At 61.8% G+C, this 57671-nt stretch carries 49 protein-coding genes and 2 riboswitches (1 of these 51 running past the window's edge); of the genes, 20 read left to right on the forward strand and 29 right to left on the reverse strand.

The window, feature by feature from the left end; all coding sequences use genetic code 11:
- Window positions 1-281, forward strand: a 281-nt coding sequence (locus tag HGO38_RS27060) for a hypothetical protein (RefSeq protein ID WP_250958923.1), incomplete at its 5' end; no start/stop codon positions are given.
- Between the two features lie 303 nt (window positions 282-584).
- Here HGO38_RS27060 and HGO38_RS27065 read toward each other — a convergent pair.
- The 5 genes from HGO38_RS27065 to HGO38_RS27085 form a co-directional block, all read right to left on the reverse strand.
- Window positions 585-1595: an aldose epimerase family protein gene (locus HGO38_RS27065; RefSeq protein ID WP_250958924.1), complete on the reverse strand. Its 1011-nt coding sequence runs from the start codon at window positions 1593-1595 to the stop codon at window positions 585-587.
- Between the two features lie 80 nt (window positions 1596-1675).
- Window positions 1676-2866 (reverse strand): vWA domain-containing protein, encoded by a 1191-nt coding sequence (locus HGO38_RS27070; RefSeq protein ID WP_250958925.1) that lies wholly within the window; start codon window positions 2864-2866, stop codon window positions 1676-1678.
- 13 nt (window positions 2867-2879) lie between these two features.
- The gene (gene metA, locus HGO38_RS27075; RefSeq protein WP_250958926.1) at window positions 2880-3818 is read right to left on the reverse strand and encodes a homoserine O-acetyltransferase MetA; all 939 of its coding nucleotides are present in this window, start codon (window positions 3816-3818) and stop codon (window positions 2880-2882) included.
- 77 nt (window positions 3819-3895) lie between these two features.
- A riboswitch (SAM riboswitch) is annotated at window positions 3896-3973 on the reverse strand.
- Window positions 3974-4044: 71 nt separating this feature from the next.
- Window positions 4045-4899: an AAA family ATPase gene (locus HGO38_RS27080; RefSeq protein WP_250958927.1), complete on the reverse strand. Its 855-nt coding sequence runs from the start codon at window positions 4897-4899 to the stop codon at window positions 4045-4047.
- A 99-nt stretch (window positions 4900-4998) separates the two neighbouring features.
- Entirely contained in the window at window positions 4999-5244 is a 246-nt protein-coding gene (locus tag HGO38_RS27085) for a hypothetical protein (RefSeq protein ID WP_250958928.1), read from the reverse strand.
- A gap of 274 nt (window positions 5245-5518) precedes the next feature.
- Between HGO38_RS27085 and HGO38_RS27090 the strand changes: the two genes are divergently transcribed.
- From HGO38_RS27090 to HGO38_RS27105, 4 genes are all read left to right on the forward strand, one after another.
- A complete protein-coding gene (locus HGO38_RS27090) occupies window positions 5519-5659 on the forward strand; it encodes a hypothetical protein (protein ID WP_250958929.1) in 141 nt (46 codons plus the stop codon).
- Between the two features lie 91 nt (window positions 5660-5750).
- Entirely contained in the window at window positions 5751-5999 is a 249-nt protein-coding gene (rpsU, locus tag HGO38_RS27095) for a 30S ribosomal protein S21 (protein WP_168473290.1), read from the forward strand.
- 84 nt (window positions 6000-6083) lie between these two features.
- A complete protein-coding gene (locus HGO38_RS27100) occupies window positions 6084-6734 on the forward strand; it encodes a thiamine diphosphokinase (RefSeq protein WP_250958930.1) in 651 nt (216 codons plus the stop codon).
- Between the two features lie 4 nt (window positions 6735-6738).
- Window positions 6739-8568, forward strand: coding sequence for an ABC-F family ATP-binding cassette domain-containing protein (locus HGO38_RS27105; RefSeq protein WP_250958931.1), 1830 nt, complete (start codon window positions 6739-6741; stop codon window positions 8566-8568).
- 6 nt (window positions 8569-8574) lie between these two features.
- On the opposite strand, the gene HGO38_RS27110 is transcribed toward HGO38_RS27105, so the two are convergent.
- Window positions 8575-10350, reverse strand: coding sequence for an ABC transporter ATP-binding protein/permease (locus tag HGO38_RS27110; protein WP_250958932.1), 1776 nt, complete (start codon window positions 10348-10350; stop codon window positions 8575-8577).
- A 102-nt stretch (window positions 10351-10452) separates the two neighbouring features.
- Window positions 10453-10568, forward strand: a riboswitch (TPP riboswitch).
- A 46-nt stretch (window positions 10569-10614) separates the two neighbouring features.
- Here HGO38_RS27110 and thiB point away from each other — a divergent pair.
- From thiB to HGO38_RS27130, 4 genes are all read left to right on the forward strand, one after another.
- Window positions 10615-11631, forward strand: coding sequence for a thiamine ABC transporter substrate binding subunit (thiB, locus tag HGO38_RS27115; RefSeq protein WP_250958933.1), 1017 nt, complete (start codon window positions 10615-10617; stop codon window positions 11629-11631).
- A 4-nt stretch (window positions 11632-11635) separates the two neighbouring features.
- Complete coding sequence (thiP, locus tag HGO38_RS27120; protein ID WP_250958934.1) at window positions 11636-13264, forward strand: thiamine/thiamine pyrophosphate ABC transporter permease ThiP; 1629 nt, start codon at window positions 11636-11638, stop codon at window positions 13262-13264.
- 1 nt (window position 13265) lies between these two features.
- Window positions 13266-13988, forward strand: a complete 723-nt coding sequence (locus tag HGO38_RS27125; protein ID WP_250958935.1) for a thiamine ABC transporter ATP-binding protein — start codon at window positions 13266-13268, stop codon at window positions 13986-13988.
- A gap of 358 nt (window positions 13989-14346) precedes the next feature.
- Complete coding sequence (locus HGO38_RS27130; RefSeq protein WP_250958936.1) at window positions 14347-15867, forward strand: M48 family metalloprotease; 1521 nt, start codon at window positions 14347-14349, stop codon at window positions 15865-15867.
- Between the two features lie 21 nt (window positions 15868-15888).
- Here the strand turns inward: HGO38_RS27130 and HGO38_RS27135 are convergent, their stop codons facing one another.
- The 5 genes from HGO38_RS27135 to HGO38_RS27155 form a co-directional block, all read right to left on the reverse strand.
- Window positions 15889-16746 carry an RNA polymerase factor sigma-32 gene (locus HGO38_RS27135; RefSeq protein WP_250958937.1) on the reverse strand — a complete coding sequence of 286 codons (858 nt, stop codon included), beginning with the start codon at window positions 16744-16746 and terminating at the stop codon, window positions 15889-15891.
- A 293-nt stretch (window positions 16747-17039) separates the two neighbouring features.
- Window positions 17040-17609, reverse strand: coding sequence for a CarD family transcriptional regulator (locus HGO38_RS27140; RefSeq protein WP_168473282.1), 570 nt, complete (start codon window positions 17607-17609; stop codon window positions 17040-17042).
- 386 nt (window positions 17610-17995) lie between these two features.
- The gene (fdxA, locus tag HGO38_RS27145) at window positions 17996-18334 is read right to left on the reverse strand and encodes a ferredoxin FdxA (RefSeq protein WP_250958938.1); all 339 of its coding nucleotides are present in this window, start codon (window positions 18332-18334) and stop codon (window positions 17996-17998) included.
- Between the two features lie 200 nt (window positions 18335-18534).
- Window positions 18535-18948: an RNA-binding S4 domain-containing protein gene (locus HGO38_RS27150; RefSeq protein WP_250958939.1), complete on the reverse strand. Its 414-nt coding sequence runs from the start codon at window positions 18946-18948 to the stop codon at window positions 18535-18537.
- A 3-nt stretch (window positions 18949-18951) separates the two neighbouring features.
- Entirely contained in the window at window positions 18952-22068 is a 3117-nt protein-coding gene (locus tag HGO38_RS27155) for a helicase-related protein (RefSeq protein WP_250958996.1), read from the reverse strand.
- Between the two features lie 80 nt (window positions 22069-22148).
- Here HGO38_RS27155 and HGO38_RS27160 point away from each other — a divergent pair, with 80 nt between their 5' ends.
- The 3 genes from HGO38_RS27160 (at window position 22149) to HGO38_RS27170 (ending at window position 23306) form a co-directional block, all read left to right on the forward strand.
- A complete protein-coding gene (locus HGO38_RS27160; protein ID WP_250958940.1) occupies window positions 22149-22301 on the forward strand; it encodes a hypothetical protein in 153 nt (50 codons plus the stop codon).
- 554 nt (window positions 22302-22855) lie between these two features.
- Window positions 22856-23011: a DUF3309 family protein gene (locus HGO38_RS27165; RefSeq protein WP_250958941.1), complete on the forward strand. Its 156-nt coding sequence runs from the start codon at window positions 22856-22858 to the stop codon at window positions 23009-23011.
- Between the two features lie 37 nt (window positions 23012-23048).
- Entirely contained in the window at window positions 23049-23306 is a 258-nt protein-coding gene (locus HGO38_RS27170) for a YMGG-like glycine zipper-containing protein (protein ID WP_250958942.1), read from the forward strand.
- Window positions 23307-23531: 225 nt separating this feature from the next.
- Here HGO38_RS27170 and HGO38_RS27175 read toward each other — a convergent pair whose 3' ends face one another.
- From HGO38_RS27175 to HGO38_RS27185, 3 genes are all read right to left on the reverse strand, one after another.
- Window positions 23532-23879 (reverse strand): YunG family protein, encoded by a 348-nt coding sequence (locus HGO38_RS27175; RefSeq protein WP_250958943.1) that lies wholly within the window; start codon window positions 23877-23879, stop codon window positions 23532-23534.
- Window positions 23880-23947: 68 nt separating this feature from the next.
- Window positions 23948-24673 (reverse strand): beta-ketoacyl-ACP reductase, encoded by a 726-nt coding sequence (locus tag HGO38_RS27180; RefSeq protein WP_250958944.1) that lies wholly within the window; start codon window positions 24671-24673, stop codon window positions 23948-23950.
- A 143-nt stretch (window positions 24674-24816) separates the two neighbouring features.
- A complete protein-coding gene (locus tag HGO38_RS27185; protein WP_250958945.1) occupies window positions 24817-25998 on the reverse strand; it encodes an acetyl-CoA C-acetyltransferase in 1182 nt (393 codons plus the stop codon).
- 237 nt (window positions 25999-26235) lie between these two features.
- Between HGO38_RS27185 and phaR the strand changes: the two genes are divergently transcribed.
- Window positions 26236-26808, forward strand: coding sequence for a polyhydroxyalkanoate synthesis repressor PhaR (phaR, locus tag HGO38_RS27190; protein WP_250958946.1), 573 nt, complete (start codon window positions 26236-26238; stop codon window positions 26806-26808).
- A 77-nt stretch (window positions 26809-26885) separates the two neighbouring features.
- On the opposite strand, the gene HGO38_RS27195 is transcribed toward phaR, so the two are convergent.
- The 4 genes from HGO38_RS27195 to mtgA all read right to left on the reverse strand — a co-directional run bounded on the left by HGO38_RS27195 (window position 26886) and on the right by mtgA (window position 29179).
- Window positions 26886-27293 carry a hypothetical protein gene (locus tag HGO38_RS27195; protein ID WP_250958947.1) on the reverse strand — a complete coding sequence of 136 codons (408 nt, stop codon included), beginning with the start codon at window positions 27291-27293 and terminating at the stop codon, window positions 26886-26888.
- A gap of 139 nt (window positions 27294-27432) precedes the next feature.
- The gene (gene rpmF, locus HGO38_RS27200) at window positions 27433-27618 is read right to left on the reverse strand and encodes a 50S ribosomal protein L32 (RefSeq protein ID WP_007604390.1); all 186 of its coding nucleotides are present in this window, start codon (window positions 27616-27618) and stop codon (window positions 27433-27435) included.
- A gap of 160 nt (window positions 27619-27778) precedes the next feature.
- On the reverse strand, window positions 27779-28426 hold the full coding sequence (locus HGO38_RS27205; RefSeq protein WP_250958948.1) for a glutathione S-transferase family protein: 648 nt from the start codon (window positions 28424-28426) through the stop codon (window positions 27779-27781).
- 78 nt (window positions 28427-28504) lie between these two features.
- Entirely contained in the window at window positions 28505-29179 is a 675-nt protein-coding gene (gene mtgA / locus HGO38_RS27210) for a monofunctional biosynthetic peptidoglycan transglycosylase (RefSeq protein ID WP_502941645.1), read from the reverse strand.
- A gap of 204 nt (window positions 29180-29383) precedes the next feature.
- On the opposite strand from mtgA, the gene HGO38_RS27215 reads away from it, so the two are divergent.
- Together HGO38_RS27215 and HGO38_RS27220 are read left to right on the forward strand one after the other, a co-directional pair.
- Window positions 29384-30298 (forward strand): polyprenyl synthetase family protein, encoded by a 915-nt coding sequence (locus HGO38_RS27215; protein ID WP_250958949.1) that lies wholly within the window; start codon window positions 29384-29386, stop codon window positions 30296-30298.
- Window positions 30299-30424: 126 nt separating this feature from the next.
- Window positions 30425-31066, forward strand: a complete 642-nt coding sequence (locus tag HGO38_RS27220) for a LysE family translocator (RefSeq protein ID WP_250958950.1) — start codon at window positions 30425-30427, stop codon at window positions 31064-31066.
- 63 nt (window positions 31067-31129) lie between these two features.
- On the opposite strand, the gene HGO38_RS27225 is transcribed toward HGO38_RS27220, so the two are convergent.
- The 7 genes from HGO38_RS27225 to HGO38_RS27255 form a co-directional block, all read right to left on the reverse strand.
- A complete protein-coding gene (locus HGO38_RS27225) occupies window positions 31130-31792 on the reverse strand; it encodes a YiaD family glycine zipper/OmpA-like lipoprotein (RefSeq protein WP_250958951.1) in 663 nt (220 codons plus the stop codon).
- A gap of 74 nt (window positions 31793-31866) precedes the next feature.
- A complete protein-coding gene (gene ispG, locus HGO38_RS27230) occupies window positions 31867-33117 on the reverse strand; it encodes a flavodoxin-dependent (E)-4-hydroxy-3-methylbut-2-enyl-diphosphate synthase (protein ID WP_250958952.1) in 1251 nt (416 codons plus the stop codon).
- 142 nt (window positions 33118-33259) lie between these two features.
- Window positions 33260-34417, reverse strand: coding sequence for an MFS transporter (locus tag HGO38_RS27235; protein ID WP_250958953.1), 1158 nt, complete (start codon window positions 34415-34417; stop codon window positions 33260-33262).
- Between the two features lie 144 nt (window positions 34418-34561).
- On the reverse strand, window positions 34562-36064 hold the full coding sequence (locus HGO38_RS27240; RefSeq protein ID WP_250958954.1) for a capsular polysaccharide export protein, LipB/KpsS family: 1503 nt from the start codon (window positions 36062-36064) through the stop codon (window positions 34562-34564).
- 169 nt (window positions 36065-36233) lie between these two features.
- Complete coding sequence (locus HGO38_RS27245) at window positions 36234-37562, reverse strand: KpsE/RkpR family capsule polysaccharide export protein (protein WP_250958955.1); 1329 nt, start codon at window positions 37560-37562, stop codon at window positions 36234-36236.
- Complete coding sequence (locus tag HGO38_RS27250; protein WP_250958956.1) at window positions 37562-38221, reverse strand: ABC transporter ATP-binding protein; 660 nt, start codon at window positions 38219-38221, stop codon at window positions 37562-37564. The genes HGO38_RS27245 and HGO38_RS27250 overlap by 1 nt, the downstream gene beginning before the upstream one ends.
- Window positions 38218-38985, reverse strand: coding sequence for an ABC transporter permease (locus HGO38_RS27255; protein ID WP_250958957.1), 768 nt, complete (start codon window positions 38983-38985; stop codon window positions 38218-38220). The genes HGO38_RS27250 and HGO38_RS27255 overlap by 4 nt, the downstream gene beginning before the upstream one ends.
- Before the next feature lie 325 nt (window positions 38986-39310).
- Here HGO38_RS27255 and HGO38_RS27260 point away from each other — a divergent pair, with 325 nt between their 5' ends.
- The 3 genes from HGO38_RS27260 to HGO38_RS27270 are packed head-to-tail and all read left to right on the forward strand — an operon-like array spanning window position 39311 to window position 49142.
- Window positions 39311-46861, forward strand: coding sequence for a type I polyketide synthase (locus tag HGO38_RS27260; protein ID WP_250958958.1), 7551 nt, complete (start codon window positions 39311-39313; stop codon window positions 46859-46861).
- Window positions 46862-46904: 43 nt separating this feature from the next.
- Window positions 46905-48284 carry an aminotransferase class I/II-fold pyridoxal phosphate-dependent enzyme gene (locus tag HGO38_RS27265; protein ID WP_250958959.1) on the forward strand — a complete coding sequence of 460 codons (1380 nt, stop codon included), beginning with the start codon at window positions 46905-46907 and terminating at the stop codon, window positions 48282-48284.
- Between the two features lie 60 nt (window positions 48285-48344).
- Complete coding sequence (locus tag HGO38_RS27270; protein ID WP_250958960.1) at window positions 48345-49142, forward strand: SDR family NAD(P)-dependent oxidoreductase; 798 nt, start codon at window positions 48345-48347, stop codon at window positions 49140-49142.
- Here the strand turns inward: HGO38_RS27270 and HGO38_RS27275 are convergent.
- Complete coding sequence (locus HGO38_RS27275; RefSeq protein ID WP_250958961.1) at window positions 49096-50409, reverse strand: capsule polysaccharide biogenesis protein; 1314 nt, start codon at window positions 50407-50409, stop codon at window positions 49096-49098. The two genes, HGO38_RS27270 and HGO38_RS27275, sit on opposite strands and share 47 nt — an antisense overlap.
- Before the next feature lie 301 nt (window positions 50410-50710).
- On the opposite strand from HGO38_RS27275, the gene HGO38_RS27280 reads away from it, so the two are divergent.
- Both HGO38_RS27280 and HGO38_RS27285 read left to right on the forward strand, forming a co-directional pair.
- The gene (locus HGO38_RS27280; protein ID WP_250958962.1) at window positions 50711-51898 is read left to right on the forward strand and encodes a capsule polysaccharide biogenesis protein; all 1188 of its coding nucleotides are present in this window, start codon (window positions 50711-50713) and stop codon (window positions 51896-51898) included.
- A 136-nt stretch (window positions 51899-52034) separates the two neighbouring features.
- Entirely contained in the window at window positions 52035-53201 is a 1167-nt protein-coding gene (locus HGO38_RS27285) for a polysaccharide biosynthesis/export family protein (RefSeq protein ID WP_250958963.1), read from the forward strand.
- Between the two features lie 79 nt (window positions 53202-53280).
- Here HGO38_RS27285 and purH read toward each other — a convergent pair whose 3' ends face one another.
- The 3 genes from purH to HGO38_RS27300 form a co-directional block, all read right to left on the reverse strand.
- The gene (gene purH, locus HGO38_RS27290; protein WP_250958964.1) at window positions 53281-54897 is read right to left on the reverse strand and encodes a bifunctional phosphoribosylaminoimidazolecarboxamide formyltransferase/IMP cyclohydrolase; all 1617 of its coding nucleotides are present in this window, start codon (window positions 54895-54897) and stop codon (window positions 53281-53283) included.
- A gap of 183 nt (window positions 54898-55080) precedes the next feature.
- Window positions 55081-56757 carry a heparinase II/III family protein gene (locus HGO38_RS27295; protein WP_250958965.1) on the reverse strand — a complete coding sequence of 559 codons (1677 nt, stop codon included), beginning with the start codon at window positions 56755-56757 and terminating at the stop codon, window positions 55081-55083.
- A 215-nt stretch (window positions 56758-56972) separates the two neighbouring features.
- Window positions 56973-57671, reverse strand: partial view of an RsmB/NOP family class I SAM-dependent RNA methyltransferase gene (locus tag HGO38_RS27300; protein WP_502941646.1) — the final stretch only. Its footprint extends 708 nt past the window's final position; the window shows 699 of its 1407 coding nt (coding positions 709-1407); its start codon lies off the right edge, out of view; it ends in the stop codon at window positions 56973-56975.

Raw genomic sequence — 57671 nt, forward strand, 5'->3', positions numbered from 1 at the left:
GCCCGGCCCTGAATAGCCTGCCGCCGGAGCTTGATGCGCTGGTCGAGACGGTCGCCGACTGGACCAAGGCGGCCGACCTTTCGGCCGTGCTTTTCGACGGGACGACAGCGGCGCTCATTGAAACCGCGACGGCCGCAGCTGAGCGCGACGGCGCCATCGTTCCGGTCTATCCCCGGGGCCAGGACGGCGACTATCCGCTGCTGCGCCTGATCGAGGAACGCTCGGTCAGCATCAACACCACAGCGGCCGGCGGCAATGCCAACCTGATGACGATCGGCTAGTCATTCTACCGAAAGCTGGCCAGCCACGGCGCGTCTGCGCCGTGCGAAACGGCGGCAGCAAGATGATGCACGGGACTTGCCTCGGCGAGTAACGTTCACCCCCCTCTGTCCTGCCGGACATCTCCCCCTCAAGGGGGGAGATCGGATTGGCGACGCCGCCCATTCTTGAAACTGTCGTTATCGCGGTCGGTTGAGATCGAGCGCGCAACCACTCTGCCGATCTCCCCCCTTGAGGGGGAGATGCCTGGCAAGGCAGAGGGGGGTGATCGCCAATGATGGCTCATCGAGCGAACGTGAGCCGGCTCAGCTCTTCGAAAACACGTAATCCGTTTCCTGCACCAGCACCTCGCCGGGCCGCAGCACGGCATTCGGAAAACCCGGCTGATTGATCGCATCCGGCCAGACCTGGGTTTCCAGGCAGAAGCCGGCGAATTTGCCGTAAGTGCGGCCTTCGTGGCCGGGGACGGCGACGTTCAGCTTGGTGCCGGCATAGAACTGCACGCCGGGTTCGGTGGTGCGCACTTCCAGCGTCACGCCGGAATTGATGCTGCGGGCCAGCGCCACGCTGCGCTTGGGCACGCGCTCGCTCGACAGGCAGAAATTGTGATCAAACAGCACCTGCGCGCCATCGACGAAGCGGGCCATCGGCGACATCTGGCGGAAATCGAACGGCGTGCCGGCAACCGGCCGCTGCTCGCCGGTCGGAATGAGCTTGTCGTCGACGGGGAGATAATGATCGGCGGCGATCATCAGGTCGTGCTCCAGCGCATCCGGCCGGCCGTCGAGATTGAAATAGGTGTGCTGGCAGATATTGGCGAGCGTCGCACGATCGGTGGTCGAGCGATAGACGACCGATAGCACGCCCTCCTCCTTCAGCTGGTAGGTCGCCGTCACGGTGCAGGTGCCGGGATAACCGGCGCGGCCATCCGGGTCGACGATCTCCAGCACCACCCGGTCCTCGGCCAGATCGACGATCTGCCAGTTGCGCTTGGCAATGCCGTCCTTGCCGCCATGCAGATGATTGTAGCCACCCTCATTGCATTCGAGCTGGTAGTCCTGACCGTCCAGCGTGAACTTGCCGCCGGCAATCCGGTTGGAACAACGTCCCGGTGTCGCCCCGAAATAGGACGAATAAAGCGGATAATCCTCGAACCGCTCGAACCCGAGGGTCAGTGGCGGGGCATGGCCTTCGAGCCGCAGATCCTGGATGACGGCGCCCCAGGTCATCACGCTGGCCGACAGCCCGCCGCCCTGCAGATGCACCCGATAGACCGTTTCGCCCGTGGCGGTCTGTCCGAAGACTTCTTTTTCCATGCTCAATGTCTCATCCCTCGTTGTGTCGGCCGCCGGCGGCCGCCTTATATCCATGAAACCCGGAGCGGGGCTGACCCAGGTTACCGCGACAATTCCCGGGCCGCGTCCTCAAGTCCGCCCAGCGTCAGCGGATGCATGCGCCCGGCCATCAGCCGTCCGATCAGCCCCACAGACGTGGTATAGCCCCAGTATTCCTGTTTCAGCGGATTGAGCCAGAGGGTTTTTCGAAAATGCGCCGTGACGCGGTTGAGCCAGACGGCGCCCGGCTCGGGGTTCCAGTGCTCCACCGAGCCGCCGGCCTGGGTGATCTCATAGGGGCTCATCGCGGCGTCGCCGACAAAAATCACCCGGTAATCCGCCCCATAGGTGCGCAGGATCTCGTCGGTGGCCACGGTCTCGCCATGGCGCCGCCGGTTGTCCTTCCAAACCCGCTCGTAGAGGCAATTGTGGAAGTAGAAATGCTCCATGTGCCGGAATTCCGAGCGGGCCGCCGAAAACAGCTCCTCGACGCTGCGCACATGATCGTCCATCGATCCGCCGATATCGAAGAACATCAGCAACTTGACCGCGTTGCGGCGCTCCGGCCGGGTCTGCACGTCGAGATAACCGTGCTCGGCGGTCGAGCGGATCGTACCGGCCAGGTCGAATTCCTCAGCCGCACCCTGCCGGATGAATCGCCGCAGCCGGCGCAGCGCCACCTTGATGTTGCGGGTGCCAAGTTCGACCGTATCGTCGAGATTGCGGAAATCGCGCCTGTCCCAGACCTTGACCGCCCGGCGGTGGCGCGATCCGTCCTGGCCGATGCGCACGCCTTCGGGATTATAGCCATAGGCGCCGAACGGCGAGGTGCCGGCTGTGCCGATCCATTTCGAACCGCCCTGGTGGCGGCCCTTCTGCTCCTCAAGCCGCTGGCGCAGCGTCTCCATCAGCGCCTCGAAGCCGCCGAGGCTCTCGATCAGCGCCTTGTCCTCGTCGCTCAGGTGCTTTTCGGCGAGCTTGCGCAGCCAGTCCTCGGGGATCGCAACGGTCTCCACGCCATCGCCGTCGCCGCCGGCAAGCGCCTCGAGGCCCTTGAAGCTCTCGGCGAACACCTGATCGAAGCGATCGATATGGCGTTCGTCCTTGATGAGCGTCGCCCGCGCCAGGAAGTAGAAGGCCTCGACGTCGAAATCCACAAGCCCTTCCTGCACGCCTTCGAGCAGGGTCAGGAATTCCCGGAGCGTCACCGGGATCCTGGCCTGTCGGAGTTTCAGGAAAAAGGGGAGGAACATCGGCACCCAGGGCTCAGCCTGCCTCCGCTTCCGACGTCGTTCCAATCTTCGTCAGATCATAGGCCGTCGTCTGGTAGATCTCGTTGATCCAGTTGCCGAAGAACAGATGGGCATGGCTGCGCCAGCGGTTGAGCGGCGCAAGCTCGGGATCGTTGTGCGGGAAGTAGTCATGCGGCATCTTGATCGGGATGCCGGCCTGCACGTCGCGGAAATATTCGTCGGCCAGCGATGTCGAATCATATTCGACATGGTTGAACATATAGAGCCGGTTGCCGGCCTTCTCATGCACCAGGCAGACGCCCATCTCGTCGGATTCCATCAGGATTTCCAGCCCCGGTACTTTTTCGATGTCAGTGCGGCGCACCTCGGTCCAGCGCGACACCGGCACCTGGAAATCGTCGGAAAAGCCGTTGAGATAGACCGAGGAGGGCTTCAGGTTGCGGTGGCGATAGACGCCGAACGCCTTCTGCTTCAAGGCCTGCTTGGGCACCTTGTGGAAATGGTAGATCGCCGCCATGCCGCCCCAGCAGACATTGAGCGTCGAATGGACGTTGGTCGCCGTCCAGTCGAAGATCTGCTGCATTTCGCTCCAATAGGTCACATCCTCATAGGGCATCGTCTCGACCGGCGCGCCGGTGATGATGAAGCCGTCGAACTTGCGGTCCTTCACTTCGTCCCAGGTCTGGTAGAAGGACAGGAGATGCTCTTCCGAGGTGTTCTTGGCTTTGTGGCCACCGACCCGCACGAGCGTGAATTCCACCTGCAGCGGCGAGGCACCGACCAGGCGCGCCATCTGCACTTCGGTCTTGATCTTGTTGGGCATCAGATTGAGCAGGCCGATCTGCAGGGGGCGGATATCCTGGCGGATCGCCGCCGTTTCGCTCATCACCCGCACGCCCTCATGCACGAGGGTCTCGAAGGCGGGCAGGGTATCGGGAATCTTGATCGGCATCTGTCTTACTTCCAGCATCGGCGGGCTGTGCCGCACAATAAAAAACCGGCCGCGATATCGCAACCGGTCCTCGGGAAGTCAGACTTTCCTCGGCCCTTTAGCGATTTTTTTAACGTGGCTGCAAGCCGGCCGGCCAAATCACCACAACGGAAAATTTCTTACGCCTGAGCAGGCTTCGGGTCAATGAAAAACCATGCTGCACCGCCGCCGCAGGCCGTTCGTACCTTTACCGGCCCTCGCGACGCGCCATGAAGGCCAGCCGCTCGAACAGATGCACGTCCTGCTCGTTCTTCAAGAGGGCGCCGTGCAATTTGGGCAGCGCGTGGCTGGCATCGGCGCGCAGGTCGGCGGGATCGATATCGTCGGCGACCAGCAGCCGGATCCAGTCGAGCGCCTCCGACGTCGACGGCCGTTTTTTGAGGCCCGGCGTCTCGCGGATCTCGTAAAAGCGCGTCAGCGCGCTGCGCACCAGGGCCTGCTTGATGCCGGGATAGTGAACCTCGACGATCCGCGCCAGCGTTTCGGCTTCCGGGAAACGGATATAGTGGAAGAAGCAGCGGCGCAGAAAGGCGTCCGGCAGTTCCTTCTCGTTGTTGGAGGTAATGATCACGATCGGCCGCACCTGGGCGGCCACCGTCTCGCCGGTCTCGTAGACATGGAATTCCATGCGGTCGAGTTCCTGCAGCAGGTCGTTGGGAAACTCGATATCGGCCTTGTCGATCTCGTCGATCAACAGCACGACTTTCCGGTCGGTGGCAAAGGCCTGCCACAGCTTGCCGCGGCGGATGTAATTGCCGACATCGTTGACGCGCTGGTCGCCGAGCTGGCTGTCGCGCAGGCGCGACACGGCATCGTATTCGTAAAGCCCCTGCTGCGCCTTGGTCGTCGACTTGATGTTCCATTCGATCATCTCGAGATCGAGCGATTTGGCCACCTGGCGGGCCAGCTCGGTCTTGCCGGTTCCGGGTTCACCCTTGACCAGCAGCGGCCGCTCCAGCCGGATCGCGGCATTGACCGCCACCATCAGATCCTTGTCGGCGATATAGTCGTCGGTTCCGCGGAACTGTCCCTGGAATTGCATCGTCACTCTTTCCGCAATGGTCGTCAGCGGGCAAATTAGTGACTGCCCGGGAGGGGTGCAAGCCTGATTAAATGCAGCGGCTCGGCACAGTTTTCCGTTTTAGCCCTTGTATTGCGGCGTGAACCTGTCAGGGTGAAAAATGAATACGTCCACCGATTGGCTGGGCGCGCCCTTGCGGGCAAAAAGAGGAATTGGCGCATTGTCCGGATGCGCCGCCTTTTCAAAATTTCGATAGCCGAACAACCGATCTCGCTGAATTTCCAGGTTTGGCGATGCGGAGGGTGACACCGGGCGCAGGGTAGAGAGATGCAGACGAGCGCCGTACTGATCGGCAGCCGACCGCATTTTGAGCCAGGGGCCTTAGGAGAAGACCGATGAGCAGGCACCTGTACAAGGCCGGCGACCATATCGTTTTGAAGGATGGACCGGTGCGAACCGCGAAACCCTCGGGCGATTGCCGGATTCTGGCAGCCATGCCGGAATCTCAGGGCAGCCGGCGGTACAGGATACGGTTCGAAGCCGAGAATTTCGACCGCAGCATTGCCGAGGACGAGATCGATTCCGGGCGTTCGCCAGAGACAGGCAGCACGCCCTCGCCAAACATCAAAGGATCAGATACATGGCTAAAGGCCAGCAGCGTACGAACAAGGAAGTGAGAAAGCCGAAGAAGGACAAGGAAAAGCCTTCTTCCGCGGCCGCCTCGCCTTTTCAGTCGCAGATGAAAAACGCAGAAACCCCGAAGAATGGTAAGCCGCGCTGATTTCAGCGCATCTTTTGTTTATAACCGCCAATGTGCCCGCCGGACCTCGTCCGGCTTTCGCGTTTGGGCAACGGCCCGCCAAGGAGAGAAAGTGCAAGTTCTAGTCCGAGACAACAATGTCGAACAGGCCCTTCGGGTTCTGAAGAAGAAGATGCAGCGCGAAGGCCTGTTTCGCGAAATGAAGGCCCGTTCGGCCTATGAGAAGCCTTCCGAGAAGCGCGCCCGCGAAAAGGCCGAGGCCATTCGCCGGACCCGCAAGCTGGCGCGCAAGCAATTGCAGCGCGAAGGCCTGCTGCCGGCCCCGAAGAAAAAGGTGTTTGGCGCGGCTCCGGCACGCTGATTTCGGCAAAGGCGTTCCGACCTGCGGCCTGCAACGCGGAACGCCCTTTCCCTTCTGCCCCCAGATGCGCTATGGGCTTGGCCCATGACGCAGAACACCTTCACCATCCTGCTGGGCGGCAACCTGACCCTGACCGATCGCCTCATGGCATCAGTTGCGGGCAGCCGTTTCATCGCGGCTGACGGCGGCATGCGCCATGCCGCCATGCTGGGTGCCACGCCGGAATTGTGGGTCGGCGATTTCGACAGCAGTTCAGACACGCTGGTCAAAGATTTTCCCGACGTCGAGAAAATGCCCTACCCGGCTGCCAAGAACGAAACTGACGGTGCCATCGCTGTCGACGAAGCGCTGAAGCGGGGCGCGACAGAATTGATCCTCGCCGGCGCCCTGGGCGGCGAACGCTCCGATCACGCGCTGATGCATTTGCTGCAGGGCGTGGAATTGGCCAGGCGCGGGCTGAAGCTGATGCTGACCTCGGGCGAGGAGGAAGCCTATCCTTTGCTGGCCGGCGATATGACCGTCGACCTTCCGGAAGGTTCCCTGTTTTCCGTTCTCGGTTTCACCGATCTCCGCGGACTGTCGATCCGCAATGCGCGTTATCCGCTTGTTGATTTCACGCTGCCGTTCGGCTCGTCCCGCACCATTTCCAATGTCGCCAACGGCATGATCGCGCTGTCGCTGCAAAGCGGCGATGCGGTGCTGTTGGCCAGACCTTTTGATCTCTCAGGAGCTTGAGCCCTTGGCGCCTCCCATTTTGAAACTCGACGATATCTTCCTCTCCTTCGGCGGCGCGCCGCTGTTGAACGGCGCATCCCTGCAGGTGGAGCCCGGCGACAAGATCTGCCTTGTCGGCCGCAACGGCTCCGGCAAATCGACGATGATGAAGATCGCCGCCGGCCTGGTGGAAGCCCAGTCGGGGGAAGTCTTCCGCCATCCCTCCTCGACCATCCGCTATCTGGAACAGGCCCCCGACTTCGGCGACTTCAAGACCGTGCTGGCCTATGCCGAAGCGGGCCTCGGGCCGGGCGACGATCCCTACCGCGTCACCTATCTACTGGAGCATCTGGGCTTGAGCGGCCAGGAAGACCCGGCGAGCCTCTCGGGCGGCGAAGCCCGCCGCGCAGCGCTCGCCCGCGTGCTGGCGCCGGAACCCGATATCCTGATGCTCGACGAGCCGACCAACCATCTCGACCTGCCGACCATCGAATGGCTGGAAAGCGAGCTGCAGAAGACCCGCAGCGCGCTTGTGCTGATCTCCCATGACCGGCGTTTCCTGGAAAAGGTCTCGACCGCCACCGTCTGGCTCGATCGCGGCCTGTCGCGGCGGCTCAGCCGCGGCTTTGGCCATTTCGAGGAATGGCGCGACAAGGTTCTGGAAGAGGAAGAGATCGAGCAGCACAAGCTCGGCAAGGAGATCCAGCGCGAGGAGCACTGGCTGCGTTATGGCGTGACGGCGCGCCGCAAGCGCAACATGCGGCGTCTCGGCAATCTGCAGAGCCTGCGCGCCGATTATCGCGGCCACAAGGGACCGCAGGGCACCATCACGGCTGCCGTCACCGAAGGCCGCGAATCCGGCAAGCTGGTGATCGAGGCGGACCGCATCACCAAGACCTATGGCGAGCGGACCATTGTCGCGCCCTTTTCGATCCGCGTGCATCGCGGCGATTGCATCGGCCTGATCGGCCCGAACGGCGCCGGCAAGACGACTCTTCTGAAAATGCTGACCGGCCAGATGAAGCCCGATAGCGGCATGGTCAAGCTCGGCACCAATCTCGAAATCGCCGTTCTCGACCAGAAGCGCGAGGACCTGAACCTCGAGGATACGCTGGCCCATTACCTGACCGACGGACGTGGCGACAATCTGCTGGTCAACGGCGAGCAGAAGCATGTGACCGGCTACATGAAGGACTTCCTGTTCCAGCCGGAACAGGCCCGCACGCCGATCCGCAACCTGTCCGGCGGCGAACGCGCCCGGCTGATGCTGGCCCGCATCATGGCGCGGCCCTCCAACCTGCTGATCCTCGACGAGCCAACCAACGACCTCGACATCGAGACGCTCGACCTGCTGCAGGAAATCGTCGCCGGCTATCCCGGCACGGTCATTCTCGTCAGCCATGACCGCGACTTCCTCGACCGCACCGTGACCTCGACCATCGCGCCTGCCGATCCCGACGCGCCCGACGGCCGCTGGATCGAATATGCCGGCGGCTATTCCGACATGCTGGCGCAGCGCAAGGGCGCAGAAGACGAACGCAAGCGCGCCGAGAAGGCCGAAAAGGCCAAGACCTCGGATGGCGCGGCCAAATCTTCCGACGGCGGCAACAAGGGGAAAGTCAAACTCTCCTTCAAGCAGAAATTCGCGCTCGAAACCCTGCCCAAGGAGATGGCCAAGGCACAAGCGGAGATCGCCGCCCACGAGGCGAAGATGGCCGATCCGAAACTCTTCACCAAGGACCCCGCGACCTTCAACAAGCTTGCCGCCGAGACCGAAAAGCTGCGCGCCGATATCGCCCGCATGGAAGAGGAATGGCTGGAACTGGAAATGCTACGCGAGGAGATCGAGGGATAAGACTGCTTATGCCTCGACCGGCTCCAGTCTAAGATGCAGCAGGCGTGGCTTGACGGCATCGAGATAGACGCTGGAACGGCCGATATAGATCAGTGTCGACCCGGACAGTCCTGCCAGGATGTCGGTCAGGATGGTGCTGGTGTCCGATTCGAGGCCTTCCAACACATCGTTGAAGATGATCCAACGCGGCTGCCGCAGCAGGATATTGGCAAAGGCCAACGCCATCTGCTCGTCCTTGTCGAGCAGGCGATCCCAACGCGGTGTCTCATCCAGCATGCCCGTCAGCCGTTCAAGCCCGACCCGCGTCAAGGCGTCGGTGAGCGCCGCATCGCCATAACCTGCCGGGTCGAGCGGATAGCTCAGCAATTCGCGAAGCGGCCCCTCCGGCAGGTAGCCGGACTGCGGCACGAACAGAACCTGGTCTTCCTCGGGCATCAGGATCGTGCCGCTGCCGGAACGCCAAAGACCGGCCAGCGCATGAAACAACAGCTTGCGGTTCACCCCCTGGTCGCCATTGATCATGATCCGCTCACCGAAGCGGATCACCGGTTGCGCCTCCTCGATGCCGAATCGGCCCTTGGCCGCGGGATCGGCGACGTCCGGGGAAATGACCAGATCGATCAGCTTCAATTCGCCGAACGCCCCCGGCATCACCGTGACCTGCGGACCGGTCGGCTCGGCGCTGTCCTGGTCCGTAAGCGCAGCGCGCAGCGACATCACCCGCATCAGCGCGGCCCGCCAGTCGGCGATCACCCCGAAATTGTCGACATACCAGCGCAGGGCCGAATAGACCTGGTTGAAGGCGGCGGCCGCCATCATCAGCCCGCCGAAGGTCATCGTCCCGGTGAAATAGGCCGGCGCCGCGATCAGGATCGGCACGATGGTGGCGAGCCAGCCGAAGCCAGCGGAAATCCAGGTGAGGTTGGTCAGCGAGATCGCCAGATGGCGGATGATACCCAGCACATTGTCGATCTTGCCATGGATGCGGTGACGCTCGGTTTCCTCGCTGCGCGCCAGCGCAATGGCCTCGAGATGCTCGTTGGCACGCATCAGCGACGAGCGCAGATCGGCTTCACGGCTGTAGCGCTCGGCATTGAGACTGGCCAGTCGCGAGCCGACCAGATTGCTGCTGATGGACGCGGCCCCGGCATAAAGGATAGCACCCCAGACCATATAACCCGGAATGGCGAAGCTGCGTCCGCCGATCTCAAAGACGAAATCGCTCGACAATTGCCACAAAACGCCAATGAAACTGACCAGCAGGATGGTCGATTGCACCAGACCGATCGACAGGGTCGTGGTCATTTCCGACAGCTTGCGGGCATCCTCGTGCAGGCGCTGGTCGGGATTGACGCCGAACGGGCTCGACACCGACAGGCGGTAGGCGCGGCGGCCTTTAAGCCACTGGTCGACGATGTCGCGCGACAGCCCTTCGCGCATATAGAGCGCCGCCATCTGGTTGAGCCAGGTCTGGATGACGTTGAGAACCAGCAGGAATCCGGCAATCACTCCGAAATTTTTCAATTGTGCCAGGAATTCCGTGAGGTTGCGCTGTTCGATCGCATTATAGAAGGGCGCGTTCCACTGGTTAAGCAGGACCTGCGCATAGACCGTCATGAGAATGATCGCCAGCAGCGCCGTGGCCACCGCCATGACCTTGTAGCGCACGGCCGATTCCCGGAACGACTGCGCGGCGACCTTCAACTGCTGCGCCAGCGGCAGTTCGGCTGTCGGCGGAAGGATCGGCGGTGGCGTGGTCTCGTCAGGGGCAAATATCGGCATCAAGCACTCTCAAACGGCTCGCCATCAGATAAGCATGCTGACCGTTCATGTCCATGGGCGGCGGGACCCTTGCAAGGCTGATGGTGCCACGCTATGACTAAATTTGCTCTAACGGGGTGCTTTTGTCTGCAAACGGACATGGGCTGAGAGGCGTCGAACGCTAACCCGCGGAACCTGATCCGGCTAACACCGGCGGAGGGATTAGACGCGCATGATGAATGACGCCCTTTTCCCGACATTTGACACCATTTGAAGGGGCGTACCATGCCGACACTGAAACCCGTGCTGACCATCTGCGGCTTTGCCGCCGTTCTGCTTGCCACCACCGCCGTCCAGGCGGCCGACAAGGTGCTGACCGTCTATACCTATGAGAGCTTCATCTCCGAATGGGGTCCGGGACCGAAGATCAAGGCGGCCTTTGAGAAAACCTGCGGCTGCACGGTGGATTTCGTCGGCGTCGCCGATGGCGTGGCGCTGCTGACCCGGCTGAAGCTCGAAGGCGAGAGCACGAAAGCCGATATCGTGCTCGGCATCGACACCAATCTGGTGGAAGAGGCCAAGGCGACCGGCCTGTTTGCACCGCATGGCGTCGATACCGCTGCCGTCACCGTGCCCGGCGGTTTTGCCGACGATACCTTCATTCCCTATGATTACGGCCACTTCGCTGTCGTCTACGACAGCGAGACCCTGAAGACGCCGCCCACCAGCATGAAGGAGCTGGTCGAAGGCGATCCGTCGCAGAAGATCGTCATCGAGGACCCGCGCACCTCGACACCCGGCCTCGGCCTGCTGCTCTGGGTCAAATCGATCTATGGCGACAAGGCCGACGAGGCCTGGGCCAAGCTCAAGGGGCGCATCCTGACGGTAACGCCCGGCTGGTCGGAGGCCTATGGCCTGTTTACCAAGGGTGAAGTGCCGATGGTGCTGTCCTACACCACCTCGCCGGCCTATCACATGATCGCCGAGAACACCGATCGTTACCAGGCGGCCGCCTTTTCGGAAGGCCATTACATTCAAATCGAAGTGGCAGGCCTGCTGAAGACTGCGCCGCAGAAGGATCTCGCCCGCGATTTCCTCAAATTCACCATCAGCCCGGCCTTCCAGGACGAGATCCCCACCAACAACTGGATGATGCCGGCCGCCCCGACCTCGCAGCCCCTGCCCGACGCCTTCGCCAAGCTGGTATCGCCGACCAAGACCTTCCTGATGGCGCCTGAAGAGGTGGCCAAAAACCGCAAGGCCTGGATTGACGAATGGCAGGCCGCCATGACGCTGAACTGAACCGATGCTGACCAGGCGCGAGCGGTGGACGGCGATTGCCGGCGGGACCTTGAGCCTTGCCGGCCTTTTGCTGTTCATCGCTGCCGCCGTCGTCTCCTTGCTGATGATCGGCACGGAGACCGGCAGCAGACCGGCATTCATGGACCCGGTCGTGCTGTCGATCCTGCGGTTCACGCTGCTGCAGGCGGCGCTCTCGACAGCGCTGTCGCTGCTGTTTGCCCTGCCGGTGGCGCGCGCCCTGGCCCGCCAGCCGCAGTTCTGGGGCCGCCGCTGGCTGGTCCGCCTGCTCGCCTTGCCCATGGGTCTGCCGGTGCTGATCGGCGCACTCGGCCTGATCGGCGTCTGGGGCCGGCAGGGCGTGGTCAATGACGGCCTGCGATGGATCGGCATCAGCGAGCCCTTCAGCATCTATGGCCTCAGTGGCATCCTGCTCGCCCATGTGTTCTTCAACATGCCGCTGGCGGCCCGGCTGATGCTGGCGGGGCTGGAGCGGGTTCCGGCGGAATATTGGCAGATGAGCGCCAGCCTTGGCATGCGGCCCCTCTCGGTCTTCCGCTTCATCGAATGGCCGGCCCTGCGGCCGCTGCTGCCGGGCATAGCCGGCCTGATCTTCATGCTCTGCGCCACCAGTTTCACGCTGGTTCTGGTGCTGGGCGGCGGACCGGCGGCGACGACCATCGAAGTGGCGATCTACCAGGCGCTGCGCTTCGATTTCGATCCGGGCCGCGCCGTCTCGCTGGCGCTGCTGCAGATCGCCCTCACGGCGTTTGTTCTCGGCGCCATGGCCCTCTTCCCGAACCCGCAGGATCAGGCCCGGACGGATGGCCATGCGACACGACGCTTCGACGGCAAATCGCCTGCGGCCCGATTGGCCGATACGGCGATGCTGACCGTCGCCTTTCTGTTCCTGGCAGCACCTCTGGCCGCCATCACCCTGTCCGGACTGCAATCCGATCTGCCGAAACTCGTGTCGCAGCCGGCATTTCTGAAAGCCGCAGCCACCAGCCTCGCCATCGCCTTCAGCGCCGCCCTGCTGTCGCTGGCCGTCAGCATGGCCTTCATCGAGGCCCGGGCAGCGCTGGGCATGGGGCCTCGCGCGCATGTCTTGGCGAGGGTCCTGTCGACCGCCATTGCCGCCGCCTCCTTCCTGGTCTTTCTGGTGCCGGCCATCGTTCTGGCCACCGGCTGGTTCCTGCTGCTGAGACCAGCCGGCGATATCGGCCGGTTTGCGCCGGTCCTCGTCGTCGTCATCAACATGCTGATGGCCCTGCCCTTCACCATGCGCGTGCTGGCGCCGGCCGTCGAGATCCATCGCCACCGCACGACAAGGCTTTGCGCCAGCTTGGGCATTTCCGGCCTGGCCCGCTGGCGGTTGATCGACTGGCCGGCTCTGAAACGACCGTTCTTGACCGCCCTGTCCTTTGCCATGGCCCTGTCGCTCGGCGATCTCGGCGCCGTCGCTCTGTTCGGTTCGGAAAACCTCACCACCCTGCCCTGGCTGATCTACAGCCGCATGGGCAATTATCGCAGCGACGATGCCGACGGGCTGGCCCTGCTCCTGGGCCTGGTCTGCCTGGCGCTGACGATTGCCGGAACCAGCGGCGCAAGCGCGCAAGTGCGGGAGAAACAGTGAGATGAGCCGGACCATTGCCGTCCAGATGGACAATGTCGGCCTGCGGCTTGGATCGCGCGCCTTCCATTTCGACGTCAGCCTGGAGGAAGGCACGATCACCTCGGTGGCCGGACCGTCCGGCTCGGGAAAATCGACCCTGCTCAATCTGGTCGCCGGCTTCGAGCAGCCCGACAGCGGCCGCGTGCTGATCGGAGGCACCGACGTAACCGGTCGTCACCCGGCCGAGCGGCCGGTTTCGATCGTCTTTCAGGACAACAATCTGTTTGCCCATCTCGATCTCTTCACCAATGTCGGGCTCGGTATCAATCCGTCGCTGAGGCTCGCCGCCCAGGATCGGGCCGCGGTCTCCTCGGCCCTCGCCCGCGTCGGCCTGCCAGGCTACGAGCGACGGATGCCGGCGACGCTTTCGGGCGGCGAGCGGCAGCGTGCGGCGTTCGCCCGGGCGCTGGTGCGTCGCAAGCCGGTCCTGCTGCTCGACGAACCCTTTGCCGCCCTCGACCCAGGCCTGCGCGCGTCGATGGCCGATCTGCTGATCGAAATGCACCAGGAGACCGGCATCACGGTGCTGATCGTCAGCCACGACCCGCAGGAGGTTTTCCGCCTGTCGCAGAACGTTCTGTTCGTCGTCGACGGACGCATCGCGGTCGATGCCTCGCGCGAGGATTTCTTTGCGATCTCCGGAAATCTCGAGGTCGACGCCTTTCGCGGGAACGGGCCACCGTAATCCGGCCGCGCATGGTCGGCATCGGTCGATCGGTTGTTGAAAAAAGGGACGGGACGGTGCGATCGTGCATCGGATTGAGACGGTCGAACATTCAGCGCAACCGCCGCGCCTTATTTTCGACGCGGCCGAATGGCATGCGCAAACCCACTGTCCCATCTTCGATCAACGGGTTAGGGCTTCCTTATCTACACCAGCATCTTGTTCGGCGTACACTTTTATCCATATGCAGTAAATGAGGTTAAATGTCTCGAAGGGGATCGACAGACCTTCGCCAATCGGCCAGATGCTGGGGGCAAGCTCCACAACGGGTCCGTTGAATTCACTCACAGGGGCATGATGATTCGAAAAGATGCGGGGCATGGTCATTACTAGCGCAAATGCCGTCAGGTCTTCGGGACGGCGCTTTCTGCTGTCGGGCATTGCCCGGCCGCTGACGGTGTTGGTCGCCACCAGCGTCCTGCTGTCCGGCTGCCAGTCGCTTTTCGATCAGTCCTACGAACCGAATGTTTCACCGTCGAACAATCCGCAGATCGTCGAGGAAGTGCAGAAGAATGATCCGCGAGCCCAGATGGGGGCGCGGGAACATCCGCGCATTGTGGCGAGCTATGGCGGCGAATATCACGATGAGAAGACCGAGAAGCTGGTCGCCCGCATTGCCGGTGCCTTGACCGCCGTTTCGGAAAACCCCAACCAGTCCTATCGTATCACCATTCTCAATTCGCCGGCCATCAATGCCTTCGCGCTGCCGGGCGGCTATCTCTATGTGACGCGCGGGCTCCTGGCGCTTGCCAACGATGCGTCGGAAGTGGCAGCCGTGCTGAGCCATGAAATGGCCCATGTGACCGCCAATCACGGCATCGAGCGCCAGCGGCGCGAAGAGGCCGAAGTGATCGCCAGCCGCGTCGTCGCCGAAGTGCTGTCGAGCGATCTGGCCGGCAAACAGGCGCTGGCGCGCGGCAAGCTGCGGCTGGCCGCCTTCTCCCGCCAGCAGGAATTGCAGGCCGACGTGATCGGCGTGCGCATGCTCGGCGAGGCCGGCTATGATCCCTATGCCGCCGCACGCTTCCTCGATTCCATGGCCAATTACAGCCATTTCACCTCCGTCGATCCGGACGCCGACCAGAGCCTCGACTTCTTGTCGAGCCATCCGAATGCCCCGCAGCGCGTCGAACTGGCGCGCCGCCACGCACGGGCCTTCGGACCGGAGGGCACCCACGGCGAAAGCGGTCGCGAATATTACCTGAACGGCATCGACGGGCTGCTCTATGGCGACAGCCCGCAAGAGGGCTATGTCCGCGGCCAGACTTTCCTGCACGGCAGCCTTGGCATCCGTTTCGAAGTGCCGGCCGGCTTCCAGATTGACAACAAGGTGGAGGCGGTGCTGGCAACGGGCGCCGGCGACGTCGCCATCCGCTTCGATGGTGTGGCCGACGACCAGAAGCGCACCCTGACCAACTATATTTCCAGCGGATGGGTGACCGGCCTGCTGCCCGAGACGATCAAGGAAACCACGGTCAACGGCCTGGAAGCGGCAACCGCCCGCGCCTCGGCCGAGCGCTGGGATTTCGACATCACCGTGATCCGCATTGGCTCGCAGATCTTCCGCTTCCTGACGGCTGTGCCGAAAGGCAGCCCGCTGCTGCAGCCGACCGCCGATACGCTGAGGGCCACCTTCCGGCGCATCACGCCGCAGGAGGCCCAGTCGCTGAAGCCTTTGCGCATCCGCGTGGTGACGGTCAAGCCGGGAGAAACGATCGGCACGCTCGCCGCCCGCATGATGGGCACCGAGCGCAAGCTCGACCTGTTCAAGATGATCAATGCGTTACAGACCGGCTCGACCTTGCCCCCCGGGACACGGGTCAAGCTGATTACCGAATAGACCGCACGGTCTGGCTGGCCGTCACCCGGCCATATGCGGATCGGCGGTCACAAGGGCTGATTTCAGCTTTTCCAGCGCCCGGCTCTCGATCTGCCGCACGCGCTCCTTGGAAATGCCGAGCTGGGTTCCAAGCTCCTCCAGCGTCGCACCATCCTCCGACAGCCGTCGGGCGCGGATGATCTTGACTTCCCGCTCATTGAGCTGGGTCATTGCGCCGTTCAGCCACTGCAGCCGACGTTCGCCGTCGATCATGCCGCTGACCTGCTCGTCCGGCGGCATGTCGTCGCTGGCCAGCATGTCGAGCTTTTCGCCGCCGTCCGGGCTTCCAGCCGACAGCGGCGCCTGCAGCGAACTGTCATTGCCTGCAAGCCTTGCATCCATGGTCTGCACGTCCTTAAGGCTGACGCCGAGCGCGCTGGCGATTTCCTGATGGATGGCCTGCTCCGTCAGTTGGCTGTCGCCCTGCGCCAGCTTGGCGCGCAGACGGCGCAGGTTGAAGAACAGCGCCTTCTGCGAGGAACTCGTGCCACCGCGCACGATCGACCAGTTGCGCAGGATATAATCCTGCATCGAGGCCCTGATCCACCAGCCGGCATAGGTCGAGAAGCGCACATCGCGGGCCGGCTCGAACCGGGCAGCAGCCTCGAGCAGGCCGACATAGCCTTCCTGGATGAGATCGCTGATCGGCAGGCCGAAGCCACGGAATTTGGACGCCATGGCGATCACCAGGCGCATATGGGCCAGAGCAATCTGGTTGCGCGCCTGTTGGTCCTGACCTTCCTTCCAGCGGATGGCAAGGTCGCGTTCTTCCTCGCGGGCAAGATAGGGGGCGGCCATGGCGTATTTGATCAGTCGCCTGTCGGCCTGCATGGTGTTCATCGATCCCTCCATTCGGCAATTGCAACGAACAATCTGGCAATCAAAATTCGCAGTTAAGACGATATGACAAAAGACAATACGCTTCAGCCGAATGACTGGATTTGCCGCCGGAACTGACGGGAGCAAGATTTCTTCCGCAACCTCGGCTGTAAGCCTGCTTTCAGCTTCCGTAAAACGCCGGACCGTGGGGAAAGTTCCCGCCTTCAGGACTGGGGATGGGATGGACCAGACGACCAGGCACAAAAAAACCCGGCCAAGGCCGGGCTTTTTCGAAAACAGGCGGTCGCAGCAGCCTATGCGGCTTCTTCCTGGGCATCCTCTTCGTCAACCGCCTTGCCCCGCTTTGGGCCTTTGGCAAGATTGACTTCGACCAGACGAACGGCCTCGGTTTCCGACATCTTGTTCACAGCCGCGATTTCGCGCGCCATGCGATCAAGAGCAGCTTCGTAAAGCTGGCGCTCGGAATAGGACTGTTCAGGCTGATGCTCGGCACGATACAGATCGCGAACCACCTCGGCGATCGAGATCAGGTCGCCGGAATTGATCTTCGCATCATATTCCTGCGCACGACGAGACCACATTGTCCGCTTGACGCGAGCCTTACCTTGCACGACGCGCAGGGCCCGCTCGACGAAATCGGTCTCCGACAGCTTGCGCATGCCGATGCTGACGGCCTTGGCCACCGGCACCTTAAGGCGCATCTTGTCCTTTTCGAAATCGATTACAAAAAGCTCCAGTTTCATACCGGCAACTTCCTGCTCTTCGATCGCAGTGATTGTGCCGACGCCATGAGCCGGATATACGATTGCTTCGCCGGTCTTGAAGCCTTGACGCATTGAAGATTTTTTCTGCTGGGTGGTCATTCGTTTCAAAAACTCCCTGTTACGCTCCTGGCATCACGCCAAGACCGGGTCAGTCAGGCCCGGATGAGACGGGGGACACCGTCGGGTGACTCCATTCTGGTCCAAACACGAATGGGCAAACAAAACCCCTCGACGCTTCGGTGACCCGCCAACCATATCGTCGAATATGTCACGGATACCGCGTTCGGTTATTTGAGAGCTTTCGTGATAGTTTTGGGCACGCAAATGCCCGCAAAGTGGAACAGTCTGAAAACACTATCATAAAAATATGAGGAAATCAATATTTTACTGTAGTGGCACCGCAGCGCAACACCGCCGCACCCAGCAAAGGGGCGGCCTGCGGCAATCTCCAGTCAAAACCTGGCGGGCCCATACGGACCGCATCCTCAATCGCCCGTGCCGGGCTTGGGCGAGAAGTACTTTTCGAACTTTCCGGTCTCGCCGTCCAGTTCCTTGGCCTCCGGCAGGGCGTCGCGCTTGGTGGTGATGTTCGGCCAGACCTGCGCATATTCGGCGTTGATCTTCAGCCACTTGTCGAGGCCCGGCTCGGTATCGGGCTTGATGGCTTCAGCCGGACATTCCGGCTCGCAGACGCCACAGTCGATGCATTCATCGGGATGGATGACGAGGAAATTCTCGCCCTCGTAGAAACAGTCGACCGGGCAGACTTCGACGCAATCGGTATATTTGCAGCGGATACAATTGTCGGTCACAATATACGTCATGCGGCACTCCAGAAATCTTCGCTTGCCAAGGACACACAGCTGCGATGCCGGCTGCCCAAAAGATGATGAGGTCTTTCAACAAGGCACGCGGCGGCAAAAACGCCGCGCGGCGTGGTTCGACAGGGCTGTGAGCTAATGCTTTCGCAGGCCTATAGCAAGGATAAATCGTCCTGAAAATAGGCGTGCTGCGGCAGACTATTCTATTCTTCGGTCCAGGGCTCGTCCCAGCGCAGCCGATCGATGGCCCGGCGTTCGCGTTTGGTCGGTCGGCCCGCGCCCGGCATGCGCACGGCCTGGTCAAGCGACGAGGGCCTCGAACCGGGAACGACAGGCGGCGACACGTCCTCATAGAGCAGCCGGGCCTCCTCGTAAGGTCCGCGCCGCTCGCCGATCTGGCGGACGACCACCACGAGATTGTGCACGGGCCTGGTGATCTCGAGGCGGTCGCCGGGCCGAAGGGCGAGGCTCGGCTGCTTAATCTTGCGGCCGTTGACCGAAACCAGGCCGGACACGACCTGACCCTGAGCAAGCGTCCGCGACTTGGCCAGACGCGCGAAAAACAACCATTTGTCGATGCGCTGCTGCGAACCGGGGGATGATTGGTTTTCGCCCATGGCCTACTTCTTCATCTGCTCCTTGAGAGCGGCAAGCTTGGCGAAGGGTGAATCCGGATCGATCGGCTTCTCCTTGCGGGGTGGCTTGGCCTCGAAGCGCTGGGCCTGCGACTTTGCGTCGCGGTCCGGACGATTGGACCGCTCGGGCCGATCCTGCCGGTCCGGACGATCGGAACGGGCGCCCTGCTTGCCGCGGCCGCCGTCCTTGTCGCGCGGCTTGCCGGGCTGGCCCTCGCGGCGACGATCCTCGCGGCGACCTTCCGGCGGCGCGTCGCTCTTGACGGCTTCGCCCTGGTTGGGATTGCGGTTGCCGCGGCGCTCGCCGCCATGCGGACGGGCCGGACGCTGTCCGTCGCCACGTCCACCCGGACGCCAGAGCAGAACCGGCTTCGGTTCGGCCACGGGTTCAGCCGGAGCTTCGACTTCGGTGCCGGCGGCAACAGGAGCCGCGGTCTCGTCTTCCGCCACAGCCGGTTCCGCGGCAACATCCGCGACCGTCTCGACAACGGCTTCGGCAGGGGCCGTCTCGGCCGGAGCAGCGTCGGTCTCGGTGCTGGCATCGGCATCGTCATGGTCAGCGTTTTCGGCATCGGCCTCGCCCGTCGATACGGACTCGCCGGTGGCGGGGGCTGCGGCTGAAGCCGGTGCCGCGGACGCATCCTGACCGGCCAGGAAGGCCTGCGCTTCTTCAGCCTTAACGCTGTCGGCCCGATAGCCGAGGCCCTTCAGGATCTCTTCCATGTCGTCCGGCGTCGCGCCGAGAATGGACAGCATCGAGGTTGTCGTGACGAACCGGCGACCGTCATAGGCGCCGTCCGGCCGCGACGGCTGGCCGGGCTTCCACTGCAGCAGCGGCCGGATCAGATCGGCCAGGCGCTCCAGGATGTCGATGCGCACCGCACGCTTGCCGAGGAACCGGAAGCCCGCCAGCTTGTAGAACATGCGCTCATAGCTCGGGTCGGTGACGACCGATGTCCGGCCAGCCGCCAGCACGGGAATAAGGTCACCATAGCCCGGCTTGTCGAGACCGTCATTCTTCAGCGCCCAGAGCAGGGTGATGAGTTCGGCCGGGGCCGGCTTCAACAGCGCCGGCATGAAGATGTGATAGGCGCCGAAGCGGACGCCATAGCGACGCATCGAGGCGCGGGCGTCCTGATCGAGCGACTTGACGTCGTCGGAGACATCGCGACGGAACAGCACGCCGAGGTTTTCCACGAGCTGGAAGGCCAGGCCCTTGGCCAGACCCTGCAGGTCCTCGGCACGCGACAGGTCGTCCAGCGGCTTCAGCACCGTCGAGATATGGTGGTTCACATAACGCTCGATACGGGCGACGACATGGTCGCGGGCATTTCCGGTCAATTGCTCGTCAGCCAGCAGAAGCACGCGCGGATGCAGCATGTGGTCGCTGCCGGTCAGGCGCGCCACGGGATCGCCGACCCAGCGCACCAGTCCGTCCGCGCTGATCGCCAGATCGCTGTTGCCGGACGCATGCAGGCGTGCCGCCCGTGCCTCGAATTCCAGTCCGAGCGCTTTCTGCGCGGCCGTCTGCACGGCCCTCGCATCCGGTCCGTCGGTTCCAGAAATGGGCGTGAACCGGAAACCGGCAAGTTGCCCCATGTGATGTCCCTCGACGAAGACATCGCCATTTACACTGATCTCAGCTTCCAGCATCGCATTCTCTCTCAAGCGCTTCATGAGCACAGATGTCCTGCGATCAACAAAGCGTTTCGTCAACCTTTCATGTAGCGCATCGGACAAACGATCTTCGATTTCCCGTGTCTTTTCTTGCCAGTGTGTCGGATCGGCAAGCCAACCGGGTCGGTTTGACACATAAGTCCAGGTTCTGATCTGTGCGATTCGCGCCGAAAGCGTATCGATTTCACCATCTGTCCGATCGGCGCGACGCACCTGTTCGGCCAGAAAAGTCTCGTTCACGGTGCCATGCCTGGCCAGATCTGAAAAGAGGGTAGAGATCAGATCGGCATGCTGGGCTGGCGTAATCCGCCGATAATCCGGCAGGGCGCAGGCGTCCCACAACAATCCAACCCGCTCCGGCCGGTCGGCCAGATCGGTGATTTCGGGATAGCGCGACAGATATTCGAGCGCCTGCTGGTCGATGGCCGGCAGGGCCCGGGTGAGGCCACCGATCTTCGGCACATCGTCCAGGCTGCGCCTGAGTGCGGCGATGGACGAGAAATCGAAGGCGGCGGTGCGCCATTGCAGGACCTTGACCGGATCGAAATGATGGCTTTCCAGCCGCTCGACCATCTCCTCGTCGAACGGGTCGACCCGGCCGGTGACGCCAAAGGTGCCGTCTTTCAGGTGACGACCGGCGCGGCCGGCGATCTGGCCGAGTTCGCCGGAATTCAAGTTTCGGAACTGATAGCCGTCGAACTTGCGGTCCTGGGCAAAGGCAACATGGTCGACATCGAGATTGAGGCCCATGCCGATCGCATCGGTCGCCACGAGGTAATCGACATCGCCGGACTGGTAGAGGCCGACCTGGGCATTGCGCGTGCGGGGGCTGAGCGCCCCCAGCACGACGGCCGCCCCGCCGCGCTGCCGGCGGATCAGCTCGGCAATCGCGTAGACTTCGTCTGCCGAGAAGGCGACGATGGCCGTTCGATGCGGCAAACGGGTGATCTTCTTCTGGCCGGCATAAAAGAGCTGCGACAGCCGTGGCCGCTCGACAATGGTTATGCCCGGCAGGAGCTGCTGGAGAATGGGCTTCATGGTGGCCGAGCCGAGCAACAAGGTCTCCTCCCGGCCACGCAAATGCAGCAGACGGTCGGTAAAGATATGGCCGCGCTCCAGATCGCCCGCCAGCTGGATCTCGTCGATCGCCACGAAGGAGGCCTTGGTCTCGCGCGGCATCGCTTCCACGGTGCAGACCGAAAAGCGCGCCTTGGGCGGCGAGATCTTCTCCTCGCCGGTCACCAGCGCGACATTGGCAACCCCGACCCGCTCGACGACGCGGGTGTAAACCTCGCGGGCGAGCAGACGCAGCGGCAGACCGATCATCCCGGATCCATGCGCCACCATGCGCTCGATGGCATAGTGGGTCTTGCCCGTATTGGTCGGCCCCAGCACGGCAATGACGCTGCGGCCGCTGAGGATCATGGGTTGCGAGGTCAAGGCACGCTCCAGTCTGCAATGGCGGTTGCAACGGCCCGTAACAGGGCCGGCAACCAGGCCAACACATGGCGATGATCACCGGCAAAGGCAAGACAGGAATTCCGCGGCGGGACGAAGGCCTCAGAAAACACTGCGATTCCACCACTGATTGCATCTCGAAAGATCTGCTGTTTCAGGATTCGGAACAGGGCCCGAACGAATCAGCGACGAATCGCTGACTCGGGATGATTCAGCCTTTGTTCACGGCTATATCTTGTGTCCTGCGCGGGCAATTTCCACGACATGCTGAATCCTCCCTGCAACCGGATCTGCACGGCAGACGTTAATCTTTGACGACTCCGCTGCGCGCGCCGGAAACGACCGGCGGCGCGATTTAACTATTTGCTAATATTGATGATTTCACCAGCCAGTGGCATGTGGACGAGGTTAACGCGCCTCGCAAGACACCGCGCGACCAAAGCCGGAACGAATCAGCGACGAATCACCGACTCCAGCATGTTCCGCCTCTGTTCACCACAATATCTAGAGGGGAAACGACAGCTGCCCCATAGGCCGGCGCCTGTTTCAGGTCCACCGTTAACCCAGCGCCCCATGAAAGTGCCGCAACCATAGCGATTCGAACCCGCATCGGCGACCCTCCCGGCGCCACCCGACGGGATCCAGATCCCGCCGCTTCCACCGGCGCCGAGAGAATTTGATCAGGCATGGAACAATGATCGCCGCCACGCATTCTCTGGGTACAAATCGATAACAAACAATGGAGAGGGATCCCATGTTAGGCACAATTCTCGTCGTCGTCGTCATCCTGCTTTTGATTGGCGCCCTTCCGAACTGGGGCCACAGCCGCAGCTGGGGTTATGGCCCATCGGGCGGCCTTGGACTTGTCGTCCTCATCCTGATCATTCTGCTGCTGATGGGCAGAATCTGACGTCAACTCTGTCAACCGGCTTAGAAGGAGCATCATCATGATCAAGAAATTTGTACTGGGACTGGCACTCGTCGGAGCCCTCGCCTCCTGCACCCAGACTGAAAAAGGCGCCTCGATCGGTGCCGCATCCGGCGCCGTGATCGGCGGCGTGGCCACGAATTCCTGGGGCGGCGCAGCCGTTGGCGCGGCCGTCGGCGGTGTTGCCGGTGCCCTCATTGGCCAGTCGCAGGAACGTCCGGGCTACTGCATCTATCGCGACCGCAACGGCCGCCGTTACGAGGACCGTTGCCGCTAACAACAGGCGACACGACAATCCGAAAAGCCGCCGCATCCCGGCGGCTTTTTGCTGTTCGCGAATGCCCCGTTAACCCTTTGGCCAAAGCCGGAACGAATCAGCGACGAATCACAGACACGCCGGCTTTCCCGGTTTGTTCACCGCTAGATCATGTGGAAAAACAATTGGTTAACCATAGGATTCGGTCATATTCGGCCGTCCTGGCGCCTGTCCTGCTGACGTCTGTTAACCTGCAAGGCCCAACTGTCGACGCAAGGCGGAATACTGGACAGGGCTGGTATCGCTGAAGGCTTCTTCACGTGACGAGACGATGTCGTCGAAGCTGATCGGCGCGGAAAACTGGCTGACGGTGAAATCGAAGCGCTCGCCCGCGATGCGATTGTAGAAATGCGTGCCGCCCGGCGTCCGCGTCATCAGGATATCGCCACCGAACAGATCCTGTGCCACCAGACTTGTCACGCTGCATTGGCCCTTGGCAGGGTTCTCAACCGTCCAGCTTGAGGCGGTGTCACACGACCAGGCTTGGGCCAGTGCACGGCCAAAATCTGCCGGCGTGGCATACCGTACTGTCATGCGGGCCTCCATATCAAAACATCAGCCGGCCATCCCGAGCCGGCTGATCCGAAACGTGATGGGTTGGACTACACGAAGAACTGCCCGCCATTGGCCGAAATGGTCGAGCCGGTGATGAATCCGGCATCATCGGAAGCGAGAAACACCACGCAACGGGCGATTTCCTCAGGCTCGCCAAGCCGGCCCACCGGGATCTGCGGGATGATCCGCTCGGTCAGCACCTTTTCCGGGATGGCCCGCACCATTTCCGTGCCGATATAGCCCGGGCAGACCGCATTGACGGTAATGCCCTTGGCAGCCCCTTCCTGGGCCAGCGCCTTGGTAAAGCCGAGATCGCCGGCCTTGGCCGCCGAATAATTGACCTGGCCCATCTGGCCCTTCTGGCCGTTGATCGAGGAGATCGAGATAATGCGCCCGAAACTGCGGTCACGCATCCCCGGCCAGATCGGATGGGTCATGTTGAACAGGCCGGAGAGATTGGTGCTGATCACCTCGTTCCACTGCTGCGGCGTCATCTTGTGGAACATCGCGTCGCGGGTGATGCCGGCATTGTTGACCAGGACCTCGACCGGTCCGAGCGCTGCCTCGACCGCGCCGACGCCGGCCACGCAGGCCTCGTAATCGGAAACGTCCCATTTGAAAACGGCAATGCCGGTCTCCGCCTCAAACGCCTTGGCCTTTTCGTCATTGCCCGCGTAATTCGCCGCAACCGTGTAGCCGGCCGCCTTGAGCGCCACCGAAATGGCCGCCCCGATCCCACGGGTTCCGCCCGTCACCAGTGCTACCCTGCTCATATCCGTTTTCCTCCCTTGCCTCATTTTGCTGTGCCCGGATCTTCCGTCCGGTTGTTTTGAATGATCTCAGTGACAATTGGCCGACAGGTGCGCTACCCGATTGATCGGGCAAGCCACCCGTCGACAGATTTAACGCAGAAGACTCAGAACGCCTCGACGCACAGGGCGATGCCCATGCCGCCGCCGATGCACAGCGTGGCAAGACCCTTCTTGGCACCGCGGCGCTTCATCTCGAATAGCAGCGTGTTGAGAATGCGGGCGCCGGACGCGCCGACCGGATGGCCGATGGCAATGGCCCCGCCATTGACGTTGACGATCGACGGATCCCAGCCGAGATCCTTATTGACCGCGCAGGCTTGGGCCGCAAAGGCCTCGTTGGCCTCAACCAGATCGAGATCATTGACGCTCCAGCCGGCCTTTTCCAGCGCCTTGCGCGAAGCCGGGATGGGACCCGTGCCCATGATCTTCGGATCGACCCCGGCCGTCGCCCAGGAGATGATGCGGGCGAGCGGCGCGATACCGCGGCGCGAGGCCTCAGCCTCCGACATCAGCAAGGTGGCGGCGGCACCGTCATTGATCCCCGAGGCATTGCCGGCCGTGACCGTGCCTTCCTTGTCGAAAGCGGGCTTCAGCTTGGTCATGCTGTCGATCGTCGTGCCGGCGCGGATATATTCGTCCGCATCGACGGTCACGTCGCCCTTGCGGCCGGGCACGATGAACGGAACGATCTCATCCTTGAAACGGCCAGCCAGCTGTGCGGCTTCGGCCTTATTCTGCGAGGCAACCGCAAAAGCATCCTGCTCGTCGCGCGTCAGCTGCCATTGCCGGGCGACATTCTCAGCGGTCACACCCATGTGATAGCCATAGAAGGCATCGGTCAGGCCATCCTTGATCATGGTGTCGATCATCTTCATGTCGCCCATCTTCACACCGGCGCGCAGATGCGCGCAATGGGGCGCCAAGGACATCGACTCCTGGCCGCCGGCGATGATGATCTTGGCATCGCCCGTGGCGATCTGCTGCATGCCGAGTGCCACGGCGCGCAGGCCCGAGCCGCACAGCTGGTTCATGCCCCAGGCGGTGGTTTCCTGGGGAATGCCGGCCTTCATTGCCGCTTGGCGTGCCGGGTTCTGGCCCTGGCCGGCCGTCAGGATCTGTCCGAGGATGACTTCGTCGACTTCACCCGCCTCGACGCCGGCCCGCTCGAGCACGGCCTTGATCGCCACGGCGCCAAGATCATGGGCCGCCACATTGGCAAATGCCCCGTTGAAGGACCCGACAGCTGTGCGGGCGGCACTGGCGATGACGATGGATGGATTGGTCATGGACGTCTCCTCACTTTTCTTTTGCTCTGCACCGAAACTGACAAAGCTTTTGGCCGGTGTCAAACAGGAAGACACGGCCCGGTTTCATTCCTTAGTTGTGCCGGCATCGGAATACCTGACATTCGTCAAGCGCGACTTCTGCAACGCACAAAGAGATTGTCACAACGCGCCCTTTGCGCTTACACTTGGCGCGGGAAGAGCAAAAACAATGATAGTATCTGGGGTCAGGAGACAAAAATGGCAAAAGCCGATGGCGAAATCGTTATCAAGAAATATGCCAATCGACGCCTCTACAATACGGGTACCAGCACCTATGTGACGCTGGAAGACCTGGCGACAATGGTGAAGAAGGGTGAGGAATTCACCGTACAGGATGCCAAGTCGGGGGACGACATCACCCATTCCGTCCTGACGCAGATTATTTTCGAGCAGGAATCCAAGACGGGCAATACGCTTCTGCCGATTTCCTTCCTGCGCCAGCTGATCAGTTATTACGGCGATCAGATGCAGATGGTGGTTCCGAGCTTTCTTGAGCACTCGATGAAGGCCTTCACCGAACAGCAGGTGCAGATGCGCGAGCAGATGACCAAAGCCTTCGGCGAGCCGCTGTCGAAAAATATCCAGACGCCGATCCAGCTGATGGAAGACCAGGTCAAGCGCAACACCGACATGTTCCACCAGGCCATGCAGATGTTCTCGCCCTTCCTGACGCCGCAGCCGCCGAAGGAAACCAAGAAGGCCGAAGCCAAGGATATCGATGAGCTGAAGGAACAGCTTCGCAACCTTCAGACCAAACTCGACAACCTGTAAAATCTACAGAGCCAGGAGAGCGGCCGGCAGCAGCGCCGTTCTCCTGCCGATCCCCGCCAAGTATTGGGCCGAATGCGTCAAAGGCCAATCGACACGTCGCGACCGGCCGTGCGGATCGACACGGCAAAGCCACCGACCACGTCGATGAACGTGATGATCATCAGGATGAAGAAGATCTGCGTCGCCGCCCCCTGCAGGAGCAGGAACTCGACCAGGAACGCGATGAACACCAGCATCGACAGCATGTGGTTGACCAGCGAACCCGATCCGTGACGGGTGCTTTTGAGGATTTCCACGAACAGGATCGCCAGCGCCACCAGGATGAACAGGTCGCCCATCGACAAGGTCCAGATGGCGCCCGAGAGCATGGCGAGCGACAGGATTTCACTGTCCAGCACAGCAATGCCGCCTTGCCCGAACAATCCCATCATGGCGAGATTGTAGAGAACAAACGGAACGATCATCAGCGGAAATGCAGCAATCATGAAAGTCTACCTCGCGGAAACAAAACAATATTGTCTTGTTCTTACATAACGCAGGATTTGCGGCGGAGGAATGACGTCATGAAAAAAGAAAAGGCCGGCACAAGCCGACCTTTTTTCATAACAAGGATACGCGCAAGTCTTATGCGCTTTCCTTCGGCGTCAGAACCTGGCGACCGCGATACATACCGGTCTTCAGATCGATATGGTGCGGGCGACGCAGTTCGCCGGAGTTCTTGTCCTCGACATAGGTCGGGGCCTTGAGGCCGTCAGCAGAGCGGCGCATACCGCGCTTCGACGGGCTTGTTTTTCTTTTAGGTACAGCCATTTCAACTACTCCACATGACGGACAAAACGGAAAACCCGGCCCAGATGAGGCCAAACAGCATCCGTCTCGATCTCGGAATTTTGCGCGCTTATACATGCCACGCAGGGCTTTGACCAGTCCCCCGGCCATATTTTTTGCGGCCGGGGCCGGCAATGTCGGCTCAGGCCTCGTCTTCGGGGACGATCCAGGTTTCGGCGAGTGCTGCCTCGCGCCACTTGATCCAGGCGGGATGGGCCTGCATGGCCGCCATGTAGTCGAGCGTATCGGCATTGCGCGTCAGGTCGTAAATCGCCAGACGACTGACCACCGGCGCAAACATCGCGTCCGCCCCACAGAAGGCGCCGAACAGGAAGGGGCCGCCCGAGCGGGCCCGCTGCTCCCGCCAGATCGTCTCGATGCGCGCAACATCGCCCATCACGCCGTCCGGCAAGGCCATGGCGCCGGCCGGCCGGCGCATGTTCATCGGGCAGGCATTGCGCAGTGCCCGGAAGCCCGACAGCATTTCCATGGAAATCGACCGTGCCACGGCCCTGTCGCCGCGATCTGACGGCCAGAGGCCGGCATCCGGATAGACCTCGGCGGCATATTCGATGATCGCCAGCGATTCCCAGACGCGCACATCGCCATGATAGAGGATCGGCACGCGGCCGGTCGGCGAGATCTCCTTGATGCGCGGATTGTCGGCCGGGAAATCGAAGGGGATCAACCGCTCCTCGAAGTCGATACCTGCCGCGGTCAGGGCGATCCAGGGCCGAAGCGACCAGGAAGAATAGTTCTTGTTGCCGATATAGAGGGTAAAATCGCTCATGATGTGACCCCTGCGCTGACTGTCCTTGCCCTGATCCTAGGCCACTTTGGCCGCCGCGACCAACGCCGTTTGCTGAACTCAATCATAAAGACATTTGATATAAGCCCCGGACCGCTTGGCCCGGCGATCCACCAGATTGGCCAGCCGCTTCATGCCATTGCCCGGCTTGCCCGCCACCCTTTCGATCGGGTTGGGCAAGGATACGGCCAGCAGGGCCGCCTGGCGCGCCGAAAGCTTCGACGCCGGGACCTTGAAATGATATTGGGCGGCAGCCTCTGCCCCGTAGATCCCCGGTCCCCATTCGGCGATGTTGAGATAAAGCTCCATCGTGCGCTTCTTCGGCCAGATGAAATCCGCCGCAAGGGCGATCGGCAGTTCCGCCCCCTTGCGCAGGAAGGACCGACTGTTCCACAGGAACAGGTTCTTGACCGTCTGCATCGGAATGGTGCTGGCGCCGCGCGTTGCCTCGCCGGCCAGAGCATCATCGACCACCGCCCGCATCTGCTCCCAGTCGATGCCGTTATGGGCGCAGAACTGGCCATCCTCCGACATCATCACCGCCTGCACCAGATTGGGCGAAATATCCTCGAACTCCACCCATTGGCGATCGTAACCGCGCATCAGCAGGAGATCGGCGATCATCAGTGTCGAAACAGGCCGGACGAGCTCGATCCGGTAGACGAGGATCAGCCCGAAAGGCAGAAGGCAGAGAATGACCAGAACCAGCAGGATCCGTCGCAGGATGCGCCCGATGCCCCACGGCTTGCGGGTCTCTCTGATGTCACCACCCTCTTCCGGCTCGATATCAATCGTCAATGTCCAACCGCCTGAGTTTGCAATGCCGCTGCATTTCATACCGGTCAAACCGCGTCATGACCAGATCACCGACCGAAGGAAGCCGCCGTCACCACAGATTCCCGTTGCGCCACCCCCGTCCGCCATGGCAAACAGCCCGCCATGGATCAGGGGACCGACATTTTCGAGCGCCGCCTTCGCGACATCGCCTCGCGAACCGAGGCGCTTTTGTCGCAAGTGCTGAGCTCCGAGACCTTGCCCCAGGAAATCCGCCGCCCGGACACGCTGCTTCAGGCGATGCGCCACGGCGTGCTGAACGGCGGCAAACGGCTGAGACCTTTTCTGGTGATAGAAAGTGCTGCGCTGTTCGACGGCCATGAACAGGCCGCCCTCCGGGTGGGCGCAGCGCTGGAATGCCTGCATTGCTATTCCCTCGTCCACGACGATCTGCCGGCCATGGACGACGACGACCTGCGGCGCGGCAAGCCGACCGTGCATATTGCCTTCGACGAGGCGACCGCCATCCTGGCCGGCGACAGCCTGCTGACGCTGGCCTTCGACGTGATTGCCGCCCCGGAAACCGAGGTGTCGGACAAAGCCAAGACCGAGCTGGTGCTGGCGCTGGCCCGCGCTGCCGGCCTCGGCGGCATGGCCGGCGGCCAGGCGCTCGATCTGGCTGCGGAAAAGCAGACGCCCGATGAGGCCGGTATCGTCACCCTGCAGGCGATGAAGACGGGTGCACTGCTGCGCTTTGCCTGCGAGGCCGGCGCCATCATCGCCGGAGCGCCGGCGCCGGACCGTCAGCGCCTTCGACAGTTCGGCGAGAGGATCGGCAGGGCTTTTCAACTGGCCGACGACCTGCTGGACCTGACCGCCGATGCCGCCACCATGGGCAAGGCGACCGGCAAGGATGCGGCCCGCGGCAAGGGCACGCTGGTGGCCGTGCATGGCCAGGCCTGGGCCGAGACCGAACTGGACCGCCTGGTCGCCGAAGCGACGGATCTTCTGACCGTCTACGGTTCGAAGGCCGGCATGCTGGTCGAGACCGCCCGGTTCGTGGCCAACCGGAAAAGCTGACGGCAAAACCTCTCTCGCCCGGACAATCCATCACCCAAACGCAGGCTTCGATCAAATCAACTGACGTGTTCCGGCCGCTCTTTCGGATATGATCACCGCTTGCAACAGCCGTGCCCCGGAGACCCTATGAACGAGATTGTCCAGAACCTGCCGCAGATCATGGCGACCTATCTCGTCTATGTGGTTGCCGTGATCAGTCCCGGCCCGGCGACCTTGGCCATTGTCTCGACGTCGATTGCGCAGGGCCGGCGGGCCGGACTGACCATGGCGGCCGGCGTTTTTGCCGGCTCCTTTACCTGGGCCATGGCCGCCTCGCTGGGCCTGGCGGCTCTGCTCACCCATTATGCGCAATTGCTGCAGATTCTCAAAATTGCCGGTGGCCTTTACCTGCTCTATCTCGCCTACAAGGCTCTGCGATCGGCTTTGCGCAAGACGGAGACGCTGCCTGCCGCCGGCAGCGCCTCGCCAAGGACGCTGAAGCAGACATTCCTGCGCGGCTACGCCATCCACCTCACCAATCCAAAGGCGATCCTTGGCTGGCTGGCGATGATTTCGATCGGCCTGCCGGCCCATGCGTCGATCGCAACGGTCGGCTTCATCGTCGGCGGATGCCTGGCGACCGGTTTGTCGGTCTTTACCGGCTATGCCCTGCTGTTTTCCACCGCCGGCGCCCTGGCCGTCTATCGCCGGGCCCGGCGCGGCATCGAAGGCACGATGGCGCTGCTCTTCGGCGTTGCCGGGGTCAAGCTGCTAACCGCTCGACTTTGAACCACGCAAACGAAAACGGCGCCGCCCGAAGGCGACGCCGCGAAGGCAGTCGTGAAAGCCGGATCAGCCCTTGATGGGAGCGATCTGGATCTCGACACGGCGGTTCTGGGCGCGGCCGTCGGGCGAAGCGTTGGAGGCCACCGGCTGGCTGGGGCCGAAGCCGAGCGCCGACACGCGCCGCTGGTCGACACCTTGACTGCTCAGGTAATTGGCAACCGAATAGGCGCGGCGTTCCGAGAGTGCCTGGTTATGAGCGGCACTGCCGGTCGAATCGGTATGACCGTTGACGTCGATCAGGGTCTTGTTGAACTTGCGCAGCACGATCGCCACCGAGTTCAGCGTTGCGTAGAACTGCGGCATGACCTGGTCCTGGTCGGTTGCAAACGTGATGTTCGACGGCATGTTGAGGATGATGCGGTCGCCGACACGGGTCACCGAAATGCCGGTGCCCTGCAGCTGGGCGCGCAGTTCGGCCTCCTGATTGTCCATGTAATTGCCGATCGCACCCCCGGCCAGCGCCCCGATACCGGCACCGATCAGCGCGGCGTCGCGGCGGCCGGTCGAGGACCCGCCGACGGCAAGGCCGCCAAGCGCGCCGACGGTGGCGCCCAGCATGGCACCGCCTGCCGTGTTCGACATCTTCTGTTCGCCCGTATAGGGGTCGGTCGTGGTGCAGGCACTGAGAAAGCTGCCGGCAAGGGCGAGGATCATGAATTTCTTTAGCATCGCATAGTCACTCCATGGCGTCCTGATACCGTCAACACAGCAATTGCGGCGGAATGAAGAAAATGGCCGGCGGCCTATTCGGCAGCCGTTTTATGGCCGTAGCGTTTTTCAATATAGCCGATGACCAGCGCTTCGAAATCGCCGGCGATATTGGGACCACGCAGCGTCAGCGCCTTTTCCCCATCGATGAATACGGGGGCGGCCGGATTCTCCCCCGTGCCGGGCAGCGAGATGCCGATATCGGCATGCTTGCTTTCGCCGGGACCGTTGACGATGCAGCCCATGACCGCAACATTGAGACCCTCGACGCCGGGATATTTCTCGCGCCACACCGGCATGTTCTTGCGCAGGTCGTCCTGGATGCGCTGCGCCAGTTCCTGGAACACCGTCGACGTGGTGCGCCCGCAGCCGGGACAGGCGGCAACGACCGGCACGAACTGCCGGAAACCCATGACCTGCAGGATCTCCTGCGCCACCTGCACCTCACGGGTGCGGTCGCCGTTCGGCTCAGGCGTGAGCGACACGCGGATGGTATCGCCGATGCCATGCTGCAGCACGTAACCCATGGCCGCCGACGAGGCGACGATGCCCTTGGTACCCATCCCCGCCTCGGTCAGCCCCAGATGCAAAGCGTGATCGGAGCGGGCTGCAATCATCGAATAGACGGCGATCAGGTCCTGCACCTGGCTCACCTTGGCCGACAGGATGATGCGGTTGCGCGCCAGGCCGATCTCTTCGGCCAGCTCCGCAGAGATCAGCGCCGACTGCACGATCGCCTCGCGCGTCACCTGCCGGGCCGACAGCGGAAAGCCCTCGGCCTGGTTGCGATCCATCAGGGTGGTCAGCAGTTCCTGATCGAGCGACCCCCAGTTGACACCGATGCGCACCGGCTTGTCGTAGCGGATCGCCATTTCGATGATGTCGGCGAACTGCTTGTCCTTCTTGTCCTTGAAGCCGACATTGCCCGGATTGATGCGGTATTTGGCCAGCGCCTCGGCACAGGCCGGATGATCCGCCAGCAGCCGATGACCGATATAATGGAAATCGCCGATCAACGGCACATCCATGCCGAGCCGCAGCAGGCGCTCGCGGATCTTCGGCACGGCGGCCGCACTTTCGTCGCGGTCGACGGTGATGCGCACGATCTCGGAACCGGCCTTGTAGAGGGCCGCCACCTGGGCCACTGTCGCATCCACATCGGCCGTATCGGTATTGGTCATCGACTGCACGACGACCGGTGCCCCACCGCCAACGATCACGCCGCCGACATCGACGGCCACCGATGCGCGGCGCGGTTTGGGATCAAAGTCTTCAGCTTGCGCCATGGTCATGCTCTCGAAGCGCGGAAATCTGACATTTCAGGTGGATCAAACATGCCCTCTTGTCAACAGCATGGCAAAGGGGACGCGTGTCGACAAGAGATTGACGGAGTCACATTTGCCGTATCGCCGATGGGATATTCCCGGGTCAATCCTGCTTGATCCGGTCCGCATAACGCGCCAGGCCGGACAACAGCAGCACGACGACATTGAGCAGCGAGACGCAGGTGAAGACCACCGACAGCGACACATGCTCGGCGATGAAGCCGATCAGCGACGGGGCGAACAGGATGCCGGAATAGCCCATGGTCGTCACCACCGACAAACCGATGCCCGGTGCCATGCCCGGCAGGTTGCCGGCCGCCGAAAAGGCGATCGGCACCATGTTGGAAATGCCGATGCCGGCCACCGCAAAGCCGATGATCGCCACGATGGCATTGGGTGCCAGACCGGCAATGACAAGGCCGGTCAGCGATAGAACCGTACAGGTGCGCAGCGTGGCGACCGCCCCGAAACGGTCGCGCACCAGATCGCCGGCAAACCGCATGACCGCCATGGTCATGGAGAAGGCGGCAAACCCGAAGCCGGACACGGCAACCGACGCACCAAGCTCATTGCGCAGATAGAGCGCCCCCCAATCCAGCACCGCTCCTTCGGGGATCATCGAAAACAGGGCGATCAGGCCGACCAGCCAGGGCAGCGGCGACAGGGGCAGCCGGGCACGCTTATGACCTTCGGCGGCATGCGGCCTGTCGGCCAGGATCAGCGGCCAGGCGATGGCAAACAGGCCGGCGGCGATGGCGGTCACCACCACGGCATGGGTGACCGGCCCGAACCGGGCGATCAACAGACCGCCGAGCGCCGCACCGAATAGGCCGCCGAGGCTCCAGAAGGCATGGCAGGACGACATGATCGATCGCCGCATCTGCCGCTCGACCTCGACGGCATTGACGTTCATCGCCACATCCATCGCCCCGGTCAGTCCGCCGAACAGAAAGATCGCCACACCCGCCGTCCAGACATTGCCGACCAGCGTGACGCCAAGCAATGTCGGCAGGAACAGGATGGTCGTCACTTCCACGACATGCCTGGACCCAAAGCGGGCGATCTGGCCTCCCGCCAGCGGCATCAGGATGAGCGACCCCAGGCCGAAGACCAGCAGCATGATCCCGAGACTGCTTTCCGACAGGGCCAGCCGCGCCGCGAATTCGGGAATCTTCGTCGCCCAGGACCCGATGACAAAACCATTCAACAGAAACAGCAGCGACACCGCGACCCGAGTACGGGGTAGTTTAATACTGAGCATGGATCAAAAGTCCTGTGGCGCGGGAAATACCAAGTCTCGATAACGGCTCGAAAATTATTTAAATCGATTGAAATCGCAACCGCAAAAGCTTCGGTGCGTCTCACATTTTATGTCGCCCCGACATGCTGTTTCGAAAGCGGACGATCAGTTTTTGTTGGAGTGCGCCAGCAGCGCCGACAGCCTGCCGGACAGGAAGGTGCGTATCCCGTCGTCATTGCGCACGTTAGCGGCAAAATCCGTCCGCAGCGAATACAGAAGCGCCTCGATCTCCTCCATCGATGCCGGTAGCCGATCGGGCTCGAAGAGCCTGGCAAAGTCTCCGCGAGCCCGCATCTGGAAGGTTCCTGCCTGATACTCGCTGGCACCGAACGTATAGACCGGCTTTCCATGCAGAAGCGCCTCGGCGCCGACGCTGGAATTCACCACGCAAACCGCGCAGGATTTCGAGATCAGGCCATGGATCGACTCCTGGCTGACCGAAAAAAGCCCCCGCCGTTCGCCCCGGCGGAGCACATGTGCGACCTCCCAGGACCGACACAGCGGATGACGCTTGACCACCACCGGGATGTTCCTCGCCCGGCAGGCCAGGCTGACCTCCTCGAGCATGTCGAACATATGCACATGCGCCAACCGCTGCACCGCGTCATCGACCACCTGCAGGGCCACGAAGACATGGGGAGGGGCCGTAGGGCGGGCGGGGTCCTGATCGGGCTGCTCGTATTTCGACTGATTTCCAGCGATCAGCGCCAGGCGTTCGCCCGCGACGAAGGATTGGATTGCGGCACGGTCGATCGGCTGGGCCGGCAAGGGACACTTCGAAAAGTCGGACCAGCCGGAATATCCCGCCGTATCGACGCTGAAATAGGACCGTCGGTCGGTTTCCTTGACATGCAGCCCCTGCTTCGACGTTCCGACACTGTGGTAGGCGATATACGGACCGCTGTCTCCTGACAGAGTTCCGTGCTTTGCCAGTCGCGCCGCCACCCTGTACGGCGTCTGACGGGTATCGAGATCTTCAAAAACCAAGCGGAAGACTGTGCGGATATCGCTGCGAAAGCCGGGATAGTCCCGGAGATTCGAGCGAAACGCCGCACCGGGAATATGCACCGTTAGGCAGCCGGGCGTGCCATCGACGGCCTCACCCCGGGCGCGCCGCCGCAGATCCTGGCGTGCCGCGTCGATGGCAGGGCGCCAGGGCGCGCATTCGGCTTTCAGGGCCCCGACCTCGCGACACAGTTCTTCCGCCCCACCGATGCCCGCTCTTTGCCCGTTCTCCGCAAGCTCCGCTGCCTTGTCCAGATCAAACACGGCCATATGGAACTGCACGAGTTCGCTCAGGAAGGCAGGGCGCCTGCCCATTCGGCGCTCAACATCTACGGCAGCCGCAAAGGCGCGCCGCAGCAAGCGGCGAAAGGATCGTTCGTCGCCTGAACTTTCGGCGATCATGGCAACATTCAGCGGAAAACTCGGCATGTACGGCGCAACCCGCATGACGAATGACGCGAGCACGACGCTCTCCCATGCGGCGCGATCCCGGACCGAGGGGCCGCAGCCCAACAGACGACTCATCGGCGAGAAGGCCAGCCACGCCTTCAATCCGTCGTGCCGTCGGATCCAAGCCTCGCCGGCATCAATCAGGGAACTCATGGTCAATGGTATTCTCAACAGGTCCAGGAAGGTCTTTGACGAACGGCATGGTACGCGGCTCGGAGCGACCATGGACCGCATTGCGCAACAGTTCCGGACGGCTACCCTCGCCTGCCTAAGGGCGGACGAAGGCCGAGCACGGATCCGGCTGCGTGCCGGACGCGACCGGCTAAGCCCGGTCGCGAATGTTGTAATAGCTCATCGTCAGCACGCCCCAGACGAATAGGCCTGCCAGCAGAACAAGGAACGAGTTCAGCCAACGAGCTGGGTACTGGGCCAGTTCCGACAGGGTCGGATTGACGAAAACAGCCAGATAACGCTGCTTGCCATTGGCATCCATTCTGGCCGATTCCATGCTGGCCAAAGCGGCCGTATAGGTCCGCTCGGCAAATTCTCGTTCGGTCTCGAGCTGTTCGTAGACCTGGAGGCGCCCCGCCACGTCCTGACCGGCCGGCTGGCCATTGGCCGCCTGGCCCGTCGCGCCGCCGCTGCCGAGCCGCTGACGTTCGAAGTCGATCTGCTTTTCGATGCTGCCGATCGTGGCCTTCAGGACCCGGATCCGCGGCGTGTCTTCGCCCATCTGGGCGCGCGCCGTCGAAAGATCAGCATTCAGAGAAGCCAACTTCTGCTCCAGTCCGCCGACCAACTGGGTCGCCAGCTTTGCTCCCTCGATGGGATCGACTTCCTGGGAAACGTCGCGGAATTCGCGCAAGGCGATCCGGGCATCAGCCAGACGCTTCTCCGCCAGCAGAATTTCCGATCGAGCGGTCTTGAGAACTTCCTCGCGGGCCTTCATCGACAGATCGTTAATCAGCGCTTCGCAGCGCGCCAGAACGAAATTGGTAATTTCTTGTGACTGCGCCGGATCGAACGACTTGATTTCCAGCTGCATGATGCCGGAACTCATGTCAAAATTCATGGATGCCATGCGACGCCAGTAAGCAAGCTTGTCCTCGATCGGCAGGTGTTTGCCGATGCCGTAGACGAAGTCTGCGCCGCGTCTCTTGAACAGGTCTTCAAGGTTGAAATGCTGGTCAAGCTCCGCGACCATGCGTTCGCTCATGACATAGTCCATGAGGATATAGGAATCAGACGCCGTGTTGGTACTGGAAGATTGCGCGAACATGCCCAGAATATCCGAGGCGGCTCCCACCGAATCGATACTTCTCACCGAAAACGATGCCGAGGAATGATACTGGTCCGCAGCCACGAACAACATGTAGCTCGTGCCCACAACTGCCGGAGCAACAACCAGACCCAGGAACGAAGCCGCAATCACCATATGGCGCAGTTTCAGGCGCGCCAGCAGCGTCTTCTTCTGCTTGGGAGACGCAACGCGTTGCTTGCCGGGGGCGTCTAGGAGACTCTCCAGAACCCGGACATTGGGATGGCTTCCCTGGCGGGTCGCTCTTTCCGGGCTCCGCTTCTCAACAGCAGCGGCAGCCTGCCTGACGGGACGCGCGGAACCTTTTCCGGAAATATCCTTTACGTTGTCCATCAGCTTTCCTTCATATTCTTATTGTGGGCGCGAATAGCGTCTTCGACATCATCGAAATAAGACAATTTGCCTTTTTCCAGGACGATGCCGCATGTGCAATATTCTCTGATCGTACTCGTGCTGTGCGAGACCATCACAACATCGGAGCTCTGCAACTTCGTCTCGAACACCTGCCGGCATTTTTTCTTGAAATTCACATCGCCGACAGCGGTCACTTCATCGACGAGATAATAGTCGAATTCTACTCCCATGCTGACGCCGAAGGCAAGGCGTGCCTTCATGCCCGAAGAGTAGCTTCCAACCGGCGCCCGAAAGAAGGCCCCGAGTTCTGCAAAATCCTCGACATAGGCGATGAGAGCCTCGCTGTCGACACCATAGATCCGGGCAACGAAGCGAACGCTCTGCTCGCCCGTCATGTTAGGCTGAAAACTACCAGCAAAGCCGAGCGGCCAGGATGTCTTGCCGCGCTTGACGATACGGCCACTGTCCAGTCGAATAGTTCCTGCCAGCAGACGAAGCATTGTCGATTTGCCAGCACCATTCCGGCCAAGCAAACCGACGCTTTTGCCGCGCTGAATCGTCAGAGACACGTGATCAAGAATAGGCTTTCGCACATTCTTCGCATAAACGATCTTGGTTGCATCTTCCAATCTGATCATTCGTTTCTCAATACTCTCGACGATCTCGTAAAGATCAGCATTCCCAAAAACAGTGCACAAAAGATGAAGGTATACATGTAATCGATGTTCAACGCATCGCCACGATATTCAGGATAGAAGCCGGTCCGAAATAAAATGACGACATGAACAATAGGGTTAAGCAATAATACCTCACGAAACGGATGAGGAATATGATCGGGCAGGAAGAAAACCCCTGACATAAGCATGAGCGGTTTCGTGACGATTCCGTATATTTTTTCGTAAAGCGCAGAGCGGGCAAACAGGACCGCGTTTCCCATGCCGATACCCAGTGCGAGAAGGCTTGCCGCCGTTGTCGCCTCCAGAATCGCCAGCCAGTTAAGGGCTGGTGCATTGTGCAACGTCAAAAGAATCGCACCGAGGATAATGAAGGCGACCACCGACATTGTCCCAAACTGAAGGAAGAAGCGCGCCGTGACGGTATCGATGGGTGCCACGTTCGGATAATTGAGCAAAGCTTTATTGCCCTTCACGGCGCTGCTGAGATAGTTCACGGTCGAACTGTAGAAATTGAAGGCGATATAGCCAGTGGCAAAAAACAGCGGAAAGCTGGTGCCAAGCGCCGGCGCGCGGGCTATGACCTGAAACAGCAATGTCAGCAGCGCAACATGCGCCGCAGGATCCAGCAGCGCCCAGATATAGCCGCCGGGCTTGCTGCCGAACCGCGTCGACATCTCGCGAATCAACAAAGCCGACACGATCCGCGTATGCGCCTGCAAATACATATATATCAACGCCCGGTGGTTGCCGCGGATCCAAAACGGCCTGCGCTTACTCTTAAATCGCAATCTGCGATATGAAAAATACTATATTCATATCATTATGGCGAACTTTAGTCAGCCCCGAGCGTTGCCTGTCGAAATCCGTCACCAAGTCGAAGCCTCTTGTTGGGATTGGCAACCATTGGTCTTTCCAACACAACTCGCAGTCAATAGGAATTGACGCCCAAACTTTGCTTCTCTAAGTGACTATCTATCGAAGTTATGGGGCGTCGGGTGAAATGCCGCGACGGCTCGTGCCCTAAAGCTCGGAAAAATTGCGTTTGGATAGATGAGTGTAGAAATCATTGGGCGGGCTTGTGTCGCGCCAGGGGCGAATTCGCCTGAAGAGCTTTTCGAGTTGTTGCGTGCCGGTACCTGCACGGTTTCCACTGTGCCTGGAGATCGGTGGGATCTTGCGCGTTTCTGGCATCCAGAAATGGGCGTCCCAGGCAAGTACTACACCTATTCCGCAGGCGTTCTGGACGATATCTATGGGTTTGACCCGGTGCTGTTCGGCATCTCGCGGCGCGAAGCCATGTTCATGGATCCGCAGCAACGGCTGCTGCTGGAACTGACATGGCGCGCCCTTGAGGACGCCAATATTCCGGTCAGCAGTCTGCATGGCGAAAACGTTGCCGTCTATGTCGGCGCCTCCAGCCTCGACCACGGCAATCTTTCCGTCGAAGACCCCGCAGCTCCCGGCCCGCATTTCATGACCGGCAACACGCTTTCGGTCGTCGCCAACCGCATTTCTCACGTCTTTGGGTTGAACGGCCCGAGCCTGACCGTCGATACGGCTTGCTCCTCATCGTTGGTGGCTCTTGATCACGCCGTGCGGGCGCTGAACGCCGGAGAAGTCGATACCGCCATTGTCGGCGGCGTCAACATCCTCGTCCATCCCCTGCCTTTCGTCGGCTTTGCCCAGGCCCGCATGCTGTCCATGGACGGCCTGTGCAAGGCCTATGACAATGACGGCATCGGCTATGTCCGCGCTGAAGGCGCCGCCATTCTGGTGCTGCGCCGCAGTGATCGTGCGGCTCTTGAAGGCGACCGCAGTCACGCGACGATCGTCGCCAGCGGAACCAATGCCGCCGGCCGCACCAACGGCATTTCGCTGCCGTCGCGCGAAGCGCAGGCAGCCCTGCTGACCGCTGTTTATGTCGACAACGAGATCGATCCGGATCAGGTCGCCTTTATCGAAGGCCACGGAACCGGCACCAAGGTCGGCGATCCCGCCGAAGTCTGGTCCCTTGGCACGGTCATCGGCTCGAGGCGCAAGGCACCGATCCCGATCGGCTCGATCAAGACGAATATCGGCCACGCCGAACCCGCATCCGGTCTTCTGGGTGTGATGAAGGCCATGATGGCGCTGGAGAACGACTATCTTCCGGCATCGCTGCATTTCCACACGCCCAATGATTCGATTGATTTCGAAGGCCTGAACGTCCGAGTGGCCAGTGAGGCGATCGAGCTTGAAAAAAGTGCCAAGCCCCGGCTGGCGGGTATCAATTCGTTCGGCTTTGGCGGTGCCAACGCCCATGTCGTCATCTCTGATCCGAAGAAAAAGCCGTCTGCGACCGGCGCGAAGAAGGCCGCTGCAGCCCCGCTGTTCATGGCAAGCGCCCATACCGCAGAAAGCCTTGCCCAGTTGCTGAAGGGCTATTCAGCGCGATTCTCGGCGGCAGCCGACAGCAACGAGGCCGCGGCCGTCATTTCGGCCGCAGGCAGCAGCAGATCCGCGTTGCGCCACCGGTTTGTCGCCAGAGGCAGCACGGAGGAGATTGTTGCCGCGGTTGACGCCCATCTGGCATCTCCCGGCTCGGGACGAGGCGAAGTCGGAGAATCCATGTCGCGCGACCCCAAGGTGGCGCTGGTTTTCTCCGGTAACGGCTCGCAGTGGGCCGGCATGGGGCTCGACGCCTTCGCGTCAAATGCTGAATTTCGCGCCTGTTTCTCGAAGATCGCCGCGCTTTTCAAGAACCATTCCGATATCGACCTGATCGAGGCCCTGTCCGATCCGGCGCTGGATGAAAAGCTGTCGGATACCATGCTTGCCCAGCCGCTGCTGTTTGCGGTGCAGGCAGCCTTGTCGGATGCGCTTGTTGCCATGGGGTTGAACGTCACGGCAACTTACGGTCATTCCGTCGGCGAAGTGGCCGCGGCCTATGCCGCCGGCGCTCTCAGCCTGGAAGATGCCGTATCGGTGATTGCCAAGCGCTCCCTGCACCAGGCGGTCCTGGCCGGCGAGGGCACGATGGCGGCCGTGAAACTCGGCGAGGATGCAGCGCTTGAGCTTATCCGCGCGCTGGAACTGGACGAACTCTTCGTTGCCGCGGTCAACGCGCCGAACTCGGTGACCATTTCGGGGTCCTACGACCAGATCAAGTTGCTCCGCGAAAAGGCGCGCAAGCGCAAGGTCGCGGTCCAGCTTCTCGATATCAACTATCCCTTCCATCACCCGCTCATCGACAAGGCAAAGGCGGCATTCTTCGGTGACGCTCCGAAAATCTCGCCGCGCAACTCGAAGATCGAGTTCATCTCGACCGTCACGGGTGCGACCCTGCAGGGCGAGGCGCTGACGCCGGAATACTGGTGGCAGAATGTTCGCCAGCCGGTGAAATTCCTGCAGGCCACCGAAGCGGCCATCGCTCTCGGCTGCAACGTATTCCTGGAAGTCTCGCCGCGGCCCATCCTTTCGGGCTATATCAGCGATATCGCCCAGCAGGTTTCTGCCGCCGTCAACGTCGTACCGACCCTCCAGCGCGAGGAAAACAAGGACGGCCAGGATCCGGTGTCGCAATCCATGGCGCGCGCTGTGGCTTTCGGCGCGGCTATCGATGAAAAACAGGTGTTCGGCAAGCGCGACGCCTTTGTGTCGCTGCCCGTGCTGCCGTTCGACAAGACCGATCTCCATCCCGAATCGACCAGCGACCGCGCCGATATCTTCGGCCGCACCCACCAGCAGGGCTACACGCTGGCCGGCTGGCGGGTGGACCCCAATGGCACGAACTGGAAGAACCATGTCGATGCCTATCTCTTCCCGGATCTGGCCGAGCATGTGGTGGACGATCGCGCCATCCTGCCCGGCAGCGGTTTCATCGAGATCGCTCTGTCGGCCGCACGCCTGCACTTCTCAAGCGATCATATCGAGATCTCGAACCTCGAAATCGTGCGCCCGCTGGAACTGAGCAAGAACCGTCTGTTCGAACTCTCGACGATCATCTCGACGGAGACCGGCGATCTGCAAATCCGCTCGCGCGAGCGGCTCAGCGAAGACGACTGGGCGGTGCATGCCGTGGCCCGTGTCCGCAAGCTGACGGCTTCGGAACACAGCGAACCCGTTGATTTTGCCCTTGAGCCTGTCACCGCCATCGTCGATGCCGCCAAGGCCTATCGCACCGCCGCCAATTTCGGCCTCGACTACGGTCCGCGCTTCCAGCTGATGGAAAAGGCGACATGCTACGGCGACCGCCTGGTCGCCGTCGAACTGCGCGAGCCGGCCGAAGCCGGGCATCCGCTGCTGCAGTACAATCTCAATCCGCTCTCTGTCGATGCCGTGTTCCATGGCCTCGTCGCTCTGTTCGACCGCTTCAGCGGCGAGCATGGCGGCGCGCCCTACATTCCGGTGCGCTTCGGGCGCATTCGCATCGCAGCCGTCGGCAAGACGGTCCGCAAGGCCATGGTCGAAATCGAGCGCATAAGCTCGGCCTCGATCAAGGCCAACTTCCATCTGCTCGACGACAATGGCGTGCGCATTGCGACGCTTGCCGATTGCCGTTTCAAGAGAACCTATCTGAAGCAGCACAAGTCGCTGGATGCCCTGTCCTTCCATTACGAGAAGGTCCCGTTGCAGTTGACCAAGCCCAATGCGGTCCTGGCGGCATCGGACATCCAACGCCAGTCGCCTTTCTTTGCGCCGGGTGACGACGGGCAGCTCGACAACGAAACCTTCCTGTTCAACGCGGCGGTCTTCCGCGCCCTGCATGACATCGCCGTCAAGCTCGGCAACGGCCGCGACACGCTCGACATCGACGCCTTGCCGCAGGACCCGGATTTCCGTCGTTTCCTGGTCAACGGGCTGCATCTGTTGGCCGACGCCGGCTTTGCCGCCTATGCCGACGGCGTATGGACATTCGAGAAGGATTGTCCCTTGCCGGCCGTTTCGGAAGTGCTGGGCGAACTCTATTCCGGCAGTCCCGATCGCACCGTCGAAATCGTTTTGATCAACGATGTCTATCGGGAAGTCCTCGACAGGCTCGACGACGCTGAACCCGCAGAAGATGAGGAACGCGAAGACGCGCGCGCGCCGTCCTTCATCAGCGAGGCGACGCTCGATCATTTCGCAATCCATTCCAACATCGCCAAGAACCGCATGCGGCTTCTGCAGGATGCGCTGCGCAATTGCCTGGTGCAGAACGAAGGCGCTGATCGATCGCTGCGGATCCTCGAGCTTGGCAGCAGCTCGTCCCACTTCAGCCGGGAGCTTGCCGACATTGCCGCGACCCATGCCGCAAGCCTGACGATCTACGAGCCGGACGCCGGTGCCCGCCGCAATCTCGAGATTGCCTTTGAAACCGACGCCAATGTCCAGATCATCGACCGCAAGCAGTTCGATACCCTGCAGTCGATCGACATCGTACTGAGCGCATCCGACGATCTGCACGACATTCTCGATGCGGACATTGCCAATCATTTTGCCACGGGCCGCCTTTCCTCGGTGGAATTGTTCCTGGCAACCCAGTCAGCACCCGGTGTCGCCAACGATTTCGCGTTCGGTCTCAGCAAGGGCTGGTTCGCTCGCAGCCTGAACACGGAATTCCCGATCGGCCGTTTGCTAAGCGCTGCGGAATGGCAGAAGCGGCTCGAAGGAATGGGCTTCAAGCTGGCCGAGGTCGCGGCGCGCGATCTTCCGGGCGGCAGCCTGATCCTGATGGAAGCGCTCGGCCGCCCCCCCTCTACCGCCGTCGAAATATCCGCTGCGGCCGAAGAGACGGTACCCGGCGGCTCATGCATCGTGCTGCACGATGCACGCCTGGGAACCGCGCAAGTGCTCTCGGCGGCCCTGTCGCTTGGACGCAATGATATTGTTCCGGTGCTGACAGCAGGCGATCTGGAGATCGACAAGCGGTCGATCCTCGATGCCATCGAGCAGAATGCCGGCAAGCTGCGCGGCGTGATCTGCCTGTCGCCGCCGGCCGCATCGACGAACGATGACACCTCGGCTGTTCTGCAGGACCGCGTTCTGGCGCTGAGCGCGCTGGCCGCTGCCTTTACCGAATATCAGGGCAGACCCGGCGCCGCCAAGACACCGGTTCGCCTGGTGGTCGTCGCTCCCGGTGGTGCGCCGGTCAGGGAACCAGGATCCACCCAAGCCACCAGCGCCGTCAATTCGGGTCTTTGGGCTTTTGCGCGTGTCTTGCGCAACGAATACGAGATCTTCGATGTTCGCTCGGTCGACGCGAATGCCGATGCCCCCGAACGCCTGCTCGATGTCGCCTTCAAGACGCTCGACCTGAATGGCCCCAATCGCGAATGGCTGCTGGACGAGACGAGCGGCACCCTGTCCGAACTTCGCATCGTTCCAGGCGCCAGCGTCCAGGCTGTACAAACGACCCGCCAGTTCGAAGCTGCGGTGATCCGCCAGCAGGTGCCGTCGCAGGTCACCAGCATCCGTTGGGAAAATTGCGCGACGCCGCAGATCGGTCCGTCGGACGTCCTGGTCAAGGTTGCCGCGACCGGCCTGAACTTCCGCGACGTGATGTGGGCCATGGGCATGCTGCCCGAAGAGGCCCTGGAGGACGGCTTTGCCGGCGCCTCGATCGGCATGGAATTCTCCGGCGAAGTGGTGTCTGTCGGCAACGGGATCACCGATCTTGTGCCGGGTGACAATGTCATGGCCATTGCCGCTGCAGCCTTTTCCACCCATGTCAGCGTCGATCGCGCCGGCGTTGCCAAATTGCCGGCCGGCATCGACCCGGTTTCGGCCGCCACCATTCCGGTGGTCTTCCTGACGGCCTATTACGCGATCAACGAGCTTGGCCGCATGCGCCCCAACGAGACCATTCTGATCCACGGTGCTGCCGGCGGCGTTGGACTGGCCGCTCTTCAGGTGGCAAAGCATGCCGGCGCCAAGGTCATTGCCACAGCCGGCACCCAGGAGAAGCGACGCTTCCTCGAAACGCTGGGCGCCGATCATGTGTTCGATTCCCGTTCGCTCGGCTTCGTGCAGGATGTTCTCGACGTCACCGGCGGTCAGGGCGTCGATCTGGTGCTGAATTCCCTGTTCGGCGAAGCGATGGAACAGAGCCTCTCGCTGGTCAAGCCGTTCGGCCGATTCCTCGAGCTTGGCAAGCGTGACTATTACGCCGACAGCAAGATCGGCCTGCGTCCGTTCCGCCGCAATGTCAGCTATTTCGGCATCGATGCGGATCAACTCCTGGTCCTGCATCCCGACCTGTCACGCCGCATGCTGACCGAAATCGGCGCGCTGTTCGAGCAGGGCATTTTCTCGCCACTGCCGTTCCGCTCCTTCGAGTTCGACGAGATCGGCGATGCCTTCCGTTTGATGCAGAATGCCGGCCATATCGGCAAGATCGTCGTTCTGCCGCCGGTGTCCGGTCGCGACCGGATCGCCACCCGGCCGGTCCGCAGCATGACGGTCGATCCGCACGGCATGCATCTCGTGGCCGGCGGCATCGGCGGCTTCGGGCTCGTGGCAGCGGAATGGCTCGTCGAAAAGGGCGCCAGACATATCGCCTTGTGCTCGCGTCGCGGCACGGCCGACGACGATACGACAGCGGCAATCGCCCGCTGGACGCAGATGGGCGTCAAGACCGAGCTGCACGCCTGCGACGTCACCAAGGAAAGCGATGTCGCCGCCATGCTGAAGGCCTTGCGTGCCAAGGCTCCGCTGAAGACGGTCATCCATGCCGCAATGGTGCTGGATGATGCCTTCATCGCCAACCTCAACAAGGACAGAAACCGTCCGGTCATCGACGTGAAAGCCAAGGGCGGGGCCATCCTCGACAAGCTGACCCGCGCCGATAGCCTCGACAATTTCATCCTCTTCTCCTCCGTGACGACGCTGGTCGGCAATCCGGGACAGGCGAACTACGTGGCGGCTAATGGTTACCTCGAAGGTTTGGCCCGGGCGCGGCGCGCCGAAAACCTGCCGGCCCTGGCCGTCGGTTTCGGCGCTATTGCCGATGCCGGCTATCTGGCGCGCAATGCCGAAGTCAACCAGCGGCTTGGCCGTCGGATCGGCAAGACGGCGCTCGACGCCCGCGATGCCCTGTCAGCGGTCGAGCAGTATATCGCCTCGGCGCCCGATACGGTCGACGCCGCGGTGGTGATGATCTCGGAATTCGACTGGGCGGCAGCGCATGCCCTGCCGGTGGTCAACGAGGCCCTGTTCGAGGTCGTCATGCGCCGGGCCTCCCAGCTTTCTGCCGGGATGGAGAGCGGCGAGATCGATCTGCCGTCGATGGTCGAGGGCAAATCGCAACTGGAAGCCCAGGATGCGCTGTTCAACGTCATCGCCAGCGAGATCGCCAATACCCTGCGGGTACCGAAGGAAAACATCACGCTCGACAGCGTCCTGAAGGAGATCGGCCTCGACAGTCTGATGGCAGTTGAACTTGGCCTGAACTTCGAACAGAATACCGGCTTTGATATGCCTCTGAGCAGCTTGGCCGATAACGCGACGGTTGGCGACGTGACCCGAAGGTTGTATGAGAAGGTCAGCGCGAGAAGCAGATCGACCGATGGCGACGAAGACGTCTCGGCCGATATACAGATTATCGACGACCTGAGCCGCCGTCACGCCGGTCAAGGACAATAAATGCCCGTTGCGTGACCCGATACCGCATTGGAGTACGCAGCCTATGAACGAGAACAAGCGGCAGGATCTTCTGAACCGGATGCGCGGCCTGCAGAAGGACGTTGAACGCGGCCGCGTCGTGCGCAGCGAACAGGCTGCAACGCAGACATTCGTTCGGAGCCAGCCGGCCTTTACCGACCTTGCCGAATACAAGCAGGTCGCCATGCAGCAGTTTGCCAGCCAGCAGCTCGGCATGGAGAACCCGTTCTATAGGGCCCATGAAGGAGCGAGCGGCGCCACGGCGCAGATCGGCGGAAAAAGCTTCGACAACTTTGCGTCCTACGACTATCTCGGGCTCAATCAGCATCCCCGCGTCATCGCTCATGCCAGCAAGGCGCTGGCCGATTTCGGCGTGTCGGCGTCGGCAAGCCGCGTGGTCGCCGGCGAACGCACCATTCATGGCGAGCTCGAAGCGTCGCTTGCCGAGATCTACCAGACGGAAGCCGCCGTCTGTTTCGTCAGCGGCTACTTGACCAATGTTGCAGCGATTGGCTGTCTCATGGGTCCGAAGGACCTGGTGATCCATGACGAGTTCATCCATAACAGCGCCCTGACCGGCATCAAGCTGTCGGGTGCCAACCGGCGCTTCTTCAAGCACAATGATTGCGCCGATCTGGAGCGCATCCTGCTGTCGCTTGCCGGCGACTATGAACGGATCCTGGTGATCAGCGAAGGCATCTATTCGATGGACGGCGACATCGCCGACCTGCCGGGCCTTCTGCGCCTGAAAAAGCAGTTCAATTTCTGGCTGATGATGGACGAGGCCCATTCTCTCGGCGTTTTGGGCGACACCGGCCGCGGCATTTTCGAGCATTACGATGTTGCCTCCAGCGAAGTCGATATCTGGATGGGCACGCTGTCCAAGACCACCTGCAGCTGCGGCGGCTACATTGCCGGCAGCAAGGCGCTGATCACCCTGTTGAAGGCGCAAGCCGGCGGCTTCGTCTACAGCGTCGGCCTTGCCCCGGCGCTTGCGGCCGCGGCAATCGCCAGCCTCGACATCCTGCGCGAAGAACCCCGCCGCACCCATGCCCTGCGTCGCAACAGCCAGTCCTTCCTGGAACATGCCAAAGAGCGCGGTCTGGATACCGGCCTCAGCGAGGGTTATTCGGTCGTGCCGGTCCTGGTGGCCGATTCGCTGCGCTCGGTGCAGCTTTCCAATGAACTCTTCGCCGCCGGCGTCAATGTCCTGCCGATCATCTATCCGGCCGTGCCGGAAGGGCTGGCGCGCCTGCGCTTCTTTATCACCAGCGCCCATACCGAAGAGCAGATCAAGCGGACCGTCGACCTGACAGCAGAAATCCTCGGGCGGCTGAAGGAACAGAACTTTGGCATCGGCTCCATGGATGTGAAGCTGGTCATGGCGCAGCTTGCCAAGCTCTAGCGCGCTTTCTGCCGCCATAGGGACAGGCAAGGGTTGGGCAATCGCGGAAGGCAGGCGGGCTTGACCGGCAGTCACGTCATCATATCAGGCGGTTCCAGCGGCATTGGCCTGGCGCTGGCGGCGATCTATCTCAGCAACGGCAACCGCGTCACGCTGATCGGCCGCTCGGCGGAACGGCTGCGGAATGCAGCCGATCGCTTGCAGGCGACCCAGGCATCGAGCGCGGCTCGCCTCCACCTTAAAGCCGTCGATGTCTCGGATGCCGCAGCTTTGGCCACGGCGATCCACGACGCCGAAGCGGCTTTCGGCCCCTGCGATATCCTGATCACATCGGCAGGCATAGTGACGCCCGGTTTCCTGGAGACTTTGGACGCCCACGCCGCGCGCGAGCAGATCGACACCAACCTGATCGGCACGATCAATGCGACGCAGGCCGTCTACGCCGGGATGCGGCAACGCGGCAGGGGCACGATTCTGTTGGTATCATCGGCCGCTGCCTTGATCGGCATTCCGGGCTATGCCACCTATTGCGCCTCGAAAGCCGGCCTGACGGGCTTTGCCGAGGCCCTGCGCATGGAGGCGGAGCCGGCCGGCATTCATGTGGCGATCTGCTACCCACCCGACACCGACACGCCGCAACTGGCTGGCGAACTGGCGCATCGCCCGCCGGAAGCCGAAATCATCATGGGACATGTCAAGCCGTGGCCTGCAGACAAGGTCGCCGCGCGCATCGTAAGAGGTCTCGATCAAGGTCGGCACGAGATCTTTTTCGGCCTGACCCTGCATCTGCTCGCCCGCTTCGGCTCGCTGGTCAAACCGATCCTGACCTGGTGGTTCCTGCGCCGGATGCGTCGATAGACAGTTCCGCTTCGTAGCGGAAATGCGAGCGATCCGGCGGGCTGTCGACGGGTAACAGGTCCACCTCCTCGAACAGCCGCTGCGCCATCGCGTCGGCACCGGTCTGCATCGCTTCTCGGCCGATCAAGCCGCCGCGCACCTGGATGGTTCTCGCCATGGCCCTGACCAGCACTGACGGCATGTCCGGTTCGGGCGGCGTCGGCGCCTGCCAGAAGCTGGCAAGGCTTGCGTGATGGGTGAGCCCCGCCACATCATAGACCGCCGGCGCCAGCGCGATCACTGGCTTGTGCGCCAGAAGCGCCGTCAGGCCGACCGTCGAATTGACCGTCACGACGCCGACGGAGCGGGCAATCAAGCTATCGAGATCACCGCCGTCGATCAGGTCGATCCGGCCCTCGACGCCATGATGCCGCGCCAGTTGGCCGATCCGTGTGCTCCATCGGCTGAGACCGTTGTCGATCGGGTGAACCTTGAACAGCAGTCGCGTTGTCAGCGGGGCATGGCGGGCGAAAGAACCGATCACGGCGGCGACCAGCTTGAAAAGATCGCCCATCGGGGCATGGACGCGGATCTGGTAATCGCCCGGCAGTTGCAGCGGAAACAGGAAGAAATCAGGCGATCCGGCGCGATAACGCTGTTCCACGCGCCGGGCCGACCGACTGCGCCAGGGCACGGTGAGGGCCTTGCCAATCCAGCCCGCATATTCGACCAGCGGATGCACCGCGCCATGGGCGCGATAATGCGGATGAACCAGCCAGCCGAGCATGACATTCGGAATGTGGAAGGCCAGATCGTAAAGGGCATAGGTGAGGAAGCTGCTGGCAAAGCGCTTGTCGACCGGCGGGTCCGCCTGCCCCTCGGCCAGCGTTCGGATGCTGGTCGCATCGGCCGGAAAGCACGACTTGCTCGACATCCCGAAGGGCTCGAGCGTCAGCCAGTCCGGACGCAGGTAGCCGTGCTCGAAAATATGCGCCTTGATCCTGAGATGCCGGGCAACCGCCACGGCCGCGGCATGCCTTGGCCGCCCGTCTCCCAGCATGACGATGTCCGTGACGCCGTTCTCGGTCACGTAGCGCGTGAGGAAATCCGGCCACTCGGCCGGCCGGCCGGTAAACCAGTCGGCCTTGCGCGGCCACCAGAAGCCGGCATCACCCAGACAGAAATGGATCTTCAGGACCTTGGCGCCGCGCCGCTCGGCCGCCCGGGCCAGGTCCTTTAGGAAGGGGGAAGCCGGTCCTTGCAGGAAAAGAAGGGTCAAATGCCGCATCCCACACACTTATATTCTTGTTCATCGGTTACCAGCCTTCTATACTGAAAACATCGGTGACTGGAACCATTTACCCAGTCTCGACGAGAGGGGCCAATCTGGCCGGAAAGCCATTGCTTGGCTCTCGTCGGGACTTGCCATGAGTTCCCCTTTGGACAGAATGTTGCATGCGTGAATGTTCCATGAAATCGGGAAGCTCCGTATAATGGGGCCTTCCTCGCCTGACCGATCGATTCTTTTCCTGCAAGGCCCTCCCTCAACATTCTGGCGACAACTGTCGGACGCCTTTGAGGCGAGCGGCGTGGCGACCCACAGGGTCAATTTCTCCCTCGGCGACCGGCTCTACTGGCAAAAGCCCGGCGCGCTGAATTTTCGCGGCTCCATCGCCCGCTGGCCCGACTATCTGAAGGCGCTGATCGAACGCGAGAACGTCTCCGATATTCTCTATTATGCCGACCAGTTGCCCTACCATCGCATCGCCTATGACGTCGCGCAGCAGCTTGGTATCCGCTGTCATGCCGTCGAATTCGGCTATCTGCGGCCCGACTGGATCACGCTTGAGCGGGATGGAATGGGCCGTCACTCCCATTTTCCCAACGATCCTGCAACGGTCTCGGCTATCGCCGGCAAGGTGGCCGCGCCGGATCTCGAGGTCAAATATGCCCACACCTTCGGCCAGGAGGCGTTTAATGAGGTTGTCTACAACCTCCTGTCCTTCTTCGGCCGTCCGTTCTATCCGCTCTACAGGGCCGACAAATACTATTCCGCCTTGGTGGACTATCTGCCATGGCTCTGGCGCTCCTTCACAACGCCTTCGGTCCTGCCGGACGATTTTCTCAGCGGCGACCATCCTCCCTTCTATCTGGCAGCCCTGCAACTCCAGAGCGATTACCAGATCAGGGCCAATTCACCCTATCGGCATCTCCGCGAGATGCTGGAAGAGGTGATCGCTTCGTTTGCAGCCTTCGCGCCGAGAAACAGCAACCTGATCTTCAAGCAGCATCCGCTGGACAACGGCCTCGAGCGCTGGGGCCGCAGCATCAGCCGGATTGCCAAGGCGCACGGCGTGGAAGATCGGATCATCTTCATCGAGCACGGCAATCTCAATGCAATTTTGAGACAGGCAAAAGGCGTCATCGTCGTCAATTCGACCGTCGGAATCCACAGCCTGCGCGTCCACAAACCGACCATTGCGCTCGGTTGTGCCATCTACGATGTCCCCGGATTGACCCACCAGACCGGCCTCGACGACTTCTGGGATCACCCCGCACCGGTCGATCTGAAGCTGCTGGAAGACTTCATTACGGCGCTTGCGGCAACCGTTCAGGTGAAGGGCAACTTCTACAATACCGAGGGACGAAAGGTCGCGATCGACGAAATCGTCTCGCGGATCCTGTCCGTCACCGTCAACCAGCCCGATGCTTTCATCCAACCGCCGCCCCGCTTCACCTCTCCCAAAGGACTCGCCAAGCGCATAAATTCGGATTAAGGAGACAGCGGCAAAATCGATGGACACGGAATATGTTAGGTTCGCGATGATATTGTAATTGGTGTGGGTGGAATTTGTTATTTTGCCTATGCTATGGAGTGTCCGCCGGCCATGTGCCGGTTGAGGGAGACGAAACTTGAAGCGGTTCATTGTTGCCATCATCTGCGTCGGCCTTGCGGGTTGCGAAGCAGTTCCCGGGGCAGGCCCCCTCGCCTCGTCCATCAATTCACAAGCCGGAAAATCCACAAGCGAACTGAACCACGCCAACGGCACCGTCTTTGATATCATCGATGTCGACGCCAGGGCGGCCCAGATGGTTGCCAATTTTTCGGCAGAAATGCTGAAGCGCCGCTTCGGGATCGGCGGCGGCGCGCAAAGCGCCGTGATCGGCGTCGGCGATCACCTGAAAGTAACCATTTTCGAAGCCGGCGCCGATGGCCTGTTTTCGACATCCGAATCCAAGCAGACCGGCCTCGATGTCGTCGTGCAGCCCGATGGCAAGGCCTCCATTCCCTATGTGGGACTGGTGTCGTTTAACGGGAAAACCCTCGAACAGGCCCGCCAGTCCATCCTCAGCGCTCTGGTCAACAAGGCTGTCGAGCCGGATGTCATCGTCACAAGCGTCAGCACTGAGTCCCGCAAAGTTGCCGTCTCGGGCGCCGTCGGCAGCCCGTCCATGGTGCCGCTCGGTCTTGTCGGCGAAAGAATTACCGAAGTCATCGCCAAGGCTGGCGGACCGAGCAAGGAACCCTACGAGTCCTATGTCACGCTGGTGCGCAACCAGAAGACTGGCACCGTGCTTCTGCAGTCGATCATCCAGAACCCGTCGGAAAACATCTTCGTCGAGCCGAAGGACCAGCTTTTCGTCACCCACGATCCGCGAACCTTCACCGCACTTGGCGAGTTCGGCAAGAATGCCCGCGTTCCCTTTGCAGCCAATGATCTCAACCTGCTTGAGGCCATCGCCCTGGCAGGCGGCGGCAGCGATGACAGCAGCGACGCCAAGGGCTATTTCGTCTTCCGCTATGAAGAGCCCGAAATCGTTGCCGACCTCCTGTCCCCGGATCGCTTCCACGACCTGGTCAGCAAGGGCATGCGGCCGAACAAGGAAGGCCGCTATCCGATCGTCTACCGCTTCGACATGTCTGTCGCCGACAGCCTGATCATCGGCCAGAGCTTCCCGGTCAAGAACCGCGACGTCATCTATGCGTCACGCCATCCGTCGGTCGACATTTCGAAATTCATGAAGGTCATCGCTCAGCCGATCGCGTCGGCACGCCTGGTGGATCAGATCGTACAGTAAGTCAGGACCGGCTTTGCCGGCAGACATCCAATTCCAGGAAGCCCGGAGCGCCCGATCAGCGCTCCGGGCTTTTTTCATGTCAGTGGCGGAAATGCCGGACGCCGGTAAACACCATGGTGACACCATGCTCGTCGGCCGCGGCAATGACGTCTGCATCACGCATGGAACCGCCCGGCTGGATGACGGCCGTGGCTCCCGCGGCGATGGCGGCCAGCAGACCGTCGGCAAACGGATAGAAGGCCTCGGAGGCCACGGCAGAACCGCGTGTCAGCGGCTCGGCAAGCCCCAGCGCCTTGGCCGCATCTTCCGCCTTCATCGCCGCGATCCGAGCGGAATCGACGCGGCTCATCTGGCCGGCGCCGATGCCGGCCGTCTGGCCGTCCTTGGCATAGATCACCGCGTTCGATTTCACATGCTTGGCGATCTTGAAGGCAAACTTCATGTCTTCCAGCTCGGTCGCGGTCGGCGCGCGCTTCGTCACGACCTTGAGATCGAGATCCTCGACCACGACATTGTCGCGTGATTGCACCAGCAGACCGCCGGAGACGGTCTTGGCCGTGATGCCGGGGGCGCGTGGATCGGCAAGGCTTCCCGTTACCAGCAGTCGCAGGTTGGCCTTGCGGGCGATGATCGCCTTTGCCTCATCCGAGACAGCGGGAGCAACGATGACCTCGGTAAAGAGCTTGACAATCTCCTCGGCCGTCTCGGCATCGAGCGTCTGGTTGAGCGCGATGATCCCGCCGAAGGCCGACACCGGATCGCAGGCCAGCGCCCGCTTGTAGGCGTCCAGCAGGCTCGTGCCGGTCGCCACGCCGCAGGGGTTGGCGTGCTTGATGATCGCGCAGGCCGGACCATTCTCGGGCAGAAATTCCGAGACCAGCTCGAAAGCCGCGTCCGTATCGTTGATGTTGTTGTAGGACAACTGCTTGCCCTGCAGCAGTTGCGCCGTCGAGACACCGGGCCGATTGTCGCCGGAGACGTAGAAGCCGGCGCTCTGGTGCGGGTTTTCGCCATAGCGCATCGCTTCCTTCAAGACGCCGCCAACGGTGCGATAGGCCGGCATGTCGATGGCCAGCGCCTCGGCAAACCAGTTGGAGATCGCCGTGTCATAGGCCGCCGTCCGGGCATAGGCCTTGGCGGCGAGCTTCTGGCGGAAGGCATAGCTGGTCTCGCCATGGCCGGCCTGCAATTCCGAAAGCAGTACGGCATAGTCGGCGGGATCGGTCAGGACGGTCACATAGGCATGGTTCTTGGCAGACGCCCGGATCATCGCCGGCCCGCCGATATCGATATTCTCGACCGTCGTCGGATAGTCGCCGCCGGCGGCCCGCACGGCTTCGAACGGATAGAGGTTGATGACGGCGAGATCGATGCTGTCGATCTTATGCTCGGCCATCGCCGCGATATGCTCGGCGTCGTCGCGGATCGCCAGCAGGCCACCATGCACGCCGGGATGCAGGGTCTTCACCCGTCCGTCCATGATCTCAGGAAAACCCGTCACTTCGGACACGTCGACCGCCGGCAGGCCGGCCGCGATGATGGCCTTGTAGGTCCCGCCGGTCGAGATCAGCCGGATGCCCATGTCGCTGAGCGCCCGCGCCAGATCGATGATGCCGTCCTTGTCGGAAACCGACAGCAGCGCCGTGCGGATTTTGACTTTGTCCGGAATGGGGGTTTTCTTGGATACAACGGCCATATGCGCTCGCTCCGATCATCGATGCCTGAGACGCTACCCGCGGGTGACGCCCGGTTCATGCGCCGCCTAGCACAGCTGGCCCGGCGAGGAAACAGGCGCGCGGCGAGAACCCCGATTTTCGGGGAATTGGCGGGTTAAAGACGGTAACAAGAGCCGGATAGCCGACCGGCAACACGGCCTATCTCAAGCCTGCCGGGACAGAAACCACCAGATTTCCGGACTGGAAAAGGCAAGCTCGATCTGCTCCGAGGGCTGGACGCCGGACACCGCAGCAAAGAACACGTCTTCGGCAATTGCCGGTTGGCCGGCCGGCGCCGAAAACACCCAGGTCTCCCCGTCCGGGGCCACCAGCCGCACGCTGTGTTCGTCGAGCGGTATCAGAACGATGGCAGGATGGACATGGAAGCGGGCGACGGCCGGCTCCTTGAGAGCCTTGCTCAAAGGTTCGCCGGAGGCCTGCAGAAACCGATCCCTGCCGACAATCTTGGTTCCCGTGGCATTGATCCGGATTTCCCGCTCATGCAGCAGGCCAAACGGATCGAGATAGCCGTCGTGGATCGCCGACAGATGATCGCTGCCGTCAGTGCCCGTGCCGCGTTTGACATCGACTTTGCCGACCCCGCCGATGATCCGCGGCCCCAGATAGCGCGATCGGGCGATCCGGCTGGACGACATGTCGCCGACGGTGACGGTGGAATGGGCAGCCGTCGCCCGCGCCATCTGCCGTAATTTCTCGCCGGCAAAGCGCGGCGAACCGGAATTGATGATGAATCGATGTTTGCCCGACGACATCTCGAACGACAGCGTGCCGGCATGGGCGGTCTTGGACAGATCGCCGGGCGGCGGCGGGCCGGTATCGACGATCAGGACCGTGCCGCCTGCCGAAAGGCGGTGAAAATGCGTGTGCGGCAAGGCCTTGAACGGCTGGCCGGCGGTCTCGTCATAGCGCAGCACCGACATCAGATCATTGGCAAGTGTCGATGTGGCACCATTGAACAGCGCCAGGGCGCCATCCTGATGCCGGAAGAACCGCAAGGCCGGATACATCCGGTCGATCGCCGGAATCAGCCGGGCCGGCACGTCATGGCCGAGATTGATATAGGTCTGGCGCAGCGGCAGCAGATCGAACAGCAGCTCCAGCGCGGATTGCGGATTGCGCGAGATATGCCCGCCATCGGGCAGAATCTGCCGATCGATTTCCGCATCGAGATGGCGCGACGCGCGCCGGATGCCGCGCGCGCTGGAAAACATCGAGACGGAGGCCATGGCCAGGGCGATCCGGATCCGCAACCGCACCATACCGTCGTCCGAGTGATCGGCAATCCGGTTCAGATAGCGCACCTGGAAGGCCAGGTTCTTCAGGAAGCGGCGATAGAAGCCGCCATCGGCCTCCTGCAGGACGACGGGCGAATGGGACAGCCAGGCGATGATCCGCTGGGCAACGACATCCGTTTCCCAGGCAACCCCGTGGATGCGCCTGCCATGCAGGCCGATCCAGTCGTCGACGATGGCACGGGCATTGGCGCAGGCTGCCGCCGATTTATCGGCCCTTAGATGGCGCAACCAGGCAAAGGAATGCAATCTCATGGCAAAGAGATGGGAGGGAAGCTCAAGAGCGAAGGGCGACTGATCGCCGCATTCCAACACCCGTCCGGCCAGCGGAAAACGCCCGTCGAGGATTTCTTCGGCGACGAAGGGATCGACGACCCGCAGATCCGTCGGCGCAACGATCAGACGGCTGGGGGCACCGCCCGAAAACCGCCAGGCATAGAGACGCCCAACCGCCAAATGTCGGCTAAGCGTCCGCCAGGTTTCCCGGATATAGAGCAGCGGCAGTGTCTGGCGTTCGGTGATTCGCATCGTCGTTCCATGCTGTCGCTGCAGCCGGCTAAGCCGGAGACGGACGAGAGCGAGCAACAGCACAAGTGCCAATCATCGACCCGGTCGAGTGCCCGGCGATAGCCCTGCACACATCCCATCTCCAACAGAGCGAGCCGCCCGCCCGACTGCCAGAAGCGGGTCGGACGTGCGGATTCTCTATTGTCTATAAGTTAACACTTAAGATGAATATTTCATTAAACGCGGCGCAATTGGCAGGCGTAGAAGCCGTCAAGCCCGCCGGCAAAGCCATCATCGGCCGGCAGCATGGCCGGCGTGGTGCGAAATTCGCCCAGTGGCGTGATCGCCGCTTCGAGACCCGGCCAGTCCTGCGCGAGGGCCGCAACGCGCTCGAACTGCGGATTGTCGGCAAGCACGCGAGAAACGACTGCCTCACCTTCCAGCGGATCGAGCGAACAGTTGGAAAACACCACCGAACCGCCCGGCCGGACCAGGGTCAGCGCATGGCGAAGCAGCTTTTCCTGCACTTCGGCCAGCTTTTCGATATCGGCAAGCCCCTTGGTCCATAAGACGTCGGGGTGGCGACGCGTCGTGCCGGTCGAGGAGCACGGCGCATCGAGCAGCACGGCGTCGAACCGCTCGTCAGGTTTGTAGTCAAGCAGATTGGCCTGCACGATCTCCGCGGCATAACCGAGCCTGTCGAGATTGCCCTTGAGCCGCGTGATGCGGCTGGCCGACTGTTCGACGGCGGTGACATTAGCGCCGTGCTGCACGAGCTGCGCCGTCTTGCCGCCGGGTGCGGCGCAAAGGTCGGCGGCGCGCTTGCCGGCAAGGTCGCCGAACATCAGGACCGGAATCGCGGCGGCAGCATCCTGCACCCACCATTCACCCTCCGCAAAACCCTCAAGCGAGGGGATCGAGCCGCGGAAATCGGC

The organism is Rhizobium sp. CG5 (genome assembly GCF_023701945.1).
GTDB lineage: Bacteria > Pseudomonadota > Alphaproteobacteria > Rhizobiales > Rhizobiaceae > Allorhizobium.

Coding starts and splice junctions, on each gene's coding strand:
- purH (WP_250958964.1), bottom strand. CDS start 54,897: ATGGCCGTTGTATCCAAGAAAACCCCCATTCCGGACAAAGTCAAAATC.
- ispG (WP_250958952.1), bottom strand. CDS start 33,117: ATGGCGCAAGCTGAAGACTTTGATCCCAAACCGCGCCGCGCATCGGTG.
- HGO38_RS27260 (WP_250958958.1), top strand. CDS start 39,311: ATGAGTGTAGAAATCATTGGGCGGGCTTGTGTCGCGCCAGGGGCGAAT.
- HGO38_RS27255 (WP_250958957.1), bottom strand. CDS start 38,985: ATGTATTTGCAGGCGCATACGCGGATCGTGTCGGCTTTGTTGATTCGC.
- HGO38_RS27175 (WP_250958943.1), bottom strand. CDS start 23,879: ATGACAGTACGGTATGCCACGCCGGCAGATTTTGGCCGTGCACTGGCC.
- HGO38_RS27140 (WP_168473282.1), bottom strand. CDS start 17,609: ATGACCACCCAGCAGAAAAAATCTTCAATGCGTCAAGGCTTCAAGACC.
- HGO38_RS27185 (WP_250958945.1), bottom strand. CDS start 25,998: ATGACCAATCCATCCATCGTCATCGCCAGTGCCGCCCGCACAGCTGTC.
- HGO38_RS27275 (WP_250958961.1), bottom strand. CDS start 50,409: ATGCGGCATTTGACCCTTCTTTTCCTGCAAGGACCGGCTTCCCCCTTC.
- HGO38_RS27150 (WP_250958939.1), bottom strand. CDS start 18,948: ATGGGCGAAAACCAATCATCCCCCGGTTCGCAGCAGCGCATCGACAAA.
- HGO38_RS27070 (WP_250958925.1), bottom strand. CDS start 2,866: ATGTTCCTCCCCTTTTTCCTGAAACTCCGACAGGCCAGGATCCCGGTG.
- HGO38_RS27295 (WP_250958965.1), bottom strand. CDS start 56,757: ATGCGAATCACCGAACGCCAGACACTGCCGCTGCTCTATATCCGGGAA.
- HGO38_RS27205 (WP_250958948.1), bottom strand. CDS start 28,426: ATGAGCGATTTTACCCTCTATATCGGCAACAAGAACTATTCTTCCTGG.
- HGO38_RS27155 (WP_250958996.1), bottom strand. CDS start 22,068: ATGATCCTCAGCGGCCGCAGCGTCATTGCCGTGCTGGGGCCGACCAAT.
- HGO38_RS27090 (WP_250958929.1), top strand. CDS start 5,519: ATGGCTAAAGGCCAGCAGCGTACGAACAAGGAAGTGAGAAAGCCGAAG.
- HGO38_RS27265 (WP_250958959.1), top strand. CDS start 46,905: ATGAACGAGAACAAGCGGCAGGATCTTCTGAACCGGATGCGCGGCCTG.
- rpmF (WP_007604390.1), bottom strand. CDS start 27,618: ATGGCTGTACCTAAAAGAAAAACAAGCCCGTCGAAGCGCGGTATGCGC.
- HGO38_RS27100 (WP_250958930.1), top strand. CDS start 6,084: ATGACGCAGAACACCTTCACCATCCTGCTGGGCGGCAACCTGACCCTG.
- metA (WP_250958926.1), bottom strand. CDS start 3,818: ATGCCGATCAAGATTCCCGATACCCTGCCCGCCTTCGAGACCCTCGTG.
- HGO38_RS27220 (WP_250958950.1), top strand. CDS start 30,425: ATGAACGAGATTGTCCAGAACCTGCCGCAGATCATGGCGACCTATCTC.
- HGO38_RS27250 (WP_250958956.1), bottom strand. CDS start 38,221: ATGATCAGATTGGAAGATGCAACCAAGATCGTTTATGCGAAGAATGTG.
- HGO38_RS27130 (WP_250958936.1), top strand. CDS start 14,347: ATGGTCATTACTAGCGCAAATGCCGTCAGGTCTTCGGGACGGCGCTTT.
- HGO38_RS27240 (WP_250958954.1), bottom strand. CDS start 36,064: ATGAGTTCCCTGATTGATGCCGGCGAGGCTTGGATCCGACGGCACGAC.
- phaR (WP_250958946.1), top strand. CDS start 26,236: ATGGCAAAAGCCGATGGCGAAATCGTTATCAAGAAATATGCCAATCGA.
- HGO38_RS27160 (WP_250958940.1), top strand. CDS start 22,149: ATGGCGATGATCACCGGCAAAGGCAAGACAGGAATTCCGCGGCGGGAC.
- HGO38_RS27125 (WP_250958935.1), top strand. CDS start 13,266: ATGAGCCGGACCATTGCCGTCCAGATGGACAATGTCGGCCTGCGGCTT.
- thiP (WP_250958934.1), top strand. CDS start 11,636: ATGCTGACCAGGCGCGAGCGGTGGACGGCGATTGCCGGCGGGACCTTG.
- HGO38_RS27085 (WP_250958928.1), bottom strand. CDS start 5,244: ATGCGGTCGGCTGCCGATCAGTACGGCGCTCGTCTGCATCTCTCTACC.
- HGO38_RS27195 (WP_250958947.1), bottom strand. CDS start 27,293: ATGATTGCTGCATTTCCGCTGATGATCGTTCCGTTTGTTCTCTACAAT.
- fdxA (WP_250958938.1), bottom strand. CDS start 18,334: ATGACGTATATTGTGACCGACAATTGTATCCGCTGCAAATATACCGAT.
- HGO38_RS27215 (WP_250958949.1), top strand. CDS start 29,384: ATGGATCAGGGGACCGACATTTTCGAGCGCCGCCTTCGCGACATCGCC.
- HGO38_RS27165 (WP_250958941.1), top strand. CDS start 22,856: ATGTTAGGCACAATTCTCGTCGTCGTCGTCATCCTGCTTTTGATTGGC.
- HGO38_RS27225 (WP_250958951.1), bottom strand. CDS start 31,792: ATGCTAAAGAAATTCATGATCCTCGCCCTTGCCGGCAGCTTTCTCAGT.
- HGO38_RS27180 (WP_250958944.1), bottom strand. CDS start 24,673: ATGAGCAGGGTAGCACTGGTGACGGGCGGAACCCGTGGGATCGGGGCG.
- HGO38_RS27110 (WP_250958932.1), bottom strand. CDS start 10,350: ATGCCGATATTTGCCCCTGACGAGACCACGCCACCGCCGATCCTTCCG.
- HGO38_RS27170 (WP_250958942.1), top strand. CDS start 23,049: ATGATCAAGAAATTTGTACTGGGACTGGCACTCGTCGGAGCCCTCGCC.
- HGO38_RS27135 (WP_250958937.1), bottom strand. CDS start 16,746: ATGAACACCATGCAGGCCGACAGGCGACTGATCAAATACGCCATGGCC.
- HGO38_RS27080 (WP_250958927.1), bottom strand. CDS start 4,899: ATGCAATTCCAGGGACAGTTCCGCGGAACCGACGACTATATCGCCGAC.
- HGO38_RS27245 (WP_250958955.1), bottom strand. CDS start 37,562: ATGGACAACGTAAAGGATATTTCCGGAAAAGGTTCCGCGCGTCCCGTC.
- thiB (WP_250958933.1), top strand. CDS start 10,615: ATGCCGACACTGAAACCCGTGCTGACCATCTGCGGCTTTGCCGCCGTT.
- HGO38_RS27235 (WP_250958953.1), bottom strand. CDS start 34,417: ATGCTCAGTATTAAACTACCCCGTACTCGGGTCGCGGTGTCGCTGCTG.
- HGO38_RS27065 (WP_250958924.1), bottom strand. CDS start 1,595: ATGGAAAAAGAAGTCTTCGGACAGACCGCCACGGGCGAAACGGTCTAT.